Annotated in this window: 59 protein-coding genes and 1 tRNA gene (1 of these 60 only partly in view); 20 read left to right on the plus strand and 40 right to left on the minus strand. The window is 68.5% G+C overall.

The features are described from left to right. Window positions 1–244 precede the first annotated feature (244 nt). The 3 genes from ACWD0F_RS33395 to ACWD0F_RS33405 all read left to right on the plus strand — a co-directional run bounded on the left by ACWD0F_RS33395 (window position 245) and on the right by ACWD0F_RS33405 (window position 1,451). Window positions 245–619: a hypothetical protein gene (locus ACWD0F_RS33395; protein ID WP_449882723.1), complete on the plus strand. Its 375-nt coding sequence runs from the start codon at window positions 245–247 to the stop codon at window positions 617–619. Window positions 620–697: 78 nt separating this feature from the next. Next, a complete protein-coding gene (locus ACWD0F_RS33400) occupies window positions 698–955 on the plus strand; it encodes a hypothetical protein (protein WP_449882724.1) in 258 nt (85 codons plus the stop codon). Between the two features lie 169 nt (window positions 956–1,124). Then, the gene (locus tag ACWD0F_RS33405) at window positions 1,125–1,451 is read left to right on the plus strand and encodes a hypothetical protein (protein WP_449882727.1); all 327 of its coding nucleotides are present in this window, start codon (window positions 1,125–1,127) and stop codon (window positions 1,449–1,451) included. 129 nt (window positions 1,452–1,580) lie between these two features. Here ACWD0F_RS33405 and ACWD0F_RS33410 read toward each other — a convergent pair whose 3' ends face one another. The 3 genes from ACWD0F_RS33410 to ACWD0F_RS33420 are packed head-to-tail and all read right to left on the minus strand — an operon-like array spanning window position 1,581 to window position 2,676. Further along, window positions 1,581–1,838, minus strand: coding sequence for a hypothetical protein (locus ACWD0F_RS33410; protein WP_449882729.1), 258 nt, complete (start codon window positions 1,836–1,838; stop codon window positions 1,581–1,583). Next, a complete protein-coding gene (locus ACWD0F_RS33415; RefSeq protein ID WP_449882731.1) occupies window positions 1,835–2,236 on the minus strand; it encodes a hypothetical protein in 402 nt (133 codons plus the stop codon). The genes ACWD0F_RS33410 and ACWD0F_RS33415 overlap by 4 nt, the downstream gene beginning before the upstream one ends. A gap of 8 nt (window positions 2,237–2,244) precedes the next feature. After that, the gene (locus ACWD0F_RS33420) at window positions 2,245–2,676 is read right to left on the minus strand and encodes a hypothetical protein (protein WP_449882733.1); all 432 of its coding nucleotides are present in this window, start codon (window positions 2,674–2,676) and stop codon (window positions 2,245–2,247) included. A 156-nt stretch (window positions 2,677–2,832) separates the two neighbouring features. Here ACWD0F_RS33420 and ACWD0F_RS33425 point away from each other — a divergent pair, with 156 nt between their 5' ends. Continuing rightward, window positions 2,833–3,075, plus strand: a complete 243-nt coding sequence (locus ACWD0F_RS33425; protein WP_449882735.1) for a hypothetical protein — start codon at window positions 2,833–2,835, stop codon at window positions 3,073–3,075. A gap of 58 nt (window positions 3,076–3,133) precedes the next feature. Then, complete coding sequence (locus tag ACWD0F_RS33430) at window positions 3,134–3,484, plus strand: hypothetical protein (RefSeq protein WP_449882738.1); 351 nt, start codon at window positions 3,134–3,136, stop codon at window positions 3,482–3,484. 45 nt (window positions 3,485–3,529) lie between these two features. Here ACWD0F_RS33430 and ACWD0F_RS33435 read toward each other — a convergent pair whose 3' ends face one another. Together ACWD0F_RS33435 and ACWD0F_RS33440 are read right to left on the minus strand one after the other, a co-directional pair. Further along, the gene (locus ACWD0F_RS33435) at window positions 3,530–3,877 is read right to left on the minus strand and encodes a hypothetical protein (RefSeq protein WP_449882740.1); all 348 of its coding nucleotides are present in this window, start codon (window positions 3,875–3,877) and stop codon (window positions 3,530–3,532) included. After that, window positions 3,855–5,669, minus strand: a complete 1,815-nt coding sequence (locus ACWD0F_RS33440; RefSeq protein WP_449882742.1) for a hypothetical protein — start codon at window positions 5,667–5,669, stop codon at window positions 3,855–3,857. The genes ACWD0F_RS33435 and ACWD0F_RS33440 overlap by 23 nt, the downstream gene beginning before the upstream one ends. A gap of 175 nt (window positions 5,670–5,844) precedes the next feature. Here ACWD0F_RS33440 and ACWD0F_RS33445 point away from each other — a divergent pair, with 175 nt between their 5' ends. Continuing rightward, complete coding sequence (locus ACWD0F_RS33445) at window positions 5,845–6,576, plus strand: helix-turn-helix transcriptional regulator (RefSeq protein ID WP_449882744.1); 732 nt, start codon at window positions 5,845–5,847, stop codon at window positions 6,574–6,576. A 199-nt stretch (window positions 6,577–6,775) separates the two neighbouring features. Here the strand turns inward: ACWD0F_RS33445 and ACWD0F_RS33450 are convergent, their stop codons facing one another. The 5 genes from ACWD0F_RS33450 to ACWD0F_RS33470 form a co-directional block, all read right to left on the minus strand. Then, window positions 6,776–7,513 (minus strand): maleylpyruvate isomerase family mycothiol-dependent enzyme, encoded by a 738-nt coding sequence (locus ACWD0F_RS33450; RefSeq protein WP_449882747.1) that lies wholly within the window; start codon window positions 7,511–7,513, stop codon window positions 6,776–6,778. 10 nt (window positions 7,514–7,523) lie between these two features. Then, on the minus strand, window positions 7,524–9,017 hold the full coding sequence (locus ACWD0F_RS33455) for an alpha/beta hydrolase (RefSeq protein ID WP_449882749.1): 1,494 nt from the start codon (window positions 9,015–9,017) through the stop codon (window positions 7,524–7,526). A 183-nt stretch (window positions 9,018–9,200) separates the two neighbouring features. Beyond that, window positions 9,201–11,948 (minus strand): pyruvate dehydrogenase (acetyl-transferring), homodimeric type, encoded by a 2,748-nt coding sequence (aceE, locus tag ACWD0F_RS33460; protein ID WP_449882752.1) that lies wholly within the window; start codon window positions 11,946–11,948, stop codon window positions 9,201–9,203. Window positions 11,949–12,359: 411 nt separating this feature from the next. Further along, window positions 12,360–13,010, minus strand: a complete 651-nt coding sequence (locus ACWD0F_RS33465) for a response regulator (protein ID WP_449882754.1) — start codon at window positions 13,008–13,010, stop codon at window positions 12,360–12,362. Continuing rightward, on the minus strand, window positions 13,007–14,419 hold the full coding sequence (locus ACWD0F_RS33470; protein ID WP_449882757.1) for an ATP-binding protein: 1,413 nt from the start codon (window positions 14,417–14,419) through the stop codon (window positions 13,007–13,009). The genes ACWD0F_RS33465 and ACWD0F_RS33470 overlap by 4 nt, the downstream gene beginning before the upstream one ends. A 298-nt stretch (window positions 14,420–14,717) precedes the next feature. On the opposite strand from ACWD0F_RS33470, the gene ACWD0F_RS33475 reads away from it, so the two are divergent. From ACWD0F_RS33475 to ACWD0F_RS33500, 6 genes are all read left to right on the plus strand, one after another. Further along, entirely contained in the window at window positions 14,718–15,125 is a 408-nt protein-coding gene (locus ACWD0F_RS33475) for a secondary thiamine-phosphate synthase enzyme YjbQ (protein WP_449882760.1), read from the plus strand. Between the two features lie 117 nt (window positions 15,126–15,242). Next, a complete protein-coding gene (locus tag ACWD0F_RS33480) occupies window positions 15,243–15,671 on the plus strand; it encodes a DUF3052 domain-containing protein (protein WP_449882763.1) in 429 nt (142 codons plus the stop codon). Between the two features lie 31 nt (window positions 15,672–15,702). Further along, on the plus strand, window positions 15,703–16,164 hold the full coding sequence (locus tag ACWD0F_RS33485; protein WP_449883057.1) for a peroxiredoxin: 462 nt from the start codon (window positions 15,703–15,705) through the stop codon (window positions 16,162–16,164). A 14-nt stretch (window positions 16,165–16,178) separates the two neighbouring features. Continuing rightward, complete coding sequence (locus ACWD0F_RS33490) at window positions 16,179–16,493, plus strand: hypothetical protein (RefSeq protein ID WP_449882766.1); 315 nt, start codon at window positions 16,179–16,181, stop codon at window positions 16,491–16,493. A 262-nt stretch (window positions 16,494–16,755) separates the two neighbouring features. Continuing rightward, on the plus strand, window positions 16,756–17,706 hold the full coding sequence (locus ACWD0F_RS33495; protein ID WP_449882768.1) for an ROK family protein: 951 nt from the start codon (window positions 16,756–16,758) through the stop codon (window positions 17,704–17,706). A gap of 17 nt (window positions 17,707–17,723) precedes the next feature. Then, a tRNA-Val gene (locus ACWD0F_RS33500) sits at window positions 17,724–17,798 on the plus strand. A 68-nt stretch (window positions 17,799–17,866) separates the two neighbouring features. On the opposite strand, the gene ACWD0F_RS33505 is transcribed toward ACWD0F_RS33500, so the two are convergent. The 12 genes from ACWD0F_RS33505 to ACWD0F_RS33560 form a co-directional block, all read right to left on the minus strand. Beyond that, window positions 17,867–19,033: a tyrosine-type recombinase/integrase gene (locus ACWD0F_RS33505; RefSeq protein WP_449882769.1), complete on the minus strand. Its 1,167-nt coding sequence runs from the start codon at window positions 19,031–19,033 to the stop codon at window positions 17,867–17,869. Further along, window positions 19,033–19,248, minus strand: coding sequence for a helix-turn-helix domain-containing protein (locus tag ACWD0F_RS33510; RefSeq protein WP_449882771.1), 216 nt, complete (start codon window positions 19,246–19,248; stop codon window positions 19,033–19,035). Before ACWD0F_RS33510 ends, ACWD0F_RS33505 begins: the two co-directional genes overlap by 1 nt. Before the next feature lie 30 nt (window positions 19,249–19,278). Beyond that, window positions 19,279–20,808: a replication initiator gene (locus ACWD0F_RS33515; protein WP_449882773.1), complete on the minus strand. Its 1,530-nt coding sequence runs from the start codon at window positions 20,806–20,808 to the stop codon at window positions 19,279–19,281. A 74-nt stretch (window positions 20,809–20,882) separates the two neighbouring features. Further along, window positions 20,883–21,569, minus strand: coding sequence for a hypothetical protein (locus ACWD0F_RS33520; RefSeq protein ID WP_449882775.1), 687 nt, complete (start codon window positions 21,567–21,569; stop codon window positions 20,883–20,885). Further along, a complete protein-coding gene (locus ACWD0F_RS33525) occupies window positions 21,553–22,041 on the minus strand; it encodes a hypothetical protein (RefSeq protein WP_449882777.1) in 489 nt (162 codons plus the stop codon). The genes ACWD0F_RS33520 and ACWD0F_RS33525 overlap by 17 nt, the downstream gene beginning before the upstream one ends. Further along, window positions 22,038–22,370 (minus strand): hypothetical protein, encoded by a 333-nt coding sequence (locus tag ACWD0F_RS33530; RefSeq protein ID WP_449882779.1) that lies wholly within the window; start codon window positions 22,368–22,370, stop codon window positions 22,038–22,040. The genes ACWD0F_RS33525 and ACWD0F_RS33530 overlap by 4 nt, the downstream gene beginning before the upstream one ends. An 87-nt stretch (window positions 22,371–22,457) precedes the next feature. Beyond that, on the minus strand, window positions 22,458–23,300 hold the full coding sequence (locus tag ACWD0F_RS33535; RefSeq protein WP_449882780.1) for an FtsK/SpoIIIE domain-containing protein: 843 nt from the start codon (window positions 23,298–23,300) through the stop codon (window positions 22,458–22,460). A gap of 89 nt (window positions 23,301–23,389) precedes the next feature. Continuing rightward, on the minus strand, window positions 23,390–23,746 hold the full coding sequence (locus ACWD0F_RS33540) for a hypothetical protein (RefSeq protein WP_449882783.1): 357 nt from the start codon (window positions 23,744–23,746) through the stop codon (window positions 23,390–23,392). 17 nt (window positions 23,747–23,763) lie between these two features. After that, a complete protein-coding gene (locus ACWD0F_RS33545) occupies window positions 23,764–24,669 on the minus strand; it encodes a hypothetical protein (protein WP_449882785.1) in 906 nt (301 codons plus the stop codon). 148 nt (window positions 24,670–24,817) lie between these two features. After that, complete coding sequence (locus ACWD0F_RS33550) at window positions 24,818–24,979, minus strand: hypothetical protein (RefSeq protein ID WP_449882787.1); 162 nt, start codon at window positions 24,977–24,979, stop codon at window positions 24,818–24,820. Window positions 24,980–25,183: 204 nt separating this feature from the next. Then, a complete protein-coding gene (locus tag ACWD0F_RS33555; RefSeq protein WP_449882790.1) occupies window positions 25,184–25,507 on the minus strand; it encodes a hypothetical protein in 324 nt (107 codons plus the stop codon). A 116-nt stretch (window positions 25,508–25,623) separates the two neighbouring features. Then, a complete protein-coding gene (locus ACWD0F_RS33560; protein ID WP_449882792.1) occupies window positions 25,624–26,415 on the minus strand; it encodes a GntR family transcriptional regulator in 792 nt (263 codons plus the stop codon). Between the two features lie 61 nt (window positions 26,416–26,476). Between ACWD0F_RS33560 and ACWD0F_RS33565 the strand changes: the two genes are divergently transcribed. Further along, window positions 26,477–26,920, plus strand: coding sequence for an NUDIX hydrolase (locus tag ACWD0F_RS33565; RefSeq protein WP_449882794.1), 444 nt, complete (start codon window positions 26,477–26,479; stop codon window positions 26,918–26,920). A gap of 557 nt (window positions 26,921–27,477) precedes the next feature. On the opposite strand, the gene ACWD0F_RS33570 is transcribed toward ACWD0F_RS33565, so the two are convergent. From ACWD0F_RS33570 to ACWD0F_RS33580, 3 genes are all read right to left on the minus strand, one after another. Next, on the minus strand, window positions 27,478–28,368 hold the full coding sequence (locus ACWD0F_RS33570) for a hypothetical protein (protein WP_449882796.1): 891 nt from the start codon (window positions 28,366–28,368) through the stop codon (window positions 27,478–27,480). A 727-nt stretch (window positions 28,369–29,095) separates the two neighbouring features. After that, window positions 29,096–29,563 carry a type II toxin-antitoxin system HicB family antitoxin gene (locus tag ACWD0F_RS33575; RefSeq protein ID WP_449882798.1) on the minus strand — a complete coding sequence of 156 codons (468 nt, stop codon included), beginning with the start codon at window positions 29,561–29,563 and terminating at the stop codon, window positions 29,096–29,098. Window positions 29,564–29,819: 256 nt separating this feature from the next. Continuing rightward, entirely contained in the window at window positions 29,820–30,419 is a 600-nt protein-coding gene (locus ACWD0F_RS33580) for a thermonuclease family protein (RefSeq protein WP_449882801.1), read from the minus strand. A gap of 382 nt (window positions 30,420–30,801) precedes the next feature. Between ACWD0F_RS33580 and ACWD0F_RS33585 the strand changes: the two genes are divergently transcribed. Then, window positions 30,802–31,608 carry a UTRA domain-containing protein gene (locus tag ACWD0F_RS33585; RefSeq protein ID WP_449882802.1) on the plus strand — a complete coding sequence of 269 codons (807 nt, stop codon included), beginning with the start codon at window positions 30,802–30,804 and terminating at the stop codon, window positions 31,606–31,608. Here the strand turns inward: ACWD0F_RS33585 and ACWD0F_RS33590 are convergent. The 4 genes from ACWD0F_RS33590 to ACWD0F_RS33605 all read right to left on the minus strand — a co-directional run bounded on the left by ACWD0F_RS33590 (window position 31,506) and on the right by ACWD0F_RS33605 (window position 35,264). After that, on the minus strand, window positions 31,506–31,973 hold the full coding sequence (locus ACWD0F_RS33590; RefSeq protein ID WP_449882804.1) for an ATP-binding protein: 468 nt from the start codon (window positions 31,971–31,973) through the stop codon (window positions 31,506–31,508). The two genes, ACWD0F_RS33585 and ACWD0F_RS33590, sit on opposite strands and share 103 nt — an antisense overlap. Next, on the minus strand, window positions 31,937–32,602 hold the full coding sequence (locus ACWD0F_RS33595; RefSeq protein ID WP_449882806.1) for a hypothetical protein: 666 nt from the start codon (window positions 32,600–32,602) through the stop codon (window positions 31,937–31,939). Before ACWD0F_RS33595 ends, ACWD0F_RS33590 begins: the two co-directional genes overlap by 37 nt. A gap of 2 nt (window positions 32,603–32,604) precedes the next feature. After that, on the minus strand, window positions 32,605–33,837 hold the full coding sequence (locus ACWD0F_RS33600; RefSeq protein WP_449882808.1) for an ATP-binding protein: 1,233 nt from the start codon (window positions 33,835–33,837) through the stop codon (window positions 32,605–32,607). A gap of 392 nt (window positions 33,838–34,229) precedes the next feature. Continuing rightward, window positions 34,230–35,264 carry an STM4015 family protein gene (locus tag ACWD0F_RS33605; protein ID WP_449882811.1) on the minus strand — a complete coding sequence of 345 codons (1,035 nt, stop codon included), beginning with the start codon at window positions 35,262–35,264 and terminating at the stop codon, window positions 34,230–34,232. Between the two features lie 304 nt (window positions 35,265–35,568). Between ACWD0F_RS33605 and ACWD0F_RS33610 the strand changes: the two genes are divergently transcribed. Together ACWD0F_RS33610 and ACWD0F_RS33615 are read left to right on the plus strand one after the other, a co-directional pair. Beyond that, window positions 35,569–36,660: a serine hydrolase domain-containing protein gene (locus ACWD0F_RS33610; RefSeq protein WP_449882813.1), complete on the plus strand. Its 1,092-nt coding sequence runs from the start codon at window positions 35,569–35,571 to the stop codon at window positions 36,658–36,660. Between the two features lie 295 nt (window positions 36,661–36,955). After that, a complete protein-coding gene (locus ACWD0F_RS33615; RefSeq protein WP_449882815.1) occupies window positions 36,956–37,315 on the plus strand; it encodes a VOC family protein in 360 nt (119 codons plus the stop codon). 125 nt (window positions 37,316–37,440) lie between these two features. On the opposite strand, the gene ACWD0F_RS33620 is transcribed toward ACWD0F_RS33615, so the two are convergent. Beyond that, window positions 37,441–38,169: a LysR family substrate-binding domain-containing protein gene (locus ACWD0F_RS33620; protein WP_449882817.1), complete on the minus strand. Its 729-nt coding sequence runs from the start codon at window positions 38,167–38,169 to the stop codon at window positions 37,441–37,443. A 54-nt stretch (window positions 38,170–38,223) separates the two neighbouring features. Here ACWD0F_RS33620 and ACWD0F_RS33625 point away from each other — a divergent pair, with 54 nt between their 5' ends. Then, on the plus strand, window positions 38,224–38,595 hold the full coding sequence (locus ACWD0F_RS33625) for a DUF5997 family protein (protein WP_449882820.1): 372 nt from the start codon (window positions 38,224–38,226) through the stop codon (window positions 38,593–38,595). A 153-nt stretch (window positions 38,596–38,748) separates the two neighbouring features. Here ACWD0F_RS33625 and ACWD0F_RS33630 read toward each other — a convergent pair whose 3' ends face one another. Then, on the minus strand, window positions 38,749–40,980 hold the full coding sequence (locus tag ACWD0F_RS33630) for a prolyl oligopeptidase family serine peptidase (RefSeq protein ID WP_449882822.1): 2,232 nt from the start codon (window positions 40,978–40,980) through the stop codon (window positions 38,749–38,751). A 469-nt stretch (window positions 40,981–41,449) separates the two neighbouring features. Between ACWD0F_RS33630 and ACWD0F_RS33635 the strand changes: the two genes are divergently transcribed. Further along, entirely contained in the window at window positions 41,450–42,718 is a 1,269-nt protein-coding gene (locus tag ACWD0F_RS33635; RefSeq protein ID WP_449882824.1) for a cytochrome P450, read from the plus strand. 55 nt (window positions 42,719–42,773) lie between these two features. Next, window positions 42,774–43,409, plus strand: a complete 636-nt coding sequence (locus ACWD0F_RS33640) for a TetR/AcrR family transcriptional regulator (RefSeq protein WP_449882827.1) — start codon at window positions 42,774–42,776, stop codon at window positions 43,407–43,409. A gap of 60 nt (window positions 43,410–43,469) precedes the next feature. Here ACWD0F_RS33640 and ACWD0F_RS33645 read toward each other — a convergent pair whose 3' ends face one another. The 9 genes from ACWD0F_RS33645 to ACWD0F_RS33685 form a co-directional block, all read right to left on the minus strand. Continuing rightward, window positions 43,470–44,735, minus strand: coding sequence for an MFS transporter (locus ACWD0F_RS33645; protein WP_449882829.1), 1,266 nt, complete (start codon window positions 44,733–44,735; stop codon window positions 43,470–43,472). A gap of 34 nt (window positions 44,736–44,769) precedes the next feature. Beyond that, window positions 44,770–45,885 (minus strand): mandelate racemase/muconate lactonizing enzyme family protein, encoded by a 1,116-nt coding sequence (locus ACWD0F_RS33650; RefSeq protein ID WP_449882831.1) that lies wholly within the window; start codon window positions 45,883–45,885, stop codon window positions 44,770–44,772. Beyond that, entirely contained in the window at window positions 45,882–46,907 is a 1,026-nt protein-coding gene (locus tag ACWD0F_RS33655; RefSeq protein ID WP_449882834.1) for a LacI family DNA-binding transcriptional regulator, read from the minus strand. The genes ACWD0F_RS33650 and ACWD0F_RS33655 overlap by 4 nt, the downstream gene beginning before the upstream one ends. Before the next feature lie 107 nt (window positions 46,908–47,014). After that, window positions 47,015–48,316: a prenyltransferase/squalene oxidase repeat-containing protein gene (locus tag ACWD0F_RS33660; RefSeq protein WP_449882836.1), complete on the minus strand. Its 1,302-nt coding sequence runs from the start codon at window positions 48,314–48,316 to the stop codon at window positions 47,015–47,017. 1,128 nt (window positions 48,317–49,444) lie between these two features. Continuing rightward, window positions 49,445–50,338: a carbohydrate kinase family protein gene (locus ACWD0F_RS33665; RefSeq protein ID WP_449882839.1), complete on the minus strand. Its 894-nt coding sequence runs from the start codon at window positions 50,336–50,338 to the stop codon at window positions 49,445–49,447. A 74-nt stretch (window positions 50,339–50,412) separates the two neighbouring features. Beyond that, on the minus strand, window positions 50,413–51,000 hold the full coding sequence (locus ACWD0F_RS33670; protein WP_449882842.1) for an NUDIX domain-containing protein: 588 nt from the start codon (window positions 50,998–51,000) through the stop codon (window positions 50,413–50,415). Between the two features lie 160 nt (window positions 51,001–51,160). Further along, window positions 51,161–52,438 (minus strand): RNA polymerase sigma factor, encoded by a 1,278-nt coding sequence (locus tag ACWD0F_RS33675; RefSeq protein WP_449882844.1) that lies wholly within the window; start codon window positions 52,436–52,438, stop codon window positions 51,161–51,163. Between the two features lie 66 nt (window positions 52,439–52,504). Further along, the gene (locus ACWD0F_RS33680) at window positions 52,505–52,873 is read right to left on the minus strand and encodes a YciI family protein (RefSeq protein ID WP_449882847.1); all 369 of its coding nucleotides are present in this window, start codon (window positions 52,871–52,873) and stop codon (window positions 52,505–52,507) included. A 67-nt stretch (window positions 52,874–52,940) separates the two neighbouring features. Further along, window positions 52,941–53,606 (minus strand): DUF998 domain-containing protein, encoded by a 666-nt coding sequence (locus tag ACWD0F_RS33685; protein ID WP_449882849.1) that lies wholly within the window; start codon window positions 53,604–53,606, stop codon window positions 52,941–52,943. A 206-nt stretch (window positions 53,607–53,812) separates the two neighbouring features. On the opposite strand from ACWD0F_RS33685, the gene ACWD0F_RS33690 reads away from it, so the two are divergent. Continuing rightward, window positions 53,813–53,949: the 5' end (the start) of a hypothetical protein gene (locus ACWD0F_RS33690; RefSeq protein WP_449882852.1), read on the plus strand. The gene runs 307 nt beyond the window's last position; only the first 137 of its 444 coding nucleotides appear in the window; its start codon is at window positions 53,813–53,815; its stop codon lies beyond the right edge, outside the window.

Below are 53,949 nucleotides of genomic sequence, written 5' to 3' on the forward strand. Positions count from 1 at the left end.
GCTTTTTGGTGCAACCCCCCCACGCTCTGGCCGGGTGGCCCAGGGGGCGGGGGGGGCGGGGGGGGGCATCGCCGGCGCCCCCCCCCCCGCCGGGGGGGGGGGCGCCGGCTTCCCCCCCACCCCCGCCCCCCCCGGCGGGGCCCCCCGCCGCGACCCAGGCAGGGATCGCGGCGGGCGGCGGTAGGGCCCGGCGCTCCCGCCGCGCGGGCCGTACCGCCGCACCAACACCTCCGGAAGGCCGCCGATGAGTGACGCCTGGGAGAAGGCCCGCGAGAAGGCCCGAGAGGAAGTCGAGGCCGAACTCCGCGAGAGCTGGCGCGCCTACCTCCGCCAGCACTGGACCCGCGCGCGCCGCATCCTCTGCCCCTTCACGATGACCCCGTCCGAGCTGGCCGTCTACTACGACGACCCGGTCAACGCGGAGGCCATGTGCCGCGTGCTGATGACCGCGCACCCGGGCTGGGCCGTCCAGCGGCTGAGCCCGCATCGCACGTTCCGTTCCGTGCCGGTGTGGGTCGCCCGCCGCGAGTCGTGGCCGGCCGATCAGGAGTCGCTGATGAACGAGAACGCCGGGCTGCTCAACCTCGCCATGACCATGGTGGACAAGGTGATGATGTGACCGCCGTGCGCCTGCGGGTGCCGTACGTCACCGCCTACGACGAAGCGCGGATCGCGCGGATGCGGCTGGCGGGCGAGCATGGATAGCGACCCCCCGGACCCGTCGGACACGGTCACGCCGGACGACATCAGGCGCGGACACCAAGAGGCGATCGACGCTGGCGGGAACCGTGCCGTCCTCGACCACAAGCTGAAAGAGGCGATCACAGAGGCGGGCGGAACCATCGAGGACCTGGCGCGGCTGTGGACGCGGCGCAACCGCTTCGAGCGGCTGCAGGCCGCGTACCACGCCGAGCTCCACCGCCGTCGAGGCGTCTGGCGCGACCGGCCAACCTGAGCCGGGGCGCGGCGGCGGCCGAACCTTGCCCAGGACTCACCACCGCCGCGCCCCACAAGCGCCGCCCTCGGAGGAGGCTCCGCGCCGTCAGGCCGTCCCCTGGGTGCCGCAGCGGAGGCAAGTCCCTTCTCCGAGAGCGGCGACCTATCACGCTCGATCTGGAGGAACCATGCCCGACTCCGCGTCCGCCTCCCGCTGCGAGGTGACCTGGTGCCGCGCTCAGCATCGGCCGGGCGACAAGCCTGATCACGTCGCCCCGCTCGGCATCTGGCGGCACGGCACGATCGCCATAGAAGTCGCCGTCGGGCAGGCCGATCCACACCCGCCGGTCGTCCGCATCGGATGGCTGCACGACGGCGCCACCGCCTGGCGGCAACGAGACTTGCAGCCCGAGCTGGCGGACGACCTGGCCGACGTCCTCGACGCGCTCGACGGCCGGATCAGCGAGTTGGTCGCCCAACTCCGCAAAGCCGCCGGAAGGCTCGGCTCGCGCTGAGCAGGCGGGCGCCGGCCGCACTCTTCCCCGGCGCCCCGCCGTGGTGTGCAACAGGACAGGGGTGACCACGCGAACGCCCCGCCGACCAGATGATCGGCGGGGCGAGATTGTCCCGGGCGGGACAATCGGTCAGCGCCTGCGACGGCGCTCGCGCTCGGCGGCGAGGTCGATCACGTCGGCCGGGCGGGCCTCGATCGAGAACACGCGGGCCGCGGCCACCGTGGTCGCGTTCTTCAGCTCCTCCAGGCCATCGGCGTCCAGTCGCCGCCCGCCGCCCAGGATGTCGCTCGCCGCAGTGACCATCCGGCGCACGGCCTGAGCCAGGCGCGCGGCCTCGGCGGGCTGGAGCATGACGGGCGCACCCACCTCGACGGCCTCGGCGCTCATCGCTCACCTCCAGCCGCGCGCCGGTCGGGCAGGCCCGCGCGGTCGAGCCGCGCCTTGCGCCACTCCCGCAGGGACACCACGCCGAGCCGGGCCCGCGCCTCGGCGAGCAGCGCCCGGCCCTTCACCGCGCGCTCGTAGACGCTCTCGCGCTTGATGCCGAGGATCTTCGCCAGCTCGCCGAACGAGTAGCCCGCGTTCCCGGGCCGCTCCTGGGCGGTCGCGATCGCGGTGTTCATCGCGTCGCGCAGGTGCTCGCGCAGCGGCTCGACGTGCACGAGCCCCGCCGGGTCGTCGGCCAGCCGGACGCCGAGCGCGTCCACCAGGCGGTGCATCATGGCGACGTACTCTTCCGTCTCCACAACGTGCGGAGAGCGCTTGCGGCGGGGGGAGGTAGCCATGATGCCGATCACCGCCCGTCCGCGTCGTCACCGTTAGGCACGGCCTCACGGTTAGGGGTGTGAGGCGGAACCTCACGCTCGATCGTCGATCCCGAGGTGGCCGGGGTGATGGACCGGCTCATGAGCAGCACGGCCGCAGCGTCCACCAGGGCCACGGCCAGCTCACGGCGGCCGTGGTCGTCGAGCTTCAGGAGTACGTGCCCGAGCGAGGCGGCCAGCTCAGGAACCAGCAGGATCAGCTCCGTCTCCTCCACGGTGTGCGCGAAGACGTTCACCGTCTCCGCGCCGACGTGGCCGGGCTGGACGTGCTGGGTCACCTGGACCTCGACAGCGAAGCCCTCGGGGCCAAGCTCGGCGATGTCACGGGCGTGGATGAGGTCGTCGGGCCGGTGGTGGCGCGCGGTGCACCACGGGGGACAGATGGGGGATGATGTGGCCACGGTGTGGACCTCCAACCAGGTCTGTGCCGAGGGTCCGTTCGGTGGTTGCACACCGGGCGGACCCGCAATCGAACTCTTGAATCGAACCTTTGTTGCGATTGATACGCTACGCCGAGCGGCGGACAATCGCAACAGTGATTCGATAGTCTGTGCCGTATGGCGAAAAAGGACTCCCTCGACAAGCTCGACGAGAGCACCCGTCGATACCGCGAGACGGAGAAGGCGCACGAGGCGTCCCGCAAGGAAGTCACTGACGACGTCGTGACGGCTCTGCGTGACGGCAAGCGGCCGACCGACGTTGCTGCGCGTTCGCCATTCACCGATGCGTACGTTCGGCGGATCGCGCGCGAGAACGGAGTCGAGCCGGCGCCTCGTGGCGGAAGTCGCAAGAAGAAGTAGGGGCGCGGACGCGTGGGAGTACTGCTGTCCAATCCGCCATAGCGCTTTAGACCCGCTCGTGGACGTGCTCGGGCACTGCACGGGGCGGGTGGTGCAGGCCGGGGGGAAGCGGGGGGTCAAGAGGCCGGAGTCGGAGTTCGAGGCGGAGCTGGTGTTCGAGGCCTGCCGGCGGTTCGGGGTGGCGGTCGAGATCAACTCCAGGCCCGACCGGCTCGATCCGCCCAAGCGGCTGATGCGGCTGGCGTACGAGATGGGCTGCGTGTTCTCGATCGACTCCGACGCGCACGCGCCCGGGCAGCTCGACTGGCAGCGTCACGGGTGCGAGCGGGCCGCCCGGTGCGGCGTCGAGGCGGAGCGCGTCGTCAACACCTGGCCGCTCGACCGGCTGCTCGACTGGACCCGCGCCTGAGGCGGATCAGCTCCGCGAACAGGCCGGGATCTCGCCCGAGGCGGATCAGCCGGTGAACAGGCCCAGGATCTCGGCCGCCGCCCCGGCCACCGGCAGCACGGTCGCCGCCCGCTGCCCGACGCGCTCCAAGGCCGCCCTGATCCGGCTCTGGTCGGGGTCGGGCTCCCGCAGCTCGGCCTGCACCTCCAGGGCGTCACGCCGGACCTTGGCGGCCGTGGCCGGATCGAACGCGCCCAGATGCTCCGCCACCAGGCGCACGAGCGCGTCCGCCGCCTCCTGGGCCCGGTGCGGCGGCCCGCTGGACTGGGTGACCGGCCCGGCGTTGCCGATCGCCACCTGATCGCCGAACGTGCTGCCCTCGATGCGGATCTCAGGTTGCTGCCGCCGTTCCATGGGGGCCTCCGGCCGGGTTGGGGGATGGGGGGCCGTTCTGCCGCACCGGGCCGAGGTTGCCGATGGCGGTCCCGTTGCCGAACTGGCTGTTGGTGATCGTGGTCATCATGACGGACGTCGCCTGCTGGCGGTATCTGGTCGTGTCGACGCCTTCCTCGTCCAGGAAGTCGATGACGGCCTCGGTCAGCCGCTGGCTGATCAGCTTGGTGTACTTGAACGCGTCCAGCCGCTGCGTGACCGACAGTGACCCCGAGGCGCCCAGCTCGCGCACGCTCCTGCGGGCCCCGTAGTCGTGCATGACCTTCAACCTGGGAGTCCGGAGGAGACGCCTGAGGTCGGCGGCGTCCCACAGCGCGGCCACCACGCGCGGCAGGGCGCCGGAGGCCAGCCGGGCGAAGGACGTGGGCGGGTTCGTCTTGAACCGCAGGGTGTAGGCCAGCGGCCCGCGCGGCAACTGGTCGATGACGTGGAACTCCCGCCTGATGGGCGGCAGCACGGTGGAGACGAACTCGGTGTAGAGCATCCGCCCTTCGACCGCCAGGTGGATGAACGCCGAGACCACCACCTCCTGGTCCTCGGCCGGCACGATCTGGCGGCCGCCGCCGTCGCTCACGCTGTCGCGCTCGCTGCCGATCACGACGAGCTGGTAGTGGCGGAGGCCGGCCTGGGGATGCCGGATGAGCGTCTCGACGGTCTCGGAGGAGGCCAGCGAGTACGGCAGCCACGACCGCCCGTCCACGAGCGACTGGGCCTGCCCCGCCCTGGGACGCGAGATGAGTCCTCGGGCGATCACATGGTCGTGCGTGGTCAGGCTGCGGATGCGCTCGGAGTCGTTCCTGACCTCGTCGCGCATGCTCTCCATGCGGCCCCGCACGAAGTGGTGCAGGCGCACCGGATCCACGCCGATGGAGCTGGGGAGCCGGTTGCCGTCCTGGAGGTCCAGCTCGGCGCTGATCGACCAGACCTGGGCGACGAGGCCGGCCCCGAGGAACGCGGGATCGTCGGTGAACATCACGAACGGGGAACGCGCGGCGGCGCGCATCCGGCCGGTCTCGTCACCCCCGTACGCACCGTTGCCGTCGGACCTGTCATCGCCCGCGTAGAGGGCGATGTTGCCGTGCTGGGCGGCGGCCAGATACCTGATCCGCCGGCGCGCCCACGGGCCGTACACCCGGGGCGGCCGGTGCCAGGCGCCGGCCCGCAGCCCGCCGGCGAGGGTGCGCACCACCAGGCCCCGGAACACGCCGAGGATCACGGCGGCGACCACCACGAAGCCGGCCGCGCCCGTGCCGACGGGCAACCCCCGCGTCACCGAGTTCAGCCACTCGAGCGCGCCGGGGCTCAGCGCCGTGCGCGCCGTGATGGCGGCCCAGACGAAGGCCACGAGCAGCAGCACGATCGTCAGCGGATACCACAGCGCCGACGGGCGCCGGTCCGGGCGGCTCGCGGCCTTGGCCCGGTAGTGGAGCACGGGCAGGAGGAGCGCCAGCAGCGCGGCCGTGGACGTCGGCTCCGCGGCCAGAGCGGCGATCAGCGCGAGGACGAGCAGGACGTCGCGGGCCAGCGTCAGCCGGCGGCCCCGCAGGCAGTGGCGCAGGACGGGCTCGACGTCCAGGCCGTCGTGGGAGTGCGCCACCGCGCGATGGGGGTCGCCGAGCAGCTCGTGGCGGACCTTCTCCCGGAACGGCACGTCGAGGTAGGCGGCGGCGCAGAGGTAACGGGTCACCGCCCTGAGCGCGGGCCCCGCGCCGGTCACGTCCGGCGCATGGGTGAAGTGCGGCTGTCTCAGCATGCCAACCCCCGCAAAGCAGAAGAATCGGATGATAGCCCGCGTTGTGCTGCCTCCGAGGACTGTACGGGAGCACACTGCCGGGACGTGAGACCCTTGTGGCGATGCGGTGAGGCACAGGTTGCCAGACTGCCTGAGCACGCCGTGATTGTCGGTCGCGCGGCGTAGCGTCTTGGTTGTGAACCGTACCGACCGGCTCTACGCGCTCGTCGAGGACCTGCGCGCCATCGCCCCCCGCCGCCGCTCCGCCCGCGAGCTCGCCAGGCGGTTCGAGGTCAGTGTGCGCACGATCGAGCGCGACATCACCGCGTTGCAGGAGTCGGGGGTGCCGATCTACGCGGAGGCCGGGCGCAAGGGCGGTTACGCGATCGACAAGAAGATGTCCCTGCCGCCGCTCAACTTCAGCCCCGCCGAGGCCGTGGCCATCGCGGTGGCGCTGAGCCGGGCGGGCGACCAGCCGTTCGGCAGGCAGGCCCGCAGCGCCCTGCGCAAGGTGGTGGCCGCGATGCCGGGCACCGAGGGCGAGCTGGCCAGGGAGCTGGCCCGGCGGGTGCGGCTGGTGTCCCCGCGGGCCGAGCCGGGCGCCGGGATCCAGCCGCTCGGCGGGGAGGGCATCTCGCGGGCCATCGAGGAGGCGCTGCTGCGCCGCCGCGTGCTCCGGCTCGACTACGCCGACGCCAAGGGCGCGCTGACCTCCCGCGACGTGGAGCCGGGGGTGTTCCTGGGCGGGCGCGGCGGTTTCTGGTATCTCGTGGCGTGGTGCCGATTACGCGATGACGTGCGGGTCTTCCGCCTCGACCGGATCGCCGCCGCCACCGTCACCGCCGAGCGCTGTCCCGACCGGCCGCTCGAAGGCTTCACCACCGACGTGCCCGAGATGCTCGTACACGGCACGCTACTCGATCAATAATTCGAAAACACCGACATAGGGTTGTCGCCAAAGCGGTAGATCGTTGTCTTGTTCGACAAGCGGCGACCCTCCGCCGCGCCCGGGAGAGCACCTTCCCCGCCGACCCGGGCACGCCTGGCGAATCGGGTGGTTCACCCGTCGCCCTGGGCACGCCGCCGATCGCCGAGCGGCGGCGCGTCCAGGGCCTGTCGCGGCCCGCTCAGAAGGCGGCCGCGGCCAGCCAGCGATCGAGGAGGGCGCGCTCGCCGTACACGGTGAGCGCGTCGGGAGAGCGGCGGCCGTAGAGCAGGAGCAGCAGGTCGCTCACCGGCCCTTGGACGGCGGCGTCGCCCTTGGCGTGGCCGCGCGCCCAGCTGATCTTCCCGGCGGGTCCCTGCGTGATGGTCCACTCGCCGTCGGCGTCGTTCGCGTGGAGGTGGATCGTGGCCCCCTCCGCGCCGAGCTCGGCCAGCGGCCGGGTGACCCAGCGGGCGTGCGGCAGGTTGTGGAGAAACTCCTCGATCCCGTCGATGGCCGTCGCCGCCGGGACGACCGGGTCGACGCCGAGCGCGAGCTCCGCGTCGGCCCGGTGGATCACCAGCTCGAAGAGCATCCGGCGCGGCCACCAGGACGCCCGCAGGTCCGGTCCCCAGGTCCACACCGGCATCGAGGGATCGGTGACGCGCAGCGTCTCGATCAGCTCCGCGGCTCCGGCCCTCAGCCAGGCCGCGTCGCCGCCGCGGCCCTCGGCCAGCCCGTCGGGCACCTCACGCGACCAGGTGCGCTCCTGGACCCGGCCGCGCAGCATGTGCACCGCCCAGCGGTGGGTCTGGCCGACGTGCGTGACCAGCTCGGCGAGCGTCCATCCCGGGCACGTGGGCACGGGGACGGACAGGTCGCCCGCCAGGGAGGCCAGGCGGGCGGTCTCTGTCTCGATCTGCGACTCGTACTCCTTCACCCGCCCCAGCCTAGGCGGCCGGGCACTTGGCGCCCTTGTCCGGCAGCTTGCCGTCGATCAGGAAGGAGTCCACCAGCCCCTGCACGCACTTGCTGCCCGACAGGTACGCCCCGTGCCCCTCGCCCTCGTAGGTGACGAGCGTGGCGGTCCTGAGCTGGGCCGTCAGCTTGGGCGCCCACTCGTACGGCGTGGCGGGGTCGCCCCTGCCGCCCACCACCACGATCGGCGCCGACCCGGTGGCGTTCACCTTGCGGGCCCCGTTGCTGCCCTTGGCCGGCCAGACCCGGCACAACCCGCCCGAGCCCTCGCTGCCGAACAGCGGCGAGATCCTCATCGCCGCCGCCTCGGTGCGCCGCAGCTCGGCCACGCCGGGGCGCTCGGCGGTGTCCACGCAGGTGATGGCGGGGAAGCTGGTCATCTGCGTGGAGTAGCTGCCGTCCGGGGCGCGCCCGGTGTAGGAGTCGGCGAGGTACATCAGCGCGTCGCCCTTGCCCTTGAGCGTGTCGGCGAGCGCCTGCTCCAGGAACGGCCAGGTCAGCTCGGAGTAGAGGGCGGCGGCCACGCCGGTGGAGGCCAGGCCCTGGGTGAGCTCGCGGTCGCCGACCTTCAGGGGCTTGGCGGTGAGCTGGTTCATCAGGTTCTCGACGTTGGTGTTGGCGGTGGCCTGGTCCTTGCCGATGGCGCACGAGCCCTTGACGCACGAGCGCAGGAAGCTCTCGTACGCCTTCTGGAAGCCGCGCGTCTGCGCCAGCGTCCGCTGCTCGAAGGTGACCGTGGGATCGAGCGGCGCGTCGAGCACCATGCGGCCCACGTTCTTCGGGAACTCGGTGGCGTAGACGCCGCCGAGCTGGGTGCCGTACGACATGCCGACGTAGTTGAGCTTGGCGTCGCCCACGGCGGCGCGGATGCGGTCCATGTCGCGGGCGGCGTTCACGGTGCCGACGTGGGGCAGGATCTTGCCGGAGTGCTGCTGGCACAGGGCGGCGAACTCCTTGTTGGCCGCCGTGCTCCGCTGGTGCGTCTCGTCGCTGGGCGGCAGCGTGTCGAGCGCGGTGAACCGGTCCATCTCGGCGCCGCTGCCGCAGCGCACCCCCGAGCTGCGCTCCACGCCGCGCGGATCGAAGCTGACCAGGTCGTAGCGGGCCCGCAGCGTGGTCAGCGCCTTGGCGGCCTGGTCGAGCGTGTCGACGCCGGAGGCTCCCGGGCCGCCGAAGTTGAACACCATCGACCCGAGTTTGTCCTTGCCCGTGGCCGGCAGCTTGATCAGCGCCAGCTCCAGCTTCTCGCCGTCGGGTTTGGCGTAGTCCAGGGGGACCGCGAGCTTCCCGCACCGCACCGAGGCGTCCTGGCGGGCCGGTGGCTCGCCGTCGGGGCGCTTGATGTCGGTGCACGCGCCCCAGGCGATCTTCTGCGGGTCGGCGGTGGACTGCGTGGCCGGCTCGGCCGGTGCGGTGGAGCAGCCGGCGGCCGTCAGGAGCAGGGCGGCGGCAAGGACGCGTCGCATCAAAAAAGTTCCCCTCGTCTCTCAGGGGGAGGTAGTGCCCACAATACGTGACCGACTACCTCATCCCTGTGAGGCGGCACGCACCCCTCCGGACGTGCCGCCTCACAAGGCGAACGGCGCGGGTGGCCGCATATGACGGCGCTCCCGCGAAGAAGATTCGCGGGAGCGCCGTCACCGGATCACTCAGACGCCCATCGACTGGGTGTCGTTGCTCTCCGCGCCACCCGCCTCGGTGACGCCGTTCTTGAGGTGGTAGCGGGCGATGGCCTCGCGCAGCACCTCGCCGTCGAGCTCACCCCGCTTGACCAGGCTGGTCAGCACGGCCAGCGTGATCGAGGCGGCGTCCACGTGGAAGTGGCGGCGCAGCGCCGAGCGGGTGTCGGACAGGCCGAACCCGTCGGTGCCCAGCGAGGACCAGTCACCCGGCACCCACTGCGAGATCTGGTCCTGGACGGCCTTCATGTAGTCGCTGACGCCCACGAACGGCCCCTGCGCCTGCGAGAGCGCCTGGGTCACGTAGGGGACGCGCGGCTCGGCGTCGGGGTTGAGCAGGTTGTGCTCCTCCGCCGCCAGGGCGTCGCGGCGCAGCTCGGTCCACGACGTGGCCGACCACACGTCGGCCGACACGCCCCAGTCCTCGGCCAGCAACCGCTGCGCCTCCACGGCCCACGGGCCCGCCACGCCGGAGGACAGGATGTTGGCCTTCGGACCCTGCGTCTGCGGTCCGTCGGCGAACTTGTACAGGCCCTTGAGCAGGCCCTGCACGTCGAGCTCGGCCGGCTGGGCGGGCTGCAGGTAGGGCTCGTTGTAGACGGTCAGGTAGTAGAAGACGTCCTCCGGCTTGTCGCCGTACATCCTCCGCAGGCCGTCCTTGACGATGTGGGCCACCTCGAACGCCCAGGACGGGTCGTAGGAGACCGCGCCCGGGTTGGTGGAGGCGATGAGCGGCGAGTGGCCGTCCTCGTGCTGCAGGCCCTCGCCGTTGAGCGTGGTGCGGCCCGCGGTGGCGCCGATCAGGAAGCCGCGGGTCATCTGGTCGGCCATCTGCCACATCTGGTCGCCGGTCCGCTGCCACCCGAACATCGAGTAGAAGATGTAGACCGGGATCATGTGCTCGCCGTGCGTGGCATAGGCGCTGCCGGCCGCGATGGCCGAGGCCATCGAACCCGACTCGCTGATGCCCTCGTGCAGGATCTGCCCCTGCACGGACTCCTTGTACGACAGCAGCAGCTCCCTGTCGACGGCCTCGTAGGTCTGGCCGTGCGGAGAGTAGATCTTCGCCGTCGGGAACATGGCGTCGAGACCGAACGTGCGGGCCTCGTCAGGGATGATCGGCACGAACCGGTGGCCGATCTCCTTGTCGCGCATGAGGTCCTTCAGCAGGCGGACGAAGGCCATGGTGGTGGCGACCTGCTGCTTGCCCGAGCCCTTGGCGAACCCGCCGTAGACCTCGTCGCGGGGCAGCGTGACCGGCTTGGCGCGCAAGACCCGCTTGGGCAGCACGCCGCCGAGCGCGGCGCGGCGCTCCATCATGTACTCGATCTCGGGGTCGTGCTCGCCCGGATGGAAGTAGGGGGGCAGCTCGCCCTCGAGCGCCGAGTCCGGGATCGGCAGGTAGAGCCGGTCGCGGAACTCCTTGAGCTCGGTCTTGGTCAGCTTCTTCATCTGGTGCGTGGCGTTGCGCGCCTCGAAGTCCTTGCCCAGCGTCCAGCCCTTGATGGTCTGGGCGAGGATCACGGTCGGCTGGCCGACGTGCTCGCGGGCCGCCTTGAAGGCCGCGTAGACCTTGCGGTAGTCGTGGCCGCCGCGCGACAACTTGCGGATGTCGTCGTCGTTGAGGTGCTCGGCCATCTTGCGCAGGCGCGGGTCGCCGCCGAAGAAGTTGTCGCGGATGTAGCCGCCCGACTCGACCGAGTAGGTCTGGAACTGGCCGTCGGGGGTGGTGTTCATCTGGTTGACCAGGACACCGTCGACGTCGGCCGCCAGCAGCGGGTCCCAGTCGCGGCCCCAGACGACCTTGATCACGTTCCAGCCGGCGCCGCGGAAGTAGGACTCCAGCTCCTGGATGATCTTGCCGTTGCCGCGTACCGGGCCGTCGAGCCGCTGCAGGTTGCAGTTGATGACGAACGTGAGGTTGTCGAGCTCCTCGCGGGCGGCCAGGCCGATGGCGCCGAGCGACTCGGGCTCGTCCATCTCGCCGTCGCCCAGGAACGCCCACACGTGGCTGCGGCTGGTGTCCTTGATCTGGCGGTTGAGCAGGTAGCGGTTGAACCGCGCCTGGTAGATCGCGCCGATCGGCCCCAGGCCCATGGAGACCGTGGGGAACTCCCAGAAGTCCGGCATGAGCCGCGGGTGCGGGTAGGAGGGCAGGCCGTGAAAGCCGTGCGACAGCTCCTGGCGGAACGCGTCGAGCTGGGCCTCGTTGAGCCGGCCCTCAAGGAAGGCGCGGGCGTAGATGCCCGGCGCGGCGTGGCCCTGGAAGTAGACCTGGTCGCCCGACTCGCCGTGGTCCTTGCCGCGGAAGAAGTGGTTGAAGCCCACCTCGTAGAGCGAGGCGGCCGAGGCGTAGGTGGCGATGTGGCCGCCCACGTTGGTGCGGGCGTTGGCCCTGGACACCATGACGGCCGCGTTCCAGCGGATGTAGGCGCGAATGCGGCGCTCGACGTGCTCGTCGCCCGGGAACCAGGGCTCGCGCTCCGGCGGGATCGTGTTGATGTAGTCGGTGCTGCGCAGGCCCGGCACGCCGACCTGGTGCTCGCGCGCCCGCTCCAGCATGCGGAGCATGAGGTAGCGGGCTCTGGTGCGGCCCTCGGTCTTGACGACGTTGTCGAGAGACTCGAGCCACTCATTGGTCTCGCTGGGATCGACATCAGGCAGTTGGCTGGGTAGGCCGTCGCTGATGATCGAGAATCGCTGGCGTCCGGAAGCCACTGGGTCTCGCCTTCCGAGATGGACTGATGTCTGGTCTGGGTTCGCCTTCCATCCTGGTCGCTAGCCGTAGAAAACGCATCTCTACTCGCTGGTAACCAGTGTGTCCCTGCTGGCAGGGCCGTCATCGATGGCCTAGACCACCGATGGTAGGACGAATCGCCACCAAAGGTTACATCCCGGAAGCAATTTAACAAGACCGGAAAACCTACGAAATTTCGCTCGCGTCGTGATTGCGGCGAGGTGGCGCCGCACATGCAGCCTCCCCCGAAGGTGGGAGATCTCACCCCATACGGCGTGACGCGCCGCGCGAGTCTAGCCGCCGCCCTCCGAGTACGGCTCCGCGGGGCCCCTCCCGGCACGCCCTCTGCGCGCCCGCTGCGCCCAGGACCAGGGCGTCATCAGGGCCGGGCGTCAGCCCAGGGCCTCGTCCAGGGGGACCAGGCCCTGCTGGAGGGCGAAGATGGCGGCCTGCGTGCGGTCGGCCACGCCCAGCTTGGCCAGGACGCTGGACACGTGCGTCTTGACCGTCTCCCGGCCCATGCGCAGATCCCTGGCGATCTCCGCGTTCGACCGCCCTCTCGCCACCGCCGCCAGCACCTGGCGTTCCCTGGGGGTCAGCAGGTCGAGGGGCCGCGGACGCTCCCCCCGTACCTGCCTGACCAGCAGTGCGGCGATCCCCGGCTCCAGCACGCTGCCGCCGCGGGCGGCGGCGCGCACCGCCGCCACCACCTGGTCGACCGCCGTCATCTTGGACAGGTAGGACAGCGCGCCCAGCCGGACCGCCTCCACGACCCTGTCCTCCTCCTGGAAGGAGGTCAGCACGATCACCGCCGGCCGCCCGGCCTCCGCGCGCAGCCGTTCCAGCACCGCGAGCCCGTCCATGACCGGCATGACCAGGTCGAGCAGGACCACGTCGGGGCGCAGCGCCTGGACGGCCCGCAGCGCCGCGGCCCCGTCGGCGCTCTCGCCGGCCACCTCGATGCCCTCCTCCTGCTCCAGCACGAACCGCAACCCCTGCCGCACCACCTCGTGGTCGTCGACGATGAGAACCCGGATCGTCATGGCAGGCTCGCTCTCACCGTGGTGCCGCTCCCGTCGCTGTGGATCTCCCACTGGCCGCCGAGCTCCGCCACCCGCTCGCGCATCAGGGTCAGGCCCATGCCGTGCCTGGTGGCCACGCCGGCCGGGTCGAATCCCGGGCCGTCGTCCGAGATCTCCACGGTGGCGAGGCCGTCGGCGCGGCTCAGCCGTACCTCGATCCTGGTGGGATCCGCGTGCTTGATCGCGTTGCCGAGCGCCTCCTGCACCAGGCGGAGCACCGCGTGCTCGGCCGGGGGCGACAGCGCGACCTCCGACAGCTCGGCCTCCACCCGGACGCCGAGACGCGTCTGGTAGGCGTGGCAGAGCTCCTCCAGCGCGGGCAGCAGGCCCGCGTCCTCCAGCGCGACCGGCCGCAACTCCAGCAGCAGCGCCTGCATCTCGCGCATCGCGCGGGCGGCCGTGCGCTCCATCGACTCGGCCTGCGTGCGCAGGTGGCCGGGCGCCGCCCGGCGCATGCCGGCGGCCAGCAGGCTCAGCGAGAACAGGTCCTGGGAGATCGAGTCGTGCAGCTCCCTGGCGATCCTGACGCGCTCGGCCTGGCGGGCCTCGGTCCGCGCGGTCAGCCTGGCCGCCTCCACGGCCGCGCCCAGCCGGTCGGTCATGACGTTGAACGAGTGCTCCAGCGTGCCCACCTCGTCGCGGCCCGCGACCGTGACCCGGGGGCGGAAGTCGCCGGCGGCCACGGCCGTCGTCACGCCCGCGAGCGTACGGACCCTTTGGGTCAGGCGGCGGGTGCTGAGCAGGCCGAAGATCAGCCCGACGGGGATCACCAGAGTCAGGACCAGCAGCCCGGGAGCGAGCAGCGGATCGAGCGACCGTGCCGTGGGCGCGCTCATCATGGCCTCCGCCGGAGCCTGCACGTAGACGTGGGCGATGACCTTCAGATTCTGGTCGCGTTCGAGCAGCACCGGGCTGAACTGCCAGAGCGCCGGCCCCACCCGGGTCATGATCCGGCCGCGGCCGAGGTCGTGGCCCGGGAGTGAGACGTCCAGCGTGTCGCCCACGGCGTAGATCTCCTGGGCGGAGCTGGCCACGATCACGCCGTCCGTGCCGACGAGCATCTCCAGCATGGCGAAGCCGGGCTCGGGCGGCCTGCTCCCGCTCAGGAGCGTCGGCTTCTTGGGCGCCGCCGCCGTCAGCAACTCGCGGGGGGTCAGGGCGGGGTTCGCGGCCGCCAGCCTGCTGACCTCCAGGCTGAGCACCTTGGTGTCCTTGCTCGCCTGCTCCTGCAGCACGACGGCCAGGTCGGTGGCGTTGGCCAGGGGGACCAGATAGAGCAGGACCCCCACGGCCTCGACGAGCAGCACCGCCGTGGCGGTGACCAGCACGTACGACGCCGCCATCCGGCCGCGCAGCCCGAAACGCCACATCCGTGCAGCGTAACGTTTTGGTCATCTTTTTTCCTCCCCCTGTCGGGGGAGTAAAACTTGCGCTCTGCTCTTTTCGTACGCTTTTCGCCGTACGAAAGTGGGGGGCATGAATGGGACGGCAGGGGACCGCTCCTGACGTACGGGAATACCGATGGGGAAAGGGACTGGGGCGGCGTAATCATGGAGGTCCAGGGCTTGATCGGCGGCCCTCATCCCATGGCGCGGTGCGGCGATGGGCGCGCGGGGGCGGCGTTTCCCGTGCCAGGAAGCCGTCGTTGCGTCTCAGTAAGATTTACTCGTGAGATCTGAAATCATCTCTGTGGCCACTGGTTCACGGGAGGCGGTGCACGACATCACCGCCGAATGCGCCGACTTCGTACGGGCGCAGGGCGCGGACGGGTTGCTGCACGTCTTCGTGCCGCACGCGACGGCGGGGGTCGCCCTGCTCGAGCTCGGCTCGGGCAGCGACGACGACCTGCTCGCCGCGCTGCGCGACCTCCTGCCGGCCGACGACCGCTGGCGTCACGCCCACGGTTCGCGCGGTCACGGACGGTCACATGTGCTGCCCGCGCTGGTCCCGCCGTACGCCACCATCCCGGTGTTCGGCGGCCGGATGGCGCTGGGAACATGGCAGTCTGTCGCACTCGTGGATCTGAACGTCGACAACACGCAACGCCAGGTTCGCCTGTCGTTTTTGTCTGATTGATTCTGGCCGACTACGGCCGTACCCGTGGCGACCGTTGACGACTGAGGGTCACAGCGTGTGGACTGTGCCGAAGCGATAAACCGCATAAGCGGGGCCACTCAAGCAGGAGGGATAAACGTGAGCGCGACCGCGGGTCAGGCGCAGGGCGAGCGCGGCCTGGCCGAACGACTCGGCCTCAAGCCGGGTCAGGTGGTGCAGGAGATCGGTTGGGACGAGGACGTCGACGACGAGCTTCGCGACTCCATCGAAGACCTGACCGGTAACGAGCTGCTGGACGAGGAGAGCGACGACGTCGTCGACGTGGTGCTGCTGTGGTGGCGCGACGAGGACGGGGATCTGTTCGACGCTCTGACCAACGCCATGCGAGCACTCGCCGAAGGCGGCCAGATTTGGCTGCTCACTCCCAAGGCCGGGCGCGATGGCCACGTGGAGCCGAGCGACATCGGGGAGGATTCCACGACGGCGGGCCTCTCACAGACCAGCAGCATCTCGGCGGCACCCGACTGGTCCGGTACCAGGCTCGTCGCGCCCAAGGGCCGACGGTAGGGAGTCCGAGCGCCTGCCATGCGGCAGGATGATGGCTGTGGACTTTCATCCTGCCGAGGTCGGCGCCCTGGCTCCGGATTTCGAGCTGCAGGACCAGCACGGCGCCCCGGTGAGCTTGGCTCAGTTCCGGGGCTCGAAGGTCGTGCTGGTCTTCTACCCGCTTGCCTTCAGCGGGATCTGTCACGGTGAGCTGTCCGCCCTGCGCGATCATCCGCTCGACGGCGCGCAGGTGCTGACCGTCTCCGTGGACTCGCTTTTCACCCATCGTGCCTGGGCGGATATCGAGGGTTACGCGTTCCCGCTGCTCTCTGATTTCTGGCCACACGGACAGGTCGCGCGGGCGTACGGTGTCTTCGATGAGGCGAAGGGGCTCGCTGCGCGGGGGACCTTCATCATCGACGGCGAGGGCGTGATCCGGTGGTCGGTGGTCAATCCCATCTCCTCCGCACGTGACGTCGCCGACTACCAGAAGGCACTCGCCGACATTTCTTGACCTCGGAGGGAACGATGCCCTGCTACCGCTGCGGGGCCCGGCAGACCGACCCGGTGCGCGGCGCCAGCCCGTGGCAGCGCGGGGTGCGCAACGAGTCGCAGGTGTTGATCTGCCCGGACTGTCAACGGCTGCACGACCTCGACCTGGACTCCTGTGCCACCTGTGGGTCCACCGCATTGATCTGCCGGCTCGGCGAGGTGGAGTGCCGCGACTGCGGTGCCGTGCGGATGGCGCGTTCCGACGCGCCGCTCGCGGAGACGGTGGCGCCGCCGCCCGGACTCTCCGCCGAGGTGGAGGCGGCACTCAACCGGGTGCTCGGACGGGCCTGAGTGCGTGCGGGCGACCGGGCGCTCGGATGGCGCTGAGTGCGTACGGGCGACCGGGCGCTTGGATGGCGCTGAGTGCGTACGGGTGCTCGGATGGTGCTGAGGGTGTGCGGGCGCTCGGATGGCGCTGAGTGCGTGCGGGCGCTCGGATGGCGCTGAGGGTGTGCGGCGATCGGGTGCTCGGACGGCGCTGAGGGTGTGCGAGGCCGCGCGAGTCTGCCACCCCTATTCGGACATTTGCTGAGCTGCGATATCGTCTCCTTTCGTGTCCGCTCTGAGTTCGTTCGTCGTCGCGCTCGACGTCGGAGGCACGTCCATGAAGGGCGGCCTGGTCAGCGAGTCCGGCGCGGTGCTGCTCAGTGAGCGGCGCCCCACCCCGCGGGCGGAGGGCCCTGAGGCGGTCGTGGCCGCCATCTCCGGCTTCATCGGCCACCTGGCCGCCTCCGGCGACGGGAACCCGGCAGGCGTGGGCCTGGCCGTCCCCGGGCTGGTCTCTGCGGACACCGCCATCTACGCGGCGAACCTCGGTTGGCGCGACGTCCCCGCCGGCGACTTCACCACCCTGGACATCCCGGTGCTTCTGGGTCACGACGTGCGCACCGGCGGACTGGCCGAAAGCATCCTCGGCGCGGGCCGGGGCCTTTCCGACTTCCTGTTCCTGCCCATCGGCACGGGCATCGCGGGCGCCTCGATCATCGGCGGCGAACCGTACGGCGGCTCCGCGGGCTGGGCCGGCGAGATCGGCCACACCCCGGTCTTCCCGGACGGCGAACAGTGCGCGTGCGGGCAGTTCGGCTGCCTGGAGACGTACGCCTCGGCCGCCTCGGTGGGGCGCCGCTACGGCCAGCGGGCGGGCCTGACGGGCGTCAAGGCCGAGCAGGTGGTCTCCTCCGACGACCCGATCGCCATCGAGGTGTGGGACGAGGCGGTGGAGGCGCTGTCGCTGGCGCTGGCCACGTACACGCTGCTGCTGGACCCCTCGGTCATCGTCCTTGGCGGCGGCCTCGCCGAAGCGGGCCCCGCCCTCTTCGACCCGGTACGCACCCGCCTCGTCAAGCGCCTCGCCTTCCGCGACGCCCCTCCGCTGATCCCGGCCGCGCTCGGGGTGGACGCGGGGATGCTGGGGGCGGCTCTGCTGGGCTGGCGGGCGGCGGGAAGACCGGAGCTGGGGCCGGGCTGGGTTGTGGATGTGCGGTCGGGACCCTTGGTGTCGTAAGGTGTAGTGCCGATCGGGGGCGGTTAGCTCAGCGGTAGAGCACTCGCCTTACAAGCGAGGGGTCACTGGTTCGAACCCAGTACCGCCCACCAGCCAAAACGCCCCGTCTCCGATCATGGAAACGGGGCGTGAGTGACAAACTGAGTGACATGCCGGATGGCTAGGCATCCTCGACCACGGGGAAGATGCGATCCATCGCGGTCGCGCCTTCTTGAATGACTGGTCGTATCTGCTGGCGGTAGACAGTCTCGGTCACGACCGTGTTGGAGTGTCCGACCAGGCGCGAGATGTCTTCGATCGGGATGTCATGATCCGAGAGCAGAGACACAAAGCTGTGCCGGAGTTCTCTTGGTGCCCACTCCTTCCCGGCGATCTTGGCTCTGCCGAGTACTTTCCTGAAGTCGCGCCTGATGTTGTGAGCGGTCATCTTGGTGCCGTTGCGAGTGGAGAACACCAGCTCGCGATCGTCGCTCTGGGCTTCTTTGAGGGCCTTCAGAGCGTCCACACAGCGTTTCGGCAGGGCAAGACTGCGTCGCGACTTCGGGGTCTTGGTCTCGCCTTTTTTGCGTACCGATCGCCAGACGTACAGGGCGAAGTTGTCGTGATCCCAGCCGATCTCCGCCACTGATCGCCATGTCTGGGTCCTGCCGTCATAGGCGACCACATGACTCCACTGAAGTGCCCGAACTTCCTCTGTTCGTGCTCCCGAGAGCAAAGACACCACGATGTACGCGCGGATGCGGGGCTGAGCGTTCTCGGCCGCTTTGAGGACGGCTTCGGCCTGGACCAACGTGAGGGCCTTCGAGTTGCGGCCCATTCGACCTTCCGGCACTTCACAGAGATCCACCACGTTACGTTTGACTTTGTCTCGTCGCATGGCGTTCTGGACGGCGCGATTGAGGACGTTGTGAAGGATCTTGAGAGAACGGGTGCTGAGATCACTCACCTTGTCCTGCAACCACTGATCGACGTCTTCGACGGAGAGATCTCGGAGCTTTCGTTTGCCGAGAGCAGGAAGAAGATGGTTCTCGGCATACGTTCGGTACATCTTGACCGTCGTAGGCTCGCGGCCTGGTAGTCCGTTGTCCAACCAGTAGTTCACCGCGTCGGCAACGGTGTAGTTGGTTGGTGCGATCGCTAGGCCGTCCTCGTGATCGCGTAGAACCTCCTTCAGTTTGGTCTTGGCTTCGGTCTTGGTCCGTCCAGCGGCCTTACGGGTGATGCGTCGGCCGGCCGGTGTGTAGCCGATAGTGATTTCGGCGATCCACCGCTGACGGGTTTCGCTCCAGTACAGACCGCCGTCGCCGTGAGCACGTTGTTTGGGCATCAAGCAACCTGCGCTTCCTGCTCAAGGAGCTTGATGTACTCGGCGATGGCCTCCGCTGGCACGCGTCGTGCGCGTCCGGCTTTGACCGTACGGAGTCGTCCGGCGCGGATCTCTTGGTAGAGGTAGCGACGGGACAGGCGCAGGACGACAACGGCATCGTTGACGGCGTAGAGCGCTTGGCCCGGGTAGTGGACGGTCTTGCTGTTGGTGGGCATGATGTGCTCCCGTTCACGTTCTGAGGTTGGTCAGGCGGCGAGCGGTATGGACGAACTGCATGCCTGTTCGTGGGCGAGTTCTTCGCGTCCGGCTCGGGTGTATTCGCGGGCTTGTGCCGCTGCTGTGTTGGCGAGGAGGGCGTCTCCGGTGGTTTTCCAGCCACTCCCGGCATAGGTGAGGTCGCCGATGATGAGCGTCGTTTCGTCGTCAAGGTCGGCTTGACGGTGAAAGGCGTCCGGGGCGTATTCGGTGCCGGTGTCTTGGGCGCGGCGGTAGCGGACGCGTGCGGCTCGTAGGGCCGCGAAAGTGGTGGAGTAGCGGCGGGCTTTGGTGAAGAAGTGTCCGCCGAAGCCGAGCATGTGGGCCCATCGGCGTAGGCCGTCGAACCCGGCGTGGTCGGGGTGGCCGAGCTCCCAGCAGGCGGCGATGAGTCGTTCGGTGTGGGTGCCGGTGCGGTTGGCGTACTGGTCGATCGTGGCAGGGTCGAGGCGGCGGGAGGCGTGTCCGGTGGTCTCGGTGCCTTTGGTGGAGTACTTGGCGAGGTAGGCGGCCACCATGGCGTCGGTGACGGGGTTGTCGCCGCGCAGGCTGAGCGGGCGTACATCGAGCTGATCGCCCCAAGCGATGGGCCAGCCGCCGGCCTTTTCGTCGTGGGTGTGCGTGGTGAACCGGGTCACGGTGGCGGCGTACTGGACGGCCTCTTGCAGATCGGTCACGGTGAAGCCGTCGGGTGGAGGGATGACGGCGGCCGGGTCGTCGGGGTCCAGGCCGTCCAGGCGGAGCAGGACGTGGAAGTGCACGGCTCCGCGTCGCTGATATTCGGCGGCTTTGCCGTGCGCGATGCGGATGCGGGGCAGGCCGCGACGGCGGGCGATCTGGTTGAGGTGACGTTCCATGGTCTGCTTGGTGCGCCGCCACAGTTCACCGGCTTGGTTGTTCCAGACGACGTGATGATCGTGGTCGTAGCAGTCCAGACACAGGGGCTGGCCGATGCGCTGGTCGACGGCCTGGTGCCGGGCGAAGCAAGCTTGCCGGACGCCGTGCGGGCAGGTCTCGATGGTGCGGCGGGCGTGGCAGGGTTCCGGCCGGCACGTGCACCGGGTCTTGTCCGTGCAGGTGTGGGTGCGGACGTGCCGGGTGTGGACGGTGCCGAAAGTGGGAGCGGTGAAGGTGGCGAAGACGGCCGGGTGGCTGGTGACCGTCTCGGGGACGCCTTTGCCGCCAGTCAGGCCGGAGCGGACGAGGTGGTAGGCGTCGCGGCGGTAGGTCTCAGCGCAGGAGGGGCAGACGGTGGCGCGGCGGTTTCCGCAGGCCTTGTAGATGACGCCGTCTGGCATGGCCGAGGTGGACTCCGTGGCCAGAATGACGCCGGTGGACGCCTCGACGGTATGGACCTGGCCGTGAAGGCGAACAGGGGCGGTACATCCGGCAGCGTGCCAGACGTGATCGAGCCAGGAGAAGTAGCCGTCACCGGCGCGGGTGAGAGCGCTGTCATGGGCGAAGAAGGCAGTTGCGCCGCTGGGGTGGTGTGCGAGGCCGGATTCGGTGTTCGCCCCCATCCCCGGGAGGGTGAGCTGATGCCCAGTCTTCCCGGGGGCGAGAGCCAGCGTCGAAGGTGCCGACGAGCTGGTGGTCACAGGCGGCCCCCGTCGTGGGTGCCGTCGAGGTGGTGAAGCAGGGCAGTGGCCGTGCCGGTGTCCACGCCGAGGTGTTCGGCGAGGATGGCCGGGGTGACGGGGTCTTCGCTGCGTTGGCGGTGAGCGAAGACGGCCATGCGTGCGCCCTGGAGGAGTTCGTCAGGGATGGAGGCGACCGGTTCGATCGCGGGAGTCTCGGCGTGGGGGATTTCCGCTGTCACGGTGGTGATCGTCTGATTGGCTGGTTCGTCAGCGACGGTGAGGTGTTCGCGGGTTGGCGTCGTGACCGGGTTGCCGCCGGACAGGGCGAGTTTGGTGAGGGCGAGGAAGGCCAGTGCCGGGACGGCGCTGAGCAGCCATCCGGTAGGGCTGGGCTCGGCGACCGCGAGTTGCGCGGCGATGGACAGCGCGGCAGCGGCGATGAGGACGATCATCGGGTAGATGACGGAGGTTCCGGCGCGCTTGCGTCGGCGAATTTCCAGACCGGCGGCGGTGGGAGTGAGTTCGGAGATGATGGCGTTAGCCCAGCCGAACCAGTCGCCGGTTCCGGTGGGGACGTGTCGCATGGTCCAGTCGTGGACGTGGGTGAAGGAGGCGAGGCCGGCCATGCCGCCGATGACGAGCAGGATAAGGATTTGGGCGGCGGATTCCAGGCGGGCGGCCCGGTTAGACGGTGAGGTCATGACAGTCGTCCTGGTGGTCGTTGAGGTGCGGGACGAGGGGTTGGTGGCACTCGCTACACGTGATGGAGGCGCTTGCCAGAAGCGTTGCGGCGACGCTAGTGATCCGGTTACAGCCACAGGTGGCGGTCACGAGGGTGATCGCGTACGGGTCGGTGGCGTCCGGAACCGGGTGTTCGTCCGCCCGTTGGTCCCAGCCGGTGACGCGGGGTACGACGCCGCACAGAGGACAGCAGCGTGAAGCTCCGCCCCGGTTCTTGAGTGATCGTTCGAGGTTGCGTCCGCCGTCCCAGACACGGGCGACGACGAAGCCGATTCCGGCGGCTGTGATGACCTTCATCAGGCGGGCGCCGGTGCCGCTGCGGTGCTGACGGAGGCGTCGGTTCAGGTCTCCGGGTGTCCAGCCGATGTAGTGGCGGGCGTGCTTGTAGGGCCGGTCGAAGTGCAGGAGGTAGACGGTCCCGCTGACGCTCATGCGTTCTCACCGCCCCAGCGCTGTTGCGCGGCCTGACGGGTGATGGCCAGGGGGCGTGCGATCTCGGCCCAGGAGTAGCCCTGCTCGCGGAGGCCGACCACGGCCTGCGTGATAGCCGTGTCGAGGTCATTGATCAGGGCAACAGCGTCGGCCAGTGCTTCGACATCGCCAGTGGCGATACGGCGGCCGTAGGCGCGGATGGCACGCCGGAGGAAGGCGACGTACTGGTCGTTCTCGACGACCCGGCGAGCGGGTTCGGGTGTCAAGAGCGGGTTGTCGGTGCTCTCGGTTCCGGGCATGCCGGAGGGCACGGTGCAGATAGGCTGCATGAATCCACGTCCTTCGCTTTGAGGTGGAGTAGTGGAGGGGCAGGGGCCGGGATGCTGTAGGAGGCGAATCCGGCCCCTGTGCTTTGTTCAGGCGGCGAGTTGGTTGGCCGCCCTGGACGCGCTGTTGCGGCGGATGGCGACGGCGTAGTCGGCGATGTGGGCGATGTCGCTGTCGGTGAGATAGGCGACCTTGATCTTTCGAGGGGTGCCGCCTTCGGCGATGAGGTAGCACACGCCCTGACTGGTGGGAGTGATGTCGGTGGCGCAGTAGCCAGAGCCGGACCAGCCATCGCCGAGGATGATGTCGCTGGAGCCGGACGAGGTGCAGCGGAACGCGGCTCGGTAGCCGAACAGGTCACGCATCGACTTGGGGATGATGTCGACGCTGGGCCGCTGTGTGGCGGCGACGACGATGATTCCGGCGGCTCGACCGCGTGCGACCAAGTCGCGCAGGAGGGCGATGAATTCGCGTTGCTGCCGTTCGTCGCCCACAGTTGCCGAGAAGTAGGCGATCTCGTCAATGATGACGACGATGACGTTGACGTCGTCGTACTGCTCGATCTTGCGACGGCGTCGGGCCGACAGCCAGGTGTAGCGGTTGTTCATCACCTGCTGGAGACGACGCAAGGTGATGATGGCGTCATCGATGTCGGGACCGACGAACTTGTCGGCGGCCTCGGCGAGCATGCCAAGCTCGACCTGCTTGCCGTCCAGGAGAACGAGCCGGGTGCGGTCGCACAGGGCGGCGTGGCAGCCGATGCACTGGATCAGGCCAGACTTTCCGCCGCCCGGTTCGCCAGCGGCGAGGATGTTGCGGTAGATGAGCGGCATGTAGACCGGCTGACGCATCTCATCGATCCCGATGAAGACCGAGTCATACATCGACAGCATCGGCCCTATCGGCACGGCCGAGGCGAGAGCAAGAGTCATGATCGTAGGTCTCTTTCGGCGAGAACGAAACGAGACCGTACGGGGTGCCACCAGGGGCAGAGCCCGCACGGACCGTCAGAGCGTTGCAGCTATGGAGTGACCAGGCCGTAGTAGGTGTCTGCGGCTTGGTGCAAGGCCATCTCCTCCTGGGTGATGGCGGTAGCGCGGTATTCGACCGGGCCGAAGGTACGTAGCGCGGTGTAGTGGGAACCGCGGTTGTTCTGGGTGGGAGTGACGCCAAGGATGGCGGCCACGCGATCGACTTCCACACGTTTCGCGTCGTCGGAGTCGTCGCCGGAGGTGTCAGCGGCGGTGACGCTGTAGCTGACGTTGACCCACGAGTTGGTGGGCACATCGGGGTGTGTGTCGAGGAAGTCGGCCAGGGCACGTAGCCCTTCGATGAGCTGGACTCGTATCGATGAGTTGGTCTCGGTGAGGTGAGTCATGGTGGGTTCTCTCAGCTTCAGTCGATGTAGTCGCTGATGTCTTCCGCGCCGCGTGCGGCCGGGACCGGGACAGCCGCCCGAGCAGGGGCGGGCTTGTTGCCGTTGTCGGTCCGGCCGTTCTTGGTGTTCTTGGGCGTGTCGGTGACGGATGCTTCGGTGACGTCGTTCAGGTCCAGCCCGCCATTGCCCGTGTCGAGGACAAGCGTCGGTTGATCGAACATGTCGCTGGTGTCGTTGATCTCGTCAGTGAGCGGAGAGACGACGCGCCCGGTCAGGGCATCACGACGGCTGATGTTGATCCGCACGAGAGCGGAGTTGGACTGCGAAGCGCGCTCGACGGTGACCTTGTCGGCCCAGCACGCGGCAGCAATCTGTTCGAGTCGGCTTTCCAGGTCCGACATGGCCAGGCCGGGACGGAGCCACAGCCAAACCGATTCGCCGATCAAAGTGGGACGAGCCCACAGCACGAACGGCAGCGAGGCGCGATTGTTGCCGATGATGAATTCGGCGAAGCAGGTCCGCAGACGGTGCCGGGAGATGACGCACCAGGCGACCTTCATGACGTTGCGCCGGACCTGCGGGAACACGAACGGGACTGCCAGTAGGGCGATGACCGCCAGGCGCATGGCCAGGGTGGTGTTCTGGGCCAGGGTTACGAACCCGTAGACGAGGCCGGCGGCGGTGACGATTTCCGGCAGCCACCAGACGAGGACCCGCAGCACGGGCCAGACGGCGATCACGGCGGCTATCGGCAGGGCGATCAGTGCGCCGCAGGCGCCACCCAGGATGAGAGCGATGATCGGGTGCCAGTAGTCCGTCAGGATGGTGGCGGCCAGCAGGCCGGTCACCACGGAGACCACCCAGAAGGCGATTTTGGCGTTACGGGTGTAGGACCGCGAGACGTGATCCTCGATCACCGTCACAGTTCCGCGACGGCCCGAGGCTCGCCGCGAGTAGGAACGGCCACTATTCTTGGCCATGAGTCGACTTCCTTCCCTTGAGGGATGTCGGTTTGGAGTGAGTGCGACGGGGCCGGATCTGGGGAGATTGGCGGCCCCGTACGCAGATGAGCTACTGATCGTTGTGGTTGACCGGGCTGGACTTGACGTCCTTCTCCCGCTCCTTCGCCTGGTCGGCGAGCATGGCATCGTAGGTATCGCGAACGGACTGGGGTTCGCCGTTCGGCCAGGTGCCGGGCTTGCCGGGATGGAAAATGTGCGAGCGGAATGCCATGCTGGATTTCCTCTCTACGAGGACCGGGCACGCTCTCTCGTGGTTGGGTGGCGTGCCCGGGAATTCCTTGTGTGATCTGTCGGCTGGTTCGGAGTGATCTCCGGTGTGCCGAATCAGGCCGTTGGCCGGAAGTGATGCCTGGAGATGTCTCCGAGTGGCATCACATGCGGACACCTCAGGTGGACCGTGAGCGTCTGAGCCGAGTCAGGCAGTCTTGACCGCCGACACCGAAGCCGCCTTGATCTCCTGCGCGCGAAACGCAACGCCGCTGCGCCCGTTGGTCGACCACGGCAGGGCCTCCAGCTTGGAGAGCGTGACGACCTGTCCCACCTTCACCTCGGGCCGGATACCGGCCGTAGTGACAGTGATGACCTCGCCACCGTCCTCGTCCAGGATGAACACCTGCGTCGACCACATCGGACGACCCGTGTCGCGCTCGGTCTTCTGGCGACCGTTCTGGTCGGTCTTCTCGACCGACTCCTTCGACACCGTCACCTGCTTGTTGCTCGTGTCCACGTAGAGCTTCATGGAGCCCTTCCCTCCTTCTGGGCGCATCGCCTCTCGATGCGACTCCTTCTCTCTAGGCGTCTACTCGTCTAGAGGAGTACACTTACTTGTATAGAGGAGGAGAGGAAGGGTGTCAACTAATGTGCGGGAAGTTCGTACGACAAAACGTAGGCATCCGTTGCCATGATCGTGTCGCACACCTCGACAGCACGCCCATGAATGTCATAAGCCGTACGAATCAGGCGAAAAACAGGCACTCCGGGAGCAAGCCGCAGAAGCCGGGTTTCCTCCTGAGTGGGCATCCGAGAGTGAACGTCCTCGGTGAAGCGCTCCAAGGTGTGTCCAAGGTCTTCAAGGCGTCCGTAGATACCGCCGGGACCTGGGTTCGGCTCTTCTATCGGTGTGCCACGGGCAATATCAACCGGGAGGTAAGAAATTGCGGTTTCTACGGGCTTGCCGTTCAGGGAATACCGCCGGCTCCTGGCTGTGGCTACCTCGCCACTTCTCAGACGCAAACGCTCTGCGATCTCCGGGGGAGGGGCGACCTCCCGAACGGAGATCATATCGACTTCCGGCTTTGCGCCGATCTGGCTGGATTCGGCAAGAAAGGCGGCTTTGCCCTCTTTTCGGTGACGTCGCGCAAACCGGTCCGACGCGAGCCGCTTGACTACGGGTCGCGTGCGTACATAGACGCCACGACCGTGCTCGGAAACGATCAACCCTTCTGTCTGCAAGGCTTGAAGTGCGTTCCTGACCGTCATGCGTGCGACACCGTAATGGTCCATGAGCTTGGCTTCGGAGGGGAGCTTGTCGCCTTCCTCCAGTCGGCCGCGCTCGATCGCTTCGCGAAGGTGGTCGGCGATCTGCCGGAACACGGCACGGTCGCTGGTCGGATCAACCGACCCGAGCCCAACCATCTCCGCGCTCACAGCAGCTCCCTCAACTCGTACAGACGTCTATCACTCTCTAGCCTACCCTTGGAGGTCAACCATGAACGAACATCAGCAGAAGCACTCTGTCAGCGTTGCCGGCATCGTTGTCGACCATGTCGGGCGTGCGCTCCTCATCCGACGGCGAGACAACTCTCATTGGGAGCCGCCTGGGGGAGTCCTTGAGCTCAACGAATCCATCCAGGACGGCCTTCGCCGAGAGGTCAAGGAAGAGACCGGCCTAGACGTCGAGCCGGTCGCGCTGACCGGCGTGTACAAGAACATGTCGCGAGGCATAGTCGCTCTCGTCTTCCGCTGCGTTGGGACCGGTGGCGAACTGACGACCAACGATGAAGTGAGCGGCTTTCAGTGGGCGACACCCGAAGAGGTGATCTCCATGGCTGACGAAGCTTTCGCGGTGCGTGTGCTCGACGCTCTCTACGATGGTAAACCCGCCATACGCCAGCACAACGGGATCAAGCTGTCTGACGACAGTGCCCTGTGAGAAGTTTCTGTACGTCTTCAAGGCGGCCCGCAAGCAGGCCGCACGCGCCGCCGTCACGGCGAACGCCGCCGCCCTCCGCTAGGGCTCCAGGCGGTCGGCTAAGAGCGCGCCGGACGGCTGGCGCGGACGAGTCGACGGGCCGCCACGACAGTACAGACGCTTGGCACAGTGGGGAGCGCAGTTCTCGGGTCACAGAGGACGAGCCAATCAGCGCACGCGTGCGCGATCACGGGGTCGTCCTTACGGCAAGCCTCCGGCGGGGGCGCTCCGGCTCCGGGCAGCCAAGATCGTTCCCTGCCCGTCTGAGTGGGTTGCTGTGGAAGCCTGCCCGTCTGCCGCCGTCCCAGGGCAAGCCTTAGCAGACCAGCCGCGGGGCCGCCTTCTTTCCATCACGGCCCTGGCACCGGGCTCGCGGCCGGGCGGCCCCGCGGCTGGCCCGCTAACCCCGTGGGTGGGACGACGGCAGACGGGCAGGCCAAGAGGGGGGCTGTATCGCATTTGCTCGGAGCAAACAACGGTCGCATAACCGTCATACGATCGGGCGGATAACTTGCGCGTCACGAGCGCTGCGATTCATGCTCAATCATCTCATTTGCGGCTGCTATCAATCTCCCATTGTCAGAGTCGCCGCTCCACGTGACCCACGATAGATTTGCAAATGCCTCTGAGTTCATATCTTGAAATATCTGTTTAGCGTTCTTGGAAAGCTCAACATTGGTAACAAGGAGAACGGGTGTAACACCATAAGCAATGCGTCCCATCGCGCGATTAAGCGCAACGGTGGACAAATATCGTCCAGATCCAACATGTTTAATAACGACACTAATCACAGTTCCTTGACTGCGAATCTGCAGGTCAGGGCCAGAATCAGGATAGACATCGAACGCGCAGCCTGGAAATGCTGACATTAGGAGTCCCAAAACGCGTTGCTCATATGCAAACCCGCGTACTTCGGTTTGCCCACCAGCTCTATTCTTGTCCACCTGCTCTCTTGTCACAATTTTGGGCTGCCCTTCGGCGTTCCAGTACACTGCGAGCTCTGGTGGCTCGCTTTCCCCCGATCGGGCCCATTCCCATCCCAATCTTGCCCCCTCAGAAAGCACGCGCTCTAGCGACGCACGACGCGCCTCCTCGTCGATCAGTTGACTTTCCAGCTCTCCGAGCCTGCCAGAAAGTTCCGTTTCGTCGACTTGTTCTGATTCTTGGCTTACGTCGAAGCGTACTTGGCCCTCTGCTTTCTCGGACACTTCCGTCGCTTCTTCGAGGGCATCTTCAGCCGCCTCCTTCGCTCGTCCAACGCGGAGCTTCACACCGGCGGCCTCAGCTTCAAGCTCTCGATTAAATATCGTAGCGATCGGCTTGCGGAGAGTGATCGCGATCGCTAGCACAATGACGGGCCAGCCCACAGCCACCTTGAAGTACTCAAGGCCGAGCTTCCACCAATCCATACCTCCCAGGATGCATGGCCACCTATAGTCACGTCTCCCAAACGCCTCTTCCAGCGGTAAGCCTCTTCGCGTGGAACGACGGCAAACGAGCCGGGGGGTATCGAGAGGTGAGTGACAAACTGAGTGACATCAGGAACGCCCACCACAGCGCGACCATGCACATGAGTGCACGCCGAATGCAGGCCTGAGCGGCGGAAACCCCAGTTCCAGTGATCGAATAGCTACTCTTACAAGCGAGGGGTCACTGGTTCGAACCCAGTACCGCCCACCCAGGTCAGACCACCTTTTTTGGGGCGGGGTCGAAGATCGGAAACGGGTGAGTGGGAGAGATCTGGAAGATGATCTCCCTTGCCGATCTTTCTCAAGGGCTCGAGCAACCCGCCCAGAACCCGCACTGGTGATCTTCCGCCGTGCATCCTTGACCGCTCTTGGAACGACTGCTCCGCGAACCGCTGCAAGCCCTCCATGATCTGAGTCAGCATCGCGGGAGGCGTGTGCGAGTACGTGCCGACGATTCCCGGCACCCCATGACCCAGCCGCTCCTCTGACGCCACCGTTGGGACGCCGAGTACGTCGAGCCACACCTTTTGGCCGTGCCGCAGGCCATGCACTTTCAACCCGAGCAAGACAGACACGGCAGCAACTGACGTCCATGCAGCCTCCAGCGTGACTGGGCCGGTGAGGATGTCACGGCTCGAGGCGTCCCCCGCGAGGCGAGCGCCGAAGCTTACCCGGCGGTCTGTGGTGCGATCTGGGAGATGCGCTGGTGGGACAGGCGAAGCGCCCGGCCCGCGTCGCGGGTGCTCCAGCCTCTGTCCACGAGCAGGCGGGCAGCGTGGCGGACGGCGTCTCTCTCGGCCTGTCCGGCGTAAGCGCGGGCGACACGAGCTGCCACGACGGCATCCAGCGCGGCGGCGGCCTCGGGGTCGTCAGGGGCGAGATGGACGCCGACCGTGCCGAGCTCGGCCTTGAGCGCGGCGAGGACGCCCTTGGCTGCGTTCATCTCAGCCTCGGTCCACGTCGCGCCCTGCGCCTGGACGGCGCGACCTTCGGGGAGGTCGTGGACGACGACGGTCCACAGTGCTCCGTCGCGCGTGGCTGTGGCGGGGTAGCTGGTGTACCGGGTGCCGGATGGCTCGGCCGGAGTCTCGACGATGTCTTCTTCGTCGAAGATCTCCTCGAAGTGCGTCTTCATGCACGGCAGCGTAAGCCCGCCTCATCAGCGCGTCTAGGCACTTGGCCAACCCACGTCTAATTGCATAGCCGCAGGTCAACAGCATAGGGCGATTTATCCAAGATATGTCGTACCACGCCTTGAGGCCCCGGCTCCGGCCCGGGTGGCGTGGCTACTACGGCTTCCGGCGAAGAAGTGAGGACCCCGCGCGTCTTAGGCGCCACACATAGCGGCCCCCGGACTGAGCAGTCCGGGGGCCGCTGCCTTTCTCGATGGCTTACCGTTCGCAGACCACGCCGTCTCCGTCGCGGTCCTGGTACCAGGCATACTCGGGATCAGCGCCACGCCTGTACGGCCCATAGCCGGCGTTGTTCGCTTCGCCGCAGGTGCGGAAGCGTGGATCGGTCCCTGACGGGGCCGGGTCGGTCTTCGTCGGCTTGGGCGTCGGCTTGGGCGTCGGCTTGGGGGTAGGCGTGGATGTCGGTGTCGGGGTTCCGCCGCCGCCGTCGCACTTGCCGGACCAGATGCGCAGGCGCTCCGCCTTCGCCTTGACCTGCTCGGCGCGCATCACCTTGATGTAGCGGTCATTCGGCTTGGACAGGACGGCTTTGCCGTAGCCGTAGCGGACCAGGTAGCGGTTGACATGCACGCCCTTCGCCGACCATACGTAGTAGAGCCAGCGGCCGTAGCGGTCCTTCGGGCCCTTGTCGGCAACCAGGTAGGCGACCTTCCCGACCGGTAGGAGAGCCGCGGTGCGGGCGGTCGCGGTCTTGAACCAGCACTTGCCGCGCCCCGGCGTGTCTACCTCCAGAAGGCGGACACGGATCTTCTTGCCTGCGCGCATGACATCGATCGTCTCGCCGTCCACGATCTTCACGACTCGGGCAGAGACGGCACCTTTGGGGACGCCGGCGGGTGCGGCTGCCTCTGCGGACGTCGCGAAGGTGAGCGGCAGCGCGACGGCCGCGGCGGCGATGATCGTAGTCGTGCATGAGCGTAAGCGCATGGCGTGGCTCCAGGGACGGACGTTGTGGACGAGAGAGGAGACGCCTCAACACCGCCGTCGGTGTACACACCACCCGTGATGAGTGCACGCTTCGCAAGCGAGCGGTCACTGGTTCGAACCCAAAACCGCCCACCTGTGAAAACATCCTGTGTGCGATCTTGGAATTACGCCTGATCGAGAGTAGAGCTCGGATCGGACCCTGCAATAGGGGGCCTAAAGTGGGCAGTCTGGTCGCTGAGGAGGCGGCACACGGATGGACTTGAAGACGCTGAGAGAAGTCGCGCAGGTCAGTGATCCCGTGGAACGAGCCCGCATGCTCAGCCGTCTCATGACCGAGGAACAGGGGTTGGTGACCGAGGCGGCCAAGATGCGGCGGCAGGCCATCGCCGAGGCGCGGGAGTCCGGCATGAACCTGGAGGAGATCGCCGGACGGCTGGGTGTCTCCCCGGGGCGCATTTCACAGATGCGGAAGGGCCCGGCGGCCCGTACGCCCGAAGGGCCTGCCTCGTCAGCCCCTCGTGTGCTGGTGCAGCGCGCGTTGCCCACTGAGCCCGCCGTTCGAGGCTCGAAATCCCTGTTCCTGGCGGAAGCGGAACGGCAGGGGCTCAAGGCTGATCGCCGGATGCTGTACGTCGGGCTGGAGCCTGCCAGTGATCACGTGGCGGCCTGCCTGCGCGTCGAACCTGGTGTCGAGATCGTGGCCCGGCGCAAGATGATGACGGCGAACGACGTACCGGTGCGCATCGCGACGAGCTACTTCCGCGCGGATCTGTTCGGCGATACCAGGCTCGCCGAGCCGGAGTTCGTGAAGCCGTCGCTTCAGTCCGCGTTGACCGCCCTGGGCTACGCGTTCGGGCACGCCGAGGAGAATCTGACCGCCCGGCCACCGACGACCTTCGAGCGTGAGACGTTGGAGCTTGAGTCCGGAGAGTGGATCGTCCAGGTGTTGCGCGCCAGCTACTCCACCGAGGACGCGGCGGTCCATGTGCTCGAAACGATCTGCGCCGCGAACCGGCATATCTTCCCCATCGGCCAGGTCTCGGGATACGACGAATTCTGAGTGACCACCTGAGTGACGATCGCGCTGGACGGCCTTGAATCCTTCAGGGACGTCGCCCGGGTGATGACGGGAACTGCGTGCCGCCGTAGGACGACAGTGAATCGGATGGCGGCGTCGATGTAGTGCGCAGGTGGAAGCCCAGCCTCTGCCAGGGCATTGGCCACGATCGGAATGCCTGTTGCCAGCGCCTCGATCACTCGCGCGCCTGTTTCTGGGGTGCGAGCGTGTTGGCAGATCGCAACGAGTCGCGCATTGCGTGCTGAGGTGACGGCATCCCGGCCGAGCCGATCGACCGTGATGCCGTACAGGCCGCCAGGGTTGGAGACGATCAGCCGGTCACGACGGAGCCGAACCTCCACGGCCATGCCGGCCGACAATGATCGAGGTCGCGATGGAGAAGCGCGTTGGCGATGAGCTCGCGAAATGCGATGTAGGGATAGGCGGGCCGATCAAGAACGGTCCCGTCCGGCGCCGACACGACGCTGGTGTCAAAGGTTCGCCGTGCCCAGTTCAGGGCCTCTTCCAGCATCCGTGGAATAGCCCCGGTGATCGTTGTCTGGTTCCGAGCCCGCGATCCTACGGGATCGGACGGCAATGGCTCTGCCGAAGCCTGGATGACGAAGCGCGGAAACCACTCCTGTGGATGAACCCCCAAAGTCAACACTCCTGCGACGGTCGGAGTGCCGTCGGGCAGAGTAATTCCAGCACGCCGCAGCAACTCGGCATCGTCAGGGAAACGGCCCAGGCCGTGGGGATCCCGTTCGCGGACCGAACGTAGGAACGCTGTGACAAGGTCGCTGTCCAGGTCCTCGCGGGTGGCGCTTGTCACGGACTGCCTGTCGAAGAGCGGCGGCTTCCGGGCGGCAAGGAATGCCTGCTCTTCCAAATCCGACAGTGGGAAGTCCCCGTCGTACCCCCGCATGTATGCCGTGCCCGACGCCGTGATATGGCACGGCTTGGCCGACGGATCGCATTCATGCACCCTGGCGACCATGACTACACGTCTTCGGTCGCGGTTCCGAGCATCCACAAGGCCGCCATGGGAAGGGCCCTCAGCTTTTCCCCGAACGCCAGCGCCTGCTCTCCGGTATAGAGCACGAAGCCGGCTCGGAATCTCGCTCCAAGTCGGTCGGCCAGGTGGCGCAAGCCGCGGAAGTCGTCGCTTCGCACGGTTTCAGATGCCTTTACCTCGACCCCGATCACTTCACCGGACGCGTGCTCCAAGACGATGTCCACCTCGACTTTGTCGCGGTCTCGGTAGTGGAACAGCTGGACGGGCTCATCGGCCCAGGTGAGTTGGCGTGCCACCTCTCCGGTGACGAAATTCTCGAGCAGGGGACCAATGGGGGCCGTGACATCCCTGGCGCGCTCGGATGACATTCCGATCAGGCGGCCGCCAAGTCCGCTGTCCGTGACGATCAGTTTGGGCGTGGAGATGGCGCGGCGGGTGAGGTTCGAGGACCAGGCCGGTATCCGCTTGATAACGAAGACCAACTCTAGAAGGTCCAGGTAGCGGGCGAGTGTCATCCGGGGCAGGCCCACGTCGCCGGCAATTGACTGGACCACCACCAATCCACCCATGCGCGCGGCTATGACGCTCAAAAGCCGGCGCATCTCAGCAGGGCGTTCGATGTCGGAGATCTGGCGCACGTCTCGGGATATCAGATCGGTGACGTACGAGTCGAAGAACCTGTTCCGTCTGCGGCCTGGGTCCCGTCGGACTGCCTCGGGATAACCACCGCGCAACGCTCTGTCAACGTAGTCATGCTTACGGAGAGGACAAGAACACATAGTGGCGTCGAGATCCTGCGTGAAGACGTAATCCACGAACCCGTCGGGAGCACCGTCGATCTCCCCCTGAGAGAGCGGCCACAACTCGATGGTCTCCGTTCGGCCCGGCAGGGCGTCTGGGAGATCGCGTAGCCCGAGCAGGCGCGCGGACCCGGTGAGGAGGTATCGGCCCGCACGTGGGTCCCTGTCGACCTCGTGCTTGATCGGCAGGAGGAGTTGGGGGGCGCGCTGGATTTCATCGATCAGTAGAAGTCCGTCATGCCGGACGAAGGCAACGGGATCCTCCTGCGCTGCGGACAAGATCGCCGGATCGTCCAGGTAGAGCTGACGAGCGTTCTCAGTCTGGCTGGCGATCAGGCCTGCCAGTGTGCTCTTACCGACTTGGCGAGCACCGTTCACGATGACCACGCGGGTGTCTGCCAGTGCTTCGAGCGTCATGGCATGAGTGCGGCGCGGGTACAGAGCAGTTTGCGTCACGATCCCGCAGGTTACCGCAGATCAAGCCGTACAGTGAGCGTTCTGCCGGATCCTTCATGGGCGTTCTGCCGTAGGCAGTGTGGGCATTCTGCCGAAAACGGACGGGAGTGTTTTCGTGCGAAAGAGTGCTTTCTAGACAGGGTTCCGTGTGATCACAGTCGCTGTGGATACCGGGACCGAGGCTCGACACCAGCGGACTGCCGATCGAACGTCGCGCTCGCCATGGCCTCGCGGTCAACGGCTTGGTAGGACATGTACATACATGTCCCATCGATGCCCAGCAAAGGCACGGAAGCGTCTCTGCTGTCCCTTGACCGGCAGGGCGGGGCCGTTTGGTGGTACAGGTTCTGCCCCTATCTCGCGCCGTAAAGGTTGAAGGAGAACTCGACGTTCGGCAGCGTGACGCGAAGCCGTTCCGTCATGGCGTCACTGAAGCCGTGGTGGTTGACAAAGCGGACGCTCCCGAAGTGGTCGCTGTGAGGGTCGGCGCCCGGATCGAGTCGCTTGGGGGACGCTAGGACCTGCCCCTTCCTGGGGAGAAACCACCCCTGCGCGTACCGGGCGGTGAAGAAGCCGTCACGCTCGGGGTCGTCGCACAGGTCGAGTCGCCTGAGGTGGGTGAGGGGCTGCCCGGACAGCAACGCCTCCGCGCCCCGGTCGGTGAGCCGGCCCAGGGCCAGGCTCAGCGACTCCAGTCGCGCCACGATCGGCGCGACCGCGACCGCTGCGGCGATGTCGTCCTGAAACGAGCTTCTTTCCAGGCCAAGGTGACGCAGCGCGGGCAGCCGTTCCCCGGACATGAACGGGGCGAGGTCGTCGAGTGTGACGGTGCGGCCATTGGCTTCGCGGCCGAGCCACATCGCCAAGTGCTCCAGGCTGGGCAGATCACTTGCGCCGACCGCCCGGACGGCTTCGGCGGGCAGCGCGTCCGACTCGAAGCGCAGTGTCCGGAGCGTCTCGCTGCGGAACGGGCTGAGTTCCAGGTCGTCGCCGTGCACATCCAGGCGTTCCAGCGCCGGGAATGCCCGCAGCAGCGGATCGAGGTTACGAGAGGCAACGTAACTGAATTCTTGCCATGGATCATGCAGATAGCCGAGGAACAGTGATTTCAGGGCGGGGAACCGGTCTACGGCGTCGATCAAAACCTCGGGCGGGTAGACATCGTCTTCACAGGACCCCCAGTATCCGATGATCAGATGGTTGACCTGGGTTGTGTCGACTGCGTCCAAGAAGGGATCGAAGACGTCCTCGAAACGGATGCTGTCCCATTCCCAGGAGAGGTGCCATGCCACGTCCCGGGCCGGCGGAAGGCCACTCGACGAATCAGTGTCCTCGCTGAACGCGAAGACCGGCAGCCCGCCGTATTCCATCAGATGCTCACTCATCATGATGCTTCCCTCGCGATCCTTCCGAACTGTGTTCCATCAGGCCGCCGCGGACGATAACAGAGGTCGTTGCGGCTGCTCACTCGAACGCGCCCAGGGCTGCGTTGTAGGTTGCCGCACTATCTGACTTTCGTGGCTGAAGGTTGTCCGCGCGGTGGCCGCCGTCGGTTGACTCTGCTCGGCGCGATGAGTTTTCCGGCCGCCGTCGGTCGTCATACCTGGGACGGCGCACGGTGTGCGACTCGCGCAAGCCGCCGGGCCGGAGGGGCGATTCCTCCGCGCGGCCGGGGAAGTGACGAGGATGGCGATGAGTGAGATACAGGAACGAATTCAGCGTCATATCGATACGCTGGTCGGTGCCGGCGCGGAGACCGGTGTGCAGGTCGCCGTCTATCAGGATGGCGCGCTGATCGTCGACGCGGTGGCCGGCACGGCCGACCCGGCCACGGGGCGACCGGTCACCTCCGCCACGCCGATCTTCAGTTTCTCCATTGGCAAGAACGTGGCGGCCACGCTCGCGCATCTGCTCGTCGCGCGTGGTTTCCTCGATTACGACAGTCCGGTCACGGACCTTTGGCCCGAGTTCGGTGTGCACGGCAAGGCCACGGCGACACTGCGGCACGTGCTGACCCACACGGTCGGTCTTCCGGCCATGCCTCGCGAGATCACTCCGGGCGATCTTCCTGACTGGTCCAGGGTATGTGAGTCGCTGGCCGCCGCCGAGCCGCGCTGGCAGCCCGGCGCCGCCGTGGGCTATCACTCCTACACCTTTGGCTATCTCGTCGGCGAGCTGGCCCGCCGCGCGACCGGGCGGCCCATGTGCGAGCTGCTGCGCGAGTGGATCACCGCGCCGCTCGGTATCGAGGGGCAGCTCTACTTCGCCGCTCCGAAGGAGTCGCTGCCGGGGCTGGCACGCCTGGAGCAGCAGGCGCGGCCATGGCCCGCCGCCCCGGACGACGATGAAGCGATCCTCGCGCCGTGGGAAAACCGGCCGAGTGCCGATTTCGGCAACAACAGCGAGATCCTGCGCGCCGACATACCGTCGGTGGGCACCGCCACTGCGCATGGCCTTGCCGCGATGTACAACGCCTTGCTGCAGGGCAAGCTCGTGGACTCCGCACGGTTGGCGGAACTGCCCGCGCTCGCGTTCGAGGGTGCGGATCAGGTTTTCGGTAATCCGGTGCGGATGGCGCTGGGCTTCCCGATCGGCCGGATGGGCGCCCCCGCTGAGGAGAACTCCGCGGCATTCGGCTGGCCGGGCGGGGGCGGAAGTTACGCCTACGCCGACCCCGCGCGGAGGGTCGCCTTCGCGCTGACGAAAAACCGGCTCGTCCCGCACTTCGACACCGCGCTGTCGGTCACCACGATCCTGGCCGACCATCTTGCCGGGACCCGCTGAGCTGTCCTCGTGGATGCGCCAGGGCGGAATTCGCGACGATCACAGGGAGAAGATCATGTCCATCCGCACGGACGGCGACTCGACCGCGCCCCCAGACAGCCTCGGTCCGTTCTCCTCGCCAGGCGCCGGCCCGACGCCGTGGGAGGCGACGGAGTAGGCGCTGCGCCGGGTCCAGCTTGAGGGGTTCGACGGCAGCGCATTGTTCCGGGTCGGCAACAGCCGCCGTCGAACAGGTGGGGTGACGTGATCCTGTCGCAGTGCCGGCGAAGTCCGCGTGATCGCTACTCTGGCCGTCATGCGCGTGCGCCTGAACCAGATTGTGGTGGATTGCCGGGATCCGCAGCGCTTGGTGCGCTTCTGGGCAGCCCTCCTTGGCGGTGACCCGGTGGATCGCGCCCGTGGCTGGTCCCATGTCGAACCGCCTGGTGGCGTACGGCTGGCGTTCCAGCCGGTTGCCGAGGACAAGGCCGGGAAGAACCGGCTGCACCTGGACATCGAGGTCGACGCGATCGAGCCGGCCACTACCCACGCGCTGCGGCTGGGTGCGACGCGGCTCGGCGGGACGGTCACCGACGATCAGGGATCTTTTCAGGTCATGGCCGACCCCGAAGGCAACGAGTTCTGCTTCGTCTGTGATCAAGCCGCCGCCGCGTGACCCGGATTTGCTCGATGGCTCATTCTGCCGGTGTCGAAGGTGCCCGAAGTTGAGGTCGCGCGGCCGACAAGGTAGAGCGGGCCCGACACTGGGAATCTTGTCGCCGGAGGGTCGGGCCGGCAGGGTCACCGGGGCCGGTGGCCCTTCTTCTTACGGCCGGCCGGCACGGCGCGGCGGCCGGAGGCGTTCTGTGCGGGTTTTTGTGCCTGCCGCTGTGCCGGTTTCTTCTCAGGGGCGGCGGGGGTACGGCCCCGCGAGCTGTTCACCGTCCGGCCGCGGACGATGCCGATGAAGTCTTCCACCAGGTCGGTGGTCGCGTCCGTGGGCCAGGCCAGCGCGACCTGAGACTGCGGCGCGTCCGGCACCGGCCGGTAAGTCAGATCCTTGCGGTCGTGGAGGCGGGCCAGCGACTGCGGAACCAGGAGAAGCCCGGTGCCGGCCGCCACCAGCTCGACCGCGTCGGCCGTCGTGGCCGGGCGGGTGAACGCGGGCAGCCCGGGCCGCACCGTCCACTCGATGGTGTCGTCCAGCGGATGGAACGCCTCGTCGTCGGTCAGGTCGGCGACGGTCACCTCGTCGGCGGCGGCCACCGCGTGGTCCTTGGGCACCACGACCACCGTGGTCTCCACGTAGAGGGGGATCACGCTGAGCCCGTCGCGGTCGATCGGCAGCCTGACGAATCCGGCGTCGGCGCCGCCATCACGCAGGAGCCCCACCACCTCGGCGGCGGGCACCGCGATCAGGGAAATCGGCACGCCGGGCAACCTCTCGGTCCAGACGTTGACCCATTTCGCCGGTGTCACCCCGGGCACGTATGCCAGCCGGAACTCGTCGCCGGTCTCCCCATCAGTCACTTCCCCAGGGTACCGATGTCAGGGAACCCGTTCCGACTGACTACGCTCGATGCCATGACCTCGTCCAAACCGAAGACCACCCAGACGATGAAGCCGGAGACCGCGGCCAAGAAGCTGGGTGTCCTCCTCGCAGCCACTCCCGCCGAGTTCCAGGCGGGTGTCGTCTCCCGGGACGAGCTGAACGAGTTGCAGTCGGCGCCACCCGCCTGGCTCGCTGACCTGCGCCGCAACGGCCCGCATCCCAAGCAGGTCGTCGCCGCGAAGCTCGGGGTCTCCATTTCCGGCCTGACCAGAGGCGGGATCACCGGACCGCTCACCACGGCTGAGATCGATACGCTGAAGGCGGAGAATCCGGCCTGGCTGGAGCACGAGCGGTCCGTTCAGGCCGAAGGCCGTAAAGAAGCACTCCGCCTCAAACAACGCTGAATGGTGCAGAGGGCCGGCGCCGTCCACGCGGATGGCGCCTGTCATGGGCTCCTGGTCGAAGAGCGGTAGTTTCCGGGTAGCAAAGAATGCCTGCTCTTCCGCTGCTCGTGAGCACATGTAACCGTGCCCTGATCACATGTGCTCGGGTCCTGGTCACATCTCCCTGGGAGAGACTCCGAAGCCGCCGCCACGGCCCATGACGTTCTCGTGCAGGCCGGTATGGGCGGCGCAGAAGGCGAGGACGTCGGTCTGCAGGGCGAGCCAGCGGTCCAGGGCGCGTGGGCCATGGCCGACGCCGCTCTCGCAGCGCAGCAGGATCGGCCGGCCGGAGGTGGTCGCGTGCTGAAGGGCGGCGGTCATCTTGCGGGTGTGCAGGGAATCCACCCGTGGGTCGGCCCGGGGGCAGGTCAGCAGGGTGGCCGGGTAGGCGGTGCCGGGCCGGACGCGGTGATAGGGCGAGTAGCTGAGCAGGGTGGCGAACTGGTCGGGGTCCTCGGCGGTGCCGAACTCGGCCCGCCACAGATGGCCGAGGCCGAAGTGCTGATAACGCAGCATGTCGGTGACCGAGTCGGAGCATACGGCGGCGGCGAACAGCTCGGGAGCCTGGGTGATGGCGGCGGCGACCATGAACCCGCTGTGGGAGCCGCCGCGGATCGCCAACTGCCGGGAGGTGGTGCGGCGGTGGTCGATCAGCCAGCGGGCGGCGGCGAGGAAGTCGGCGATGGCGTTGGGTTTGTTGGCTCCGCGGCCGGCCGCGTGCCAGCCGGTTCCCTCTTCTCCGCCGCCGCGTACGCTCGCGATCGCGTAGGTGCCGCCGGCCCGTACCCAGGCGGTGATGGCGGGGGAGTAGGCGGGAGGCATGCAGGCGCCGAATCCGCCGTAGGCGGTGAGCAGGACAGGGGACGGTCCGGTACGCCCGGACGGGGCGATCAGATGCATGCGCACCCGGGTGCCGTCCTGTGAGGTGTAGGTGACCTGCTCGACCACCGGCCGCTCACCGGCGACCGGCCGGGCCGATACCGTGCCCGCTGCCGTGCCGCCTGCTTGAGGACCCGATCCCGTGACTGCCACGGAGCCCGGGGTGGCTCCGGCCGCGGCCGGAGCCAGCTGGACGCCGGATGCCGGATCAAATTCGCCGAGCTCCGGGGTGCAGTGGCGTTCGGTCAGGTCGAAGCGGTGCACGGCGGGCGGGGTGATGAAGTCGGTGTAGGTGAACCAGGCGCTGGGCCCGCCTTCCGGGGGCGCGGTGAGCTGGGAGATGTGCCCGGCCCCTGGGGTGGCCACCTCGGTGAGGGGGGTTCCGTCGGCGGTGTGCAGCCACAGCCGGCTCAGACCGTTGCGGGTGTGCGCGGTGAGCAGGTGCGGCTCGCCGGTGGCGGGTTCGGTGAGTGTCACGCAGGCGGCCAGCACGCTGCCGGGATGCTGGCCGATCACCGTGCGCCAGGCGCACGCGTGCGGGTCGGACGCGTTGACGGCGCACAACCGGCCGAAGGGGGCGTCGGCGTCGGTGATGGCGTAGATCCTGCCGCCGGGGGCGAACTTCAGCGCCGCGCGGGTGTTCCGCGCCGTGCCGTCGAAGATGAGGACGGGCCGCGGCTGGTGGCCGGGGTGGCGGGGCACCGGGGCCAGCCAGAGGCGGTTGCCGCTGGTCGCTCCGGGTGCGGCCGACATGGCCAGGTGAGCTCCGTCCGGGCTGGTGATCACCGAGAGCTGCGGAAGACCGGTGGTGAACAGCACGGGGTCGTGGTGGTAATCGGTGCCGATGCGGTGCAGCCGCAACTGCCGCCCCGCCTGGCCTTGGGGGGTGCTGATGTAGAAGAAGCCGCTGCTGTCCGCCAGCCAGGCGACCGCCGTTTTACGGCCCGGGTTCAGCGCGCCGTCCACGACGAGGCGTGTGGCCACCTGAAGCACGCGCAGCCGCGGGCGTTCATCGCCCTGGTGGGAGCTCTGGTAGGCCACCAGAGCGCCGCTGGGCGAGGGACGCCAGGCATCGAGCGTCGTCGCGCCGCTGGGGTCCACGTCCAGGGGGTCCAGCAGGACCTGCGCGGGCCGGCCCGGCTCGGCGATCATCAGTACGGGCAGCGCCCGGCCCGGTGCGTGCCGGAGGAAGAACCGGCGGCCGCCGCGCCACACCGGGGGTGAGCTCGCGTCTCCCGTGCAGGCGTCCCCCAGCAGCCTCCGCCATGAGGCATGGTACGGCCAGGCCGCGGCGCCCTCGGTGAACAGGTGGGCCTGGTCTCGCAGCCAGGCCGCGCACTCGGCACTGTCACCGTCCTCCAGCCACCGATAGGGGTCGGCCACGGTGTGACCGTGCAGCTCTTCGGTGCGGGTTTCCCTGTGTGGCGGAGGGTGGCCGAGGGGAGATGATGCCGGCGCGCTGGACATGGGGCGGCTGTCCTTTCCCAAGACAGGCGAATCTCAAGGCAGGGCGAATCTCAAGGCAGGGCGGTTCTCAAGGCAGGGCGAATCTCAGGACAAGGCGGACCTCAAACCAAGGCGGACCTCAGGACAAGGCGAAGCTCCCGAAAGATCCGGGAGCTTCACGCGCACTTCGGGTGACGCGCCGGTCAGTCCTGACCGCCCTCGGCCAGTTCCATCCGCCAGTCCTCCAAGGTCACGGCCTCGTCGGCCAGGATGAGGGGAAGGCCGAGCATGGCGGGAAGTTCGCTCATGTACATCTCCTGTCGGGTTGGCGTTTCTCGCCCCACCCCTACCCTCGCTCTAGGTAACGGTATCGCTACAGATGGCTACAGGTGTCGGCTAGACAGCTCGCAGTCCCGCTTCGCGTTGACATATTGACCTCAGGTCAGTTACTAATGACCTAAGGTCAATAGAACGCACCCAAGGAGCGCAGATGTCAGAGACCCGCGATGTGGAGATGTCCGGTTTCGAGTTGATCGGCAAGCTTCTGGACCCGGCGTCGAGAGTCGACCCGTACCCCATCTACGCCGATCTCCGCGACCTCGGCCCGGTGTGGATCGAGGAGATGTCGACCTTGGTGGTGACCCGATACCGAGACTGCGAGACCCTGCTCCGCGACCCGCGGCTCAGCGCGGAGCGCTGGCGGCGCAACGGCGGTGGCCAGGGCGGCGGCCTCTATCCGCCCGACGCGCCGTCCTCGGTCCACCAGCCCTGGTTCCTCTCCCAGGACCCACCGGACCACACGCGGCTACGGCGGCTGGCCGGCAGCGCCTTCACCGCCCGCACCGTCGCTCGGATGGAGCCGTTCATCACCCAATTGGTGGACGATCTCCTCGACCGGGCTCTGGAACATGACACGTTCGACCTGATCGCCGACTTCGCCTACCCGCTTCCGGTGACGGTGATCTGCCGCATGCTCGGTGTCCCGCTGGCGGACGTGCCTCTGTTCAGCCAGTGGTCCTCCCAGCTCACCCGTCTGCTGGACGGCCTGTCGAGCAGCACGGACGCCGACGGCGCGACGCCGGAGTGGGTGTCCGGACTGATCGAGATGCACAGGTACGTCAACGAGCTCATCGCCGAAAGGCGCACCCGCCCGCGCCAGGACGACCTGATCTCCGACCTCATCGCCGCCAAGGACGGCGCGGACGCACTCAACCACGACGAACTCGTCTCCAGCATCGTGCTGCTGCTGGTGGCCGGTCACGAGACGACGGTCAACCTCATCGCCAACGGTGTGTTAGCCCTCCTCCGGCACCCCGGCCACCTCACCGCACTCCGCGCCGACCCGAGCCTGGCCCAGGGGGTCGTCGAGGAGACTCTGCGGTATGACCCGCCTGTCCAGCTCACCGCCCGGATGGCCACCGAGGACCTGCGCGTCGGAGAGGTGCACGTCCCGAAACTCAGCATGATCATCCTGCTGCTGGCCGCGGCCCAACGGGACCCGGAAGCGAACCCGGAGCCGGACCGCTTCGACCCCCACCGCGCCCAGGGGCGCCACCTGGCCTTCAGCTTCGGCCCGCACTTCTGTCTCGGCGCGCCACTGGCCAGGCTCGAAGGCCGGCTGGCCCTGGCCGGATTCGCCCAGCGTGTCCTGGACCCGAGGCTCATCGCCGATCCGCCGCCGTACCGCGAGCACCTCAACCTGCGCGGAGTCAGCGAACTCCGCATCGCCCGCACCAGAGCCGGGCATCGTGCCCGGTGAGCCCACACCCTCCCACCGGCGCGATCGTTCCGGACGTTTCCGTTAGCCTGTCGCCGTGGTCACCTCCAGGAGCCGTCGGCGCCTTTCGCCCGAGGCCAGGCGCAGTGAACTGATCGACGCGGCCATCCGGCTCCTGGAGTCCGGTCAGGAGGTGAGCAACTGGGTCCAAGCCGTGACGGCCGAAGCGGGCTCGGCCAAGGGCACCTTCTACGTCTACTTCTCCTCCTGGGAAGAGATGCTGGTCGCCGTCCGGGACCGGGTGCTGCGGGACTACGTGAGCCGGTTCCACCGGCTCGCCGAAACCGCCGATCCCATCGACTGGTGGGCCACCGTCGACGCCGAATGCGATGCGGCCGTCGACACCATCGCCCAGCCCGGCGGCCTTCACCACGCCGTCTTCCACACGGCCGCCACCGGCGCCCCCGTCGACCACCGTATCGACATCATCACCGCCATGGCGGCGGCGCTGAGCCGCGGCATGGCGGAGGGCGCCTTCCGTTCCGCCGACGCGCACGTCGCCGCCACGTTCCTGTTCGCCATCCTGCACAGTGCGGGGGACGCGATCGCCGCCGGCGATCAACCCGAGCGATGGCGTCAAGCCATCCGCGACCTCACCCGCCACTGGCTCGCGCCGTCACCGTGTGGCGACGACGTCGCCGGGCCGCCGGCTACGGACCGATCCGGCGGGTGATGGACGCGCCGGTGCTCCTGGCGGCTGACGCCAGGAGCACCGACGCGACCGGCGAAGGTCTCACCGGCCGGTGGCCGGAGCGGTGGCCGGGCGCATCCTCGTGTACAGGAACAGGGCCAGGCCGCCGAGGATCGCGACGAGGCCGAGGACGGACAGGCCCAGCGCGTACGTGCCGGTGGCCGCGAGCAGGGCGCCGACGAGGGCGCCCGCGACGGTGCCGCCGCCGCCGGCCCCGAAGCCGTTGATGATCCCGGTGGCGGGACCCACCACGTGGGCGGGCAGCTCGGTCACCGCGATCGCCCAGATGTTGGGCGTGTAGGCGGCGGTGAAGTAGCCCAGACCCAGGCAGATCAGCGCGAACTGCAGCACGGCCGAGTCGGTGAGCCCGACGCAGGCGAGCAGGACGCCGCCGGCGACGAGCCCGGAGACCGCGATGGCGCCGCGCCGCCCGGTGCGGTCGGCGAGGATCATCATCGGGATGGTGAGCAGCAGCGACACGAGGTACGGCGCCGCGGACAGCAGCCCGTTGATGCTCGACGCGAAACCGAAGGTCGGCACGATGAGCGGGATGAACAGCGTGATGCCCCAGAAGAGCATGCCGTTGGCGAAGTAGCTGAACACGATCAGCACGAACCGCCACCCGCCGAAGGCGGCGAAGGTGAGCTTGCCCCGGGCCGGCCCGCCGCGGTCGGCCGCCGGGGCTCGGGTCGGCGCGGTCGGCAGGAACCGCGCGTACAGGGGGAGGATGACGAGCAGGCCGACCGCGCCCAGCACCCAGAACAGCGGACGCCAGCCGAACGCCGCCTCGATGGGGGTGAGCAGGAAGAATCCCAGCGCCAGGGCGAGATACTGCCCGTAATACTGGATCATCGCGCTGGCGCGGCTCATCTCCCGCTCGTCGAACCAGGCCTTGGCCATCCTGAACTGCTGCGGCCAGTAGATCCCTTCGAACACCCCGACGCCCACCCGCAGCGCGACGAGGGCGCCCACGGAGTCCACGAAGCCGATGAAGAGCGTGCACAGCGAGTAGCCCGCGACGGTGGTGAGCAGGATCCACTTGGCGTCGATCCTGGCGGTCAGGAAGCCGCCGAGGAAGTTCGAGATCAGATAGCCGACCAGGAACGCGGTCAGGGCGAGGCTCGACGTGGCGGCGAAGTCGTCGCCGGCGAAGCCGAGGTCGTCAGCGACGTTCTTGATGCCCACCGACAGGTTCGAGCGGTCGAGGTAGGCGACGAACAGGCCGACGAGCAGCAGGCCGCCGATGCGCAGCCACTTGTGCGGGAGGGACGGGGCCGGTGCGGGGAGGGTGTGCGGGTCCGATGACACGGGGTCTTCCTTAGAGCTGGCGGGTGTTTCGGGGTCAGGCTCGGTACGCCTCGATGACCGTGCGGTCGATCTCGATGCCGAGGCCCGGTCCTTGGGGCACGGACATCACCGGCCCGATGTCGAGGTCCGACAGGGTCTGCCGGAAGGAGTTGGGCGACTGGTCGAGCTCGATGACCGGAGGTGTGCGCCCGAGTGAGGGGGTCACGACCGGCAGCGCGGTGGCGAGGTGCAGCCCGGCGGCCACGGTGATCGCCGAGCCCCACACGTGGGGCAGCGTGGGGATGCCGTGCACGCTGGCCATGCCGGCGATCAGCAACGTCTCGCGCAGCCCGCCGCAGGCCGTGGCGTCGGGCTGCAGCAGGTCCACGGCGCGCGACTCGATCAGCTCCGCGAATCCCCAGCGGGTGAACGCCGACTCCCCGCCCGCGATCGGCACCGCCGTGGCGGCTCTCAGCTCGCGGTATCCGGCCAGGTCCTCGGGCAGGACCGGCTCCTCGAAGAACCACAACGCGTCCGGCTCGGTCTCCCGGGCGAACACCAGGGCCTCCGCCGTCGTGTAGCCGCGGTTGGCGTCGGCGGCGAGGTGCACGCCGGGTCCCAGCGCGGCGCGTACCCGGTGCACGCGCTCGATGTCGGAGCGCAGGTCGGCGCCGACCTTCATCTTGACGTGCCGATAGCCCTGCGCGGTGAGGTGCCCGGCCTCCGCCTCCAGGTCGTCCCGCCATTCGCCGCCGTAGTAGAACGCGGAGGCGTAGGCGTGGAAGGGCTCGGGCGCGCGCCCGCCGAGCAGACGGTAGACGGGCTGGCCCAGCGCCTTGCCGACGGTGTCCCACAGGGCGATCTCGATCCCGGAGATCGCGGCGATGGGGACGCCCGCGCGCCCCCACTCACGGCCGCGGTTGTACATCGACTCCCACAGGGAGACGTGCTCGAACGGATCGGCTCCGATGAGGAGCGGCGCGTACACCGAGTCGATCAGCGCGCGGCTGCCTTCGGCGGGGCCGAAACACTCGCCCCATCCGGAGATGCCCTCGTCGGTCACGATCTCGACGAGACAACTGCCGCGAACCTCCCAGTACCACTGGGACATGCCGAACGGCGTCTCCAGCTTCTCGGTGACGACGTAGGTGTTGACCGCCACGATCTTCATGTCCTGCGCTCCTTCGTGCTCGCCGGCGGGGCCACGGAGCCGCGCCGGATCAGCGTGCTGGGCACCACCCGCGGGCCGGGCTCGACGCTCTTGCCCGAAGCCAGGTCCAGCAGGAGATGACCGGCGAGGGCGCCCATCTCCTCCACCGGCTGGTCGATCACGGAGATGGCCGGGTGGAACAGCGTCATCCAGCCCGCGTCGGTGAACCCGATGATCGAGATGTCCTCAGGACAGCGGCGCCCCGCCGCCCGGACGGCTCTGACGACGCCCTCGGTGACGAGCGCGTTGAAGCCGATCACCGCGGTGGCGGCGGGATGCGTGTCCAGCAGCTCGCCGGCCGAGGACTCCCCGCCCAGCCGGGTTCCGTCGGTATAGCGCACGAGCCCGCGGCTTCCGGGGTGACGGGCGAGAGCGGCCTGGAAGCCCTCCTCGCGGGCGCGGGTGGTGGACGCCTGCGGCGGGCCGAGGATCATGGCGATCTCGGTGTGCCCGTGCGCGAGCAGCTCCGCCGCCGCCGAGGCGACGGCTTCCCGCTCGTTGGTGACGACCGCGGGGACGTGCACGCCGTCGAGCACCCGGCTGACGCTGACGACGTGACCGAACGCCCGCAGGTCCTCGTCGCTCAGCGAGCTGCCGATCGACGGGACGATGGCGAGCCCGGTCGGGCGGTACGAGCGCAGCAGCTCGAGCTGGTGACGCTCGTTGCGCGCGTCGTCGTCGGAGTTCATCAGCATCAGCGAGAAGCCGCTGCCGGCCAGGCGGCGTTCGATGGCGCGGTGCAGCCGGGCGTAGAAGGGGTTGCCGATGTCGGCCACGAGCACCCCGATCATGGGGGTGCGGGAGGCGCGCAGGCTCCGCCCGACCGCGTTCGGCCGGTAGTCCTGGGCCTCGATCGCGGCGAGCACGGCGGCGCGCGTCTTCGCGCTGACCTGACCGGTCCCGTTGAGGACCCGCGAGACCGTCTGGGCGCTCACTCCGGCCGCTCGCGCGACCGTGTAGATCGTCGCTCTCGTTTCTGGCACCGTCTGACTACTCTCCGCGCTGTTATCGATAACTGCCCGATGAACCAGCAGGCTACAACGTCCTTGGTAAAAGTGACAAACGTCTCCTCAGCGGGGAGCCGCGCAGGTCAGCCCTGCTTTCGCTGCATGACCGCCTGGATGACCAGCAGGCCGACGGGCACGAGCAGCCCCCATGCCAGGTCTTTCGGCTCGATGAGGTCGGTCAGCAGCGCGATGGCGCCGCCCACGGAGCAGACGGCCAGCAGCACCCACGTCCAGTGCAGGCGCGCCCACCGCATCGGGTGCAGATCGGGCCGTTTCGGCAGCGCGGGCGCCAGGACGTCGCGCAGCGGCAGATCGCGCTGGGCCGCTCGCCGCACCACGGCGGCCCCGTCCACCAGGACGATCAGGTCGCCGGGCCGCACGAGCCGGATCTGCCGCACCTCCGCCAGTGCCTCCACGCAGGGCCACACGCCCCAGAGCGTGAGGCTGGAGCCATGGTTGTTGGGCCACGAGCCGTCACGGGACTGCTCGCCGACGATGGTGGCGACCGCGCCGGCCAGGCAGGCGGCGACGTCCGGCGCATAGGCCCGGGGATGACGCAGGAGAGCCGTGGTGGCGACCGGCAGCGCGTAGTGCACGAGCGGTGGCGGGCGCCAGACCTCGTTGCCCCTGGTCGTCGTCATCGACACCACCGGGTGCTCGACCCGGTTGCTGGCCTCGTTCAGGGAGCCGGGGTCGACCCGGCCGAGCAGCCAGTCGAACCGTCCGCTCAACCCGGCGGGATCGACGCCGGCCTTCAGCAGGGTGGTCAGCACCATCGCGGTGTGCGCCACCGTGGTCGGCGCGGTGGCGCCCGCCTCCGCGCCCCAGGCGTCGGGGAACAGGCGCTGGTCGAGCAGCCAGGCCACGCCGGCCTCTATCGCCGGATCGTAGGGGTCCGCCGCCAGCAGGGCCTGGATGGCCAGGCACGTGTTCCAGGTGCGGGGCGGGCAGCCCGCGAAGGATCCCCAGCCGCCCGACGGGTCCCGGTTGGCCCGCAGCCAGGCCACCGCGCGGGCCAGGTCGGGCGCGTTCTCGTGGGAGTCGCAGCGGAGCGTCGCCAGGCAGCGGACCACCCAGGCGGTCGCCTCGACCACCGGCCGCTCGCCGCTGGTGTTGGTCCACCAGCCGCCGTCGATCAGCGGGTCGGCGTCCTGGAGCTGCCTGGCCTTGAGGAACGCCAGCGCCTCGGGAAGGTGGTGCGGCTTCACATGGGCGGTGTGGAAGGCCAGCAGGGCGACGGCCGTGGCCGTGGCGCCGGGTGTGGGTCTTTCGAGCATGTGATACCAGCCGCCGCCGCCCGCCGGGCTTTCCGCGTACGTACGCCGCAGCAGGTCGATCGAGAGGCCCAGAACGCCTTCCACCGGGGTCAGATCTATCTCGAACATCGAGCCCTTTCACTGCCCGTGCCATATGAGATTCTGTGCGTATGGTACCTACCAGTGGTATTGAATGGGGCGATACAGGTGAAGAGGCATGAGGGGCATCACGTGAGTGTCCATTGGGGCAGAACTCCATTGATTCCCGATTTCTTTATGCGCGGTGGAGCACGTGAACGACGGTGACGTGCTCGTCATCGGCGGCGCGCCGCAGTGGGCCGACTCCCTGAGTGAGACGGCGGCGCTGGCGCATCTCCGCACGTCCCCGGCCGAGTTCGCGGTGGAGGCGGCCGTGGTCCGGCGCCCGGCCGGCTCTGCCTGGTCCTTTCCTCCCGGATTCTTCCGCCGTATTCATTGCGATCTCGACACGGCCGCCCACCTCGCCCCCCGGGCCTTTCCGCTGCTGGCCGGCGGTGGATTGCTGGTCCTTGGCGGAATGCGGCCGATAACGGCGGCTGAGCGGGGTGAGTGGGCGGCGCACCTGCGTGCCGCGGGACTCGTCGTGGCGGATGGGGACGAATGGGCGGATGGGGACAAAGGCACATCGATAATCGCACGTAAAGCCGATGCCGCCGTAGATGGCGATCCGGAATGCGTGTTCTGTGCGCGCTATCGATTCCGGATGAACGCGGACGCCGGCCTGCCGGGAGCGGCGGGGGTGTTCTGGGGCGATGAGGATCTGTGGTGCGCCCCCGACCTGGCGCCGCTGCGGCCCGGCCATCTCCTGCTGGTGTCGACGGCCCACTATCCCTGCTGCGGCGCGTTCCCGCCGCGGCTGCTGCGCAAGCTCGCCGCCTGCAAGGAGCGCGTCGCGCGCCTGCTCACGGGCACCTACGGTCGTCCCGTCACGTTCTTCGAGCACGGTCCGGCCACCTCGCGGGGCGCCGGCGCCTGCATCGACCACGCGCACCTGCACTGTGTGCCGGGAGCTCCCTCGCTGCGCGCCGCGATCGAGGGCGAAGGGCTGGCCGGCCAGGCCGTCGATCCCGGTCAGCTCGCCGGCCTCTATGGCCGCCGCACGTCGTACCTCTACGTCGAAGACGACGCCGGCCCGGTCGCCTACCCCTGCGGCGGGTCACTGCCGACCCAGTTCCTGCGGAAGGCCGCGGGCGGCGAGCCGTGGCGATGGCAGGAGAGCTACGGCACACCGGCGACGCGCGAGTTGTTCCTCGCGACCCTGCGGCGGCTGCTGCCGCGGGCCGACCGGCTGCTGAGCGGCCAGGCCGACAACAACCAGCGCAGCTCGCCCGCCGTGATCCGGTCGCCGAACCCCATGGGCTCGGAGACCTCCTCGTAGCCGGTCTCGTAGTCGCGGTGGACCAGGCCGCGATGATAGATCGTGGACCGGCTCACATTGCCGGCTCCCGACCTGATCAGCCACACCGGAGCGGGCGCGGCCGGGTCGAGACAGGCGAGAAGCTGGTCGAGCGTCGCGTGCGCCGCGCCCGCCAGGGCGGACAGGATCGAGAGCTCGCCGATGACGATGTCGGCGGCGTCGAGGACGGGCGGCCACTGGCGCGGATCCAGGCGCAGGTGCAGGTCGTGCGGCACCAGATCGAGGCAGACGAGGGTGCCGCTCGACCGCGCGATGGCGGCGGCCTCCAGCACGGCCTCCGTGGAGCCCGGGTACAGGAGCTCGTAGCCGGTCAGGAAGAGCACGTCGGCCGAGGCGATGGCCCGGCTCGACGCGCGCACGTCCGCCGGGGTCAGCACCTGCTGCGCCGACAGCGGCTCGGCCACCATGAGACGCACGCCGTCGTCGCGCACCACCACCACGCGCCCGGTCGCCATGCCGTCCACCAGGGTCAGCCGCGGCTCGATCCCCGCGAGGGCCAGCTCGGCGAGGATCGCCTCGGTGAACTCGTCGCGGCCGATCCTGCTGATCAGCGCGACCCGGTCGAAACAGTGGACCGCCTGGCGCGCTATTCCCAGGGCCACGCCCGCGGGCGTGATGTGCACCGGCGAATAATGCAGGCGATCGGCATGCAATTCGCGCAGGCGCAGGGAGTCGAGCCGCACGCGGATGTCCACGCGAATCTCCCCGATCGCGATCAGAGCGAACGCGTGACCATGGCTGCGTGCCTGATCGCCCGGACCGGGTAATGTCATGGCCGGCCGGGCAGCAACGATTCGGTGAGCCGGTCCTCGTGCAGGTCGATGAAACGCGCGACCGCGTGGTCCATTCCGGGGATGAGGGCGTATTCGGAGATCTCCGCGAGTGCCACCCATTGGGCTGCGCTGATGTGGTCGCCGGACACCTGGTGGCTGGTGGACAGACGCAGGGAAAGAGCTCGGCAGATCCTGCCGACCGCGATCGCCCGCACCGGCGAACGATCGTCGCTCACCATTTCCCAGTCCCACATGTGAAAGGGCGGTCCCGGCTGTATCTCGATGCCGGATTCTTCGCGTACCTCGCGGATGATGTGCTCGTCCAGCCCCTCGGACGGCTGCATCCGCCCGCCCGGCACCTCCCACCTGCCCGGATGGTACGGATCGGCGGCCGACTTGCGCACCAGGAGCAGCCGGTCGCGATGGATGATGAAGGCTTTCTGCACGAAGGTGACCCGAACGTGGCGGCAACTTGCTGGATCGGTTTCCGTGAGGCCGTCCAAGAGCCGGTCTACCATGGACTCCACCTCTGCCGAATAGCGGACATCTTGCCTGAGCAGCGCCCAACCATAGCGCGCTTTCATTCTTTGCAAGGCTCGAACGCGCGCCCCCGGCCGCCACAGTGTGCGGTTGGCTCGTGATAAGTGTTCAGATCATGGCAATATCCAGTATTGACGCTGAATTGCTCGTGCGCCAGCTTTCCGCGGAATGATGACCGTAATAAGAGTTATGTGCGTCAGTCGATCAGACTTCTGTGTGCCGCCCGGCGCGGGCGGCTCCGGCGCGGGCGCGGAAGAGCTCGCGTTCGCGTTCGTTGCGGGTCAGCTCCGCGGCGCGGCCGAACTCGGCGGCGGCCTCCGCGTCCCGTCCGAGTTTCGCCAGCAGGTCGCCGCGGACGGCGGGCAGAAGGGCGTAGCCGCGCAGCGCGCGCTCCGTCAGGAGGGTGTCGGCGATCTCCAGCCCCCGGGCCGGGCCGTGGGCCATGCCGACCGCGACCGCGCGGTTGAGCTCCACGATCGGTGAGGGGGTGAGGTGGGCGAGCAGGAGATACAGGGCGGCCATGCGTTCCCAGTCGGTCGCCTCGGGGGTCAGGGCGCGGGCGTGGCAGGCGGCGATGGCGGCCTGCAGGCCGTACGGCCCGAGCGTCCCCAGCGCCTCGGCCCGGCCGAGCGCGGCCAGCCCGCGGCGGACGAGCAGCCGGTCCCAGCGGCTGCGGTCCTGGTCGAGGAGGAGGACGGGAGCGCCGTCGCGCGCGGTCCTGGCCGGGATGCGTGAGGCCTGGATCTCCATGAGCGCCAGCAGGCCGTGCACCTCGGGCTCGGCGGGCATGAGCGCGGCCAGGACGCGGCCCAGGCGCATGGCCTCCTGGCACAACGACGGGCGGATCCAGTCGTCCCCGGCGGTGGCCGCGTAGCCCTCGTTGAAGATCAGATAGATGACCTCCAGGACCGAGGCGAGCCGGGCGGGCAGCTCGCCGGGCGGCGGCAGCTCGATCCTGACCTTCTTGTCGGCCAGCGTGCGCTTGGCGCGGAAGATCCGCTGGCCCACGGTCGGCTCGGGGACCAGGAAGGCCCGCGCGATCTCCTCGGTGGTGAGGCCGCCGAGCAGGCGCAGGGCCAGGGCGAGCCGGCCTTCGGGGGGCAGCACCGGATGGCAGGCCGTGAAGACCAGCCGGAGCAGGTCGTCGCCGATGTGGTCGTCCAGCGCCTCGTCGATCTCGGTCTCGGCCTGCTCCTGGCGGAGCTCCATGTCCCGGCCTGCTTCCTGCAGCTTGCGGTCGTAGACGTCGCGGCGGCGGAACTGGTCGATGGCGCGGTGCTTGGCGGTCAGCATCAGCCAGGCGCCCGGATTATCCGGTACGCCCTTGCGCGGCCACTCTTCGAGGGCGGCCACGAGCGCGTCCTGCGCCAGCTCCTCGGCCAGTCCGATGTCGTGGACCATGCGGGCCAGGCCGGCGATGACACGGGCGGACTCGATCCGCCAGACCGCCTCGACCGTCCGGTGGGATTCGGCTACCGTCATGCGTCCTGAATACAGCATCCGGTCGCGGAGCGCTCCTGCGCGCCCCGCGACCGGAGGGATGGGCCATCAGCCGCCGAAGTCCTCGGGGCCGAACAACCGCAGCACGTCCGCCTCGCCCTCCCAGCCGGGCCAGAGGTCGGCGTGCAGCTTCACGAAGCGGGAGGCCCACTCCACGGCCTCCTCCTTGGTCTTGACCTCGTAGACGGCGTAGCTGATCATCTCCTTGGCCTCGGCGAACGGCCCGTCGCTGACGGTCAGCCGGCCGCCGCTCACCTGGACCCTGGCCCCTTCGGAGCTGCCCGCCAGGCCGCTGTTGTCGAGCAGCGAGCCCGACTCGGTGGCCTCCTGGCCGAGCTTGAAGATGGCCTCCATCAGCTCGGCGGGCGGCGGGCCGGCAGGCTGCGCGGCGACCTTGAGCGTGACGATGTAACGCATGATGTTCTCCCTTTAGTGGGTGGAGCGGGTGGAGCGGGTCGAGCGGAGGGGCAAGTGGAGCGGGTGGTCAGGCGGCGGCGCGGGACAGGTCGAGAGACAGTAGCGACAACCAGCTCCAGATCGCCACGATCCCGGCGACGAACGCGAGGTTGGCCCAGACGATGCCGCCGCCGGTGGCGATGCCGATGAAGGCGCCCAGGAACAGCGTGCCGGTGACGCGGGAGTAGACGGCCCAGCCCGTGCGGCCCTCACGGGAGAACCGGGAGGCGACGACGTAGCAGGCCGCGATCATGCACAGGAAGCCGACGGAGCCCACGGCCAGATGCAGCAGGCCGGACGTCGTCACCACGCCGGGCCCTTCCGGGGTGCCGGCGGGGAAACCCATCGCCGGGTCGGCGGGGAAGAGCGCGGCGCCGATCATGCCGGCGCCGAACGCGCCGACCAGCCGGGGCGCCCAGCGCGCGCCCCGGCCGGGGGACAGGGCGCGGCGCAGGCCGACGGCGCAGGCGATGGTCGCCAGGGCGGTGACGACGAAGTTCGCGGTCTGGATCCAGCCCAGGTCACCGTTGGCCAGGAAGCTCCAGGGGTGGCGGGCCAGGTCGAAGCCCTCCCGGGTGAGCGCCTGGGCCAGGGCGACCGTCACGTACAGGGGACCGGCGACGACACCGAGGGCCAGCAGCGGGCGCGCGGCGCGGATCGGGCGGGCGGCGGAGTGGGTGAGCTGCTGGGTCATGGTCCTCGTCCTCGCGTCTGCGGGGCCGGCTCGTCCGGCCCTCTGCCTACGCTGCGAACGGCCGAAGCCCGTTTCGACACCGCCGGGACATCTTTCTCAAGATTTTTTCTGGCCGGCCTGATCAGGTCAGGAGAGTGTGCTGACCAGATCATCATGGGACCATCAGGGGCACGCGTCCCCCGTCATCCCTTCACGAGGAGACCACGGTGTCGTCCGACAGCAGGGTGGAAGTGTTCCGCTCGACCGAGTCCGGCCAGATCAAGCGGGTGGAGATCCGCATCGTGGGCGGCAACATCAGGATCAACGCCATCGACGCCGACACGGTGACCGTCGCGGCACTCGG

It is taken from the genome of Nonomuraea sp. NPDC002799 (assembly GCF_053592075.1).

What these genes read in the sequence shown, in the direction of transcription:
- ACWD0F_RS33650 (WP_449882831.1), bottom strand. Translation starts at nt 45,885, where the DNA reads ATGAAGATCGTGGCGGTCAACACCTACGTCGTCACCGAGAAGCTGGAG.
- ACWD0F_RS33550 (WP_449882787.1), bottom strand. Translation starts at nt 24,979, where the DNA reads ATGGCATTCCGCTCGCACATTTTCCATCCCGGCAAGCCCGGCACCTGG.
- ACWD0F_RS33600 (WP_449882808.1), bottom strand. Translation starts at nt 33,837, where the DNA reads ATGACGCTCGAAGCACTGGCAGACACCCGCGTGGTCATCGTGAACGGT.
- ACWD0F_RS33565 (WP_449882794.1), top strand. Translation starts at nt 26,477, where the DNA reads ATGAACGAACATCAGCAGAAGCACTCTGTCAGCGTTGCCGGCATCGTT.
- ACWD0F_RS33625 (WP_449882820.1), top strand. Translation starts at nt 38,224, where the DNA reads ATGACCTCGTCCAAACCGAAGACCACCCAGACGATGAAGCCGGAGACC.
- ACWD0F_RS33540 (WP_449882783.1), bottom strand. Translation starts at nt 23,746, where the DNA reads ATGACTCACCTCACCGAGACCAACTCATCGATACGAGTCCAGCTCATC.
- ACWD0F_RS33520 (WP_449882775.1), bottom strand. Translation starts at nt 21,569, where the DNA reads ATGACCTCACCGTCTAACCGGGCCGCCCGCCTGGAATCCGCCGCCCAA.
- ACWD0F_RS33400 (WP_449882724.1), top strand. Translation starts at nt 698, where the DNA reads ATGGATAGCGACCCCCCGGACCCGTCGGACACGGTCACGCCGGACGAC.
- ACWD0F_RS33555 (WP_449882790.1), bottom strand. Translation starts at nt 25,507, where the DNA reads ATGAAGCTCTACGTGGACACGAGCAACAAGCAGGTGACGGTGTCGAAG.
- ACWD0F_RS33485 (WP_449883057.1), top strand. Translation starts at nt 15,703, where the DNA reads ATGGCTGTGGACTTTCATCCTGCCGAGGTCGGCGCCCTGGCTCCGGAT.
- ACWD0F_RS33405 (WP_449882727.1), top strand. Translation starts at nt 1,125, where the DNA reads ATGCCCGACTCCGCGTCCGCCTCCCGCTGCGAGGTGACCTGGTGCCGC.
- ACWD0F_RS33435 (WP_449882740.1), bottom strand. Translation starts at nt 3,877, where the DNA reads ATGGAACGGCGGCAGCAACCTGAGATCCGCATCGAGGGCAGCACGTTC.
- ACWD0F_RS33425 (WP_449882735.1), top strand. Translation starts at nt 2,833, where the DNA reads ATGGCGAAAAAGGACTCCCTCGACAAGCTCGACGAGAGCACCCGTCGA.
- ACWD0F_RS33615 (WP_449882815.1), top strand. Translation starts at nt 36,956, where the DNA reads ATGCGCGTGCGCCTGAACCAGATTGTGGTGGATTGCCGGGATCCGCAG.
- ACWD0F_RS33410 (WP_449882729.1), bottom strand. Translation starts at nt 1,838, where the DNA reads ATGAGCGCCGAGGCCGTCGAGGTGGGTGCGCCCGTCATGCTCCAGCCC.
- ACWD0F_RS33395 (WP_449882723.1), top strand. Translation starts at nt 245, where the DNA reads ATGAGTGACGCCTGGGAGAAGGCCCGCGAGAAGGCCCGAGAGGAAGTC.
- ACWD0F_RS33575 (WP_449882798.1), bottom strand. Translation starts at nt 29,563, where the DNA reads ATGAAGACGCACTTCGAGGAGATCTTCGACGAAGAAGACATCGTCGAG.
- ACWD0F_RS33525 (WP_449882777.1), bottom strand. Translation starts at nt 22,041, where the DNA reads ATGAGCGTCAGCGGGACCGTCTACCTCCTGCACTTCGACCGGCCCTAC.
- ACWD0F_RS33490 (WP_449882766.1), top strand. Translation starts at nt 16,179, where the DNA reads ATGCCCTGCTACCGCTGCGGGGCCCGGCAGACCGACCCGGTGCGCGGC.
- ACWD0F_RS33675 (WP_449882844.1), bottom strand. Translation starts at nt 52,438, where the DNA reads ATGACGGTAGCCGAATCCCACCGGACGGTCGAGGCGGTCTGGCGGATC.
- ACWD0F_RS33535 (WP_449882780.1), bottom strand. Translation starts at nt 23,300, where the DNA reads ATGACTCTTGCTCTCGCCTCGGCCGTGCCGATAGGGCCGATGCTGTCG.
- ACWD0F_RS33530 (WP_449882779.1), bottom strand. Translation starts at nt 22,370, where the DNA reads ATGCAGCCTATCTGCACCGTGCCCTCCGGCATGCCCGGAACCGAGAGC.
- ACWD0F_RS33680 (WP_449882847.1), bottom strand. Translation starts at nt 52,873, where the DNA reads ATGCGTTACATCGTCACGCTCAAGGTCGCCGCGCAGCCTGCCGGCCCG.
- ACWD0F_RS33610 (WP_449882813.1), top strand. Translation starts at nt 35,569, where the DNA reads ATGAGTGAGATACAGGAACGAATTCAGCGTCATATCGATACGCTGGTC.
- ACWD0F_RS33685 (WP_449882849.1), bottom strand. Translation starts at nt 53,606, where the DNA reads ATGACCCAGCAGCTCACCCACTCCGCCGCCCGCCCGATCCGCGCCGCG.
- ACWD0F_RS33570 (WP_449882796.1), bottom strand. Translation starts at nt 28,368, where the DNA reads ATGGATTGGTGGAAGCTCGGCCTTGAGTACTTCAAGGTGGCTGTGGGC.
- ACWD0F_RS33465 (WP_449882754.1), bottom strand. Translation starts at nt 13,010, where the DNA reads ATGACGATCCGGGTTCTCATCGTCGACGACCACGAGGTGGTGCGGCAG.
- ACWD0F_RS33515 (WP_449882773.1), bottom strand. Translation starts at nt 20,808, where the DNA reads ATGGGGGCGAACACCGAATCCGGCCTCGCACACCACCCCAGCGGCGCA.
- ACWD0F_RS33595 (WP_449882806.1), bottom strand. Translation starts at nt 32,602, where the DNA reads ATGGTCGCCAGGGTGCATGAATGCGATCCGTCGGCCAAGCCGTGCCAT.
- ACWD0F_RS33670 (WP_449882842.1), bottom strand. Translation starts at nt 51,000, where the DNA reads ATGAAAGCGCGCTATGGTTGGGCGCTGCTCAGGCAAGATGTCCGCTAT.
- ACWD0F_RS33470 (WP_449882757.1), bottom strand. Translation starts at nt 14,419, where the DNA reads ATGTGGCGTTTCGGGCTGCGCGGCCGGATGGCGGCGTCGTACGTGCTG.
- ACWD0F_RS33415 (WP_449882731.1), bottom strand. Translation starts at nt 2,236, where the DNA reads ATGGCTACCTCCCCCCGCCGCAAGCGCTCTCCGCACGTTGTGGAGACG.
- ACWD0F_RS33455 (WP_449882749.1), bottom strand. Translation starts at nt 9,017, where the DNA reads ATGCGACGCGTCCTTGCCGCCGCCCTGCTCCTGACGGCCGCCGGCTGC.
- ACWD0F_RS33590 (WP_449882804.1), bottom strand. Translation starts at nt 31,973, where the DNA reads ATGGCCGTGGAGGTTCGGCTCCGTCGTGACCGGCTGATCGTCTCCAAC.
- ACWD0F_RS33505 (WP_449882769.1), bottom strand. Translation starts at nt 19,033, where the DNA reads ATGCCCAAACAACGTGCTCACGGCGACGGCGGTCTGTACTGGAGCGAA.
- ACWD0F_RS33605 (WP_449882811.1), bottom strand. Translation starts at nt 35,264, where the DNA reads ATGATGAGTGAGCATCTGATGGAATACGGCGGGCTGCCGGTCTTCGCG.
- ACWD0F_RS33440 (WP_449882742.1), bottom strand. Translation starts at nt 5,669, where the DNA reads ATGCTGAGACAGCCGCACTTCACCCATGCGCCGGACGTGACCGGCGCG.
- ACWD0F_RS33510 (WP_449882771.1), bottom strand. Translation starts at nt 19,248, where the DNA reads ATGCCCACCAACAGCAAGACCGTCCACTACCCGGGCCAAGCGCTCTAC.
- ACWD0F_RS33585 (WP_449882802.1), top strand. Translation starts at nt 30,802, where the DNA reads ATGGACTTGAAGACGCTGAGAGAAGTCGCGCAGGTCAGTGATCCCGTG.
- ACWD0F_RS33635 (WP_449882824.1), top strand. Translation starts at nt 41,450, where the DNA reads ATGTCAGAGACCCGCGATGTGGAGATGTCCGGTTTCGAGTTGATCGGC.
- ACWD0F_RS33660 (WP_449882836.1), bottom strand. Translation starts at nt 48,316, where the DNA reads ATGTTCGAGATAGATCTGACCCCGGTGGAAGGCGTTCTGGGCCTCTCG.
- ACWD0F_RS33630 (WP_449882822.1), bottom strand. Translation starts at nt 40,980, where the DNA reads ATGTCCAGCGCGCCGGCATCATCTCCCCTCGGCCACCCTCCGCCACAC.